The sequence below is a fragment of the uncultured Fibrobacter sp. genome (genome assembly GCF_900316465.1).
Lineage (GTDB): Bacteria > Fibrobacterota > Fibrobacteria > Fibrobacterales > Fibrobacteraceae > Fibrobacter.
The window spans coordinates 1-56,762 of the sequence record NZ_ONDD01000018.1 but is presented as its reverse complement, the minus strand read 5'-3'; the positions used below and the strand labels follow the sequence as shown (position 1 = coordinate 56,762).

53 protein-coding genes and 1 pseudogene (1 of these 54 running past the window's edge) are annotated in these 56,762 nt (G+C 51.6%); 34 read left to right on the top strand and 20 right to left on the bottom strand.

Translation table 11 applies throughout. From position 1 onward, the window contains the following. The 5 genes in view from infB to QZN53_RS08500 are tightly spaced (each overlapping or abutting the next) and all read left to right on the top strand, a layout consistent with a single transcriptional unit that may run on beyond the window. A protein-coding gene (gene infB, locus QZN53_RS08520) for a translation initiation factor IF-2 (RefSeq protein WP_163438586.1) crosses the window boundary here: on the top strand, positions 1-1,001 show its 3' end. Its footprint begins 2,056 nt before the window's first position; the window shows 1,001 of its 3,057 coding nt (coding positions 2,057-3,057); its start codon lies off the left edge, out of view; it ends in the stop codon at positions 999-1,001. Next, positions 991-1,344, top strand: a complete 354-nt coding sequence (gene rbfA, locus QZN53_RS08515) for a 30S ribosome-binding factor RbfA (protein ID WP_072976600.1) — start codon at positions 991-993, stop codon at positions 1,342-1,344. The genes infB and rbfA overlap by 11 nt, the downstream gene beginning before the upstream one ends. Beyond that, entirely contained in the window at positions 1,345-2,250 is a 906-nt protein-coding gene (truB, locus tag QZN53_RS08510) for a tRNA pseudouridine(55) synthase TruB (protein WP_163438585.1), read from the top strand. After that, the gene (gene ribF / locus QZN53_RS08505; RefSeq protein WP_163438584.1) at positions 2,247-3,149 is read left to right on the top strand and encodes a riboflavin biosynthesis protein RibF; all 903 of its coding nucleotides are present in this window, start codon (positions 2,247-2,249) and stop codon (positions 3,147-3,149) included. Before truB ends, ribF begins: the two co-directional genes overlap by 4 nt. Further along, positions 3,150-3,653: a hypothetical protein gene (locus QZN53_RS08500; RefSeq protein ID WP_163438583.1), complete on the top strand. Its 504-nt coding sequence runs from the start codon at positions 3,150-3,152 to the stop codon at positions 3,651-3,653. Positions 3,654-3,918: 265 nt separating this feature from the next. Here the strand turns inward: QZN53_RS08500 and QZN53_RS08495 are convergent, their stop codons facing one another. The 4 genes and pseudogenes from QZN53_RS08495 to QZN53_RS12975 all read right to left on the bottom strand — a co-directional run. Further along, a complete protein-coding gene (locus QZN53_RS08495; RefSeq protein WP_163438582.1) occupies positions 3,919-5,949 on the bottom strand; it encodes an FISUMP domain-containing protein in 2,031 nt (676 codons plus the stop codon). Then, positions 5,942-6,793 (bottom strand): TIGR02147 family protein, encoded by an 852-nt coding sequence (locus tag QZN53_RS08490; RefSeq protein ID WP_163438581.1) that lies wholly within the window; start codon positions 6,791-6,793, stop codon positions 5,942-5,944. Before QZN53_RS08490 ends, QZN53_RS08495 begins: the two co-directional genes overlap by 8 nt. Before the next feature lie 160 nt (positions 6,794-6,953). Continuing rightward, a complete protein-coding gene (locus tag QZN53_RS08485; protein ID WP_294652544.1) occupies positions 6,954-7,655 on the bottom strand; it encodes a GspE/PulE family protein in 702 nt (233 codons plus the stop codon). After that, a pseudogene (locus tag QZN53_RS12975) lies at positions 7,655-7,741 on the bottom strand (zinc ribbon domain-containing protein); the annotation flags it as partial. The pseudogene QZN53_RS12975 and the gene QZN53_RS08485, both read right to left, overlap by 1 nt. 315 nt (positions 7,742-8,056) lie before the next feature. Here QZN53_RS12975 and QZN53_RS08480 point away from each other — a divergent pair. From QZN53_RS08480 to QZN53_RS08410, 15 genes are all read left to right on the top strand, one after another. Next, positions 8,057-8,533 (top strand): division/cell wall cluster transcriptional repressor MraZ, encoded by a 477-nt coding sequence (locus tag QZN53_RS08480; protein ID WP_163438579.1) that lies wholly within the window; start codon positions 8,057-8,059, stop codon positions 8,531-8,533. Further along, entirely contained in the window at positions 8,520-9,557 is a 1,038-nt protein-coding gene (gene rsmH / locus QZN53_RS08475; protein WP_163438578.1) for a 16S rRNA (cytosine(1402)-N(4))-methyltransferase RsmH, read from the top strand. The genes QZN53_RS08480 and rsmH overlap by 14 nt, the downstream gene beginning before the upstream one ends. Continuing rightward, the gene (locus QZN53_RS08470; RefSeq protein WP_163438577.1) at positions 9,554-9,862 is read left to right on the top strand and encodes a hypothetical protein; all 309 of its coding nucleotides are present in this window, start codon (positions 9,554-9,556) and stop codon (positions 9,860-9,862) included. The genes rsmH and QZN53_RS08470 overlap by 4 nt, the downstream gene beginning before the upstream one ends. After that, positions 9,859-11,757: a penicillin-binding protein gene (locus QZN53_RS08465; RefSeq protein ID WP_163438576.1), complete on the top strand. Its 1,899-nt coding sequence runs from the start codon at positions 9,859-9,861 to the stop codon at positions 11,755-11,757. The genes QZN53_RS08470 and QZN53_RS08465 overlap by 4 nt, the downstream gene beginning before the upstream one ends. Further along, positions 11,757-13,184: a UDP-N-acetylmuramoyl-L-alanyl-D-glutamate--2,6-diaminopimelate ligase gene (locus QZN53_RS08460; protein WP_163438575.1), complete on the top strand. Its 1,428-nt coding sequence runs from the start codon at positions 11,757-11,759 to the stop codon at positions 13,182-13,184. The genes QZN53_RS08465 and QZN53_RS08460 overlap by 1 nt, the downstream gene beginning before the upstream one ends. Then, positions 13,177-14,559, top strand: a complete 1,383-nt coding sequence (gene murF, locus QZN53_RS08455) for a UDP-N-acetylmuramoyl-tripeptide--D-alanyl-D-alanine ligase (RefSeq protein WP_163438574.1) — start codon at positions 13,177-13,179, stop codon at positions 14,557-14,559. Before QZN53_RS08460 ends, murF begins: the two co-directional genes overlap by 8 nt. A gap of 18 nt (positions 14,560-14,577) precedes the next feature. Continuing rightward, positions 14,578-15,753: an FtsW/RodA/SpoVE family cell cycle protein gene (locus QZN53_RS08450; protein WP_163438573.1), complete on the top strand. Its 1,176-nt coding sequence runs from the start codon at positions 14,578-14,580 to the stop codon at positions 15,751-15,753. Further along, the gene (gene murG / locus QZN53_RS08445; RefSeq protein ID WP_163438572.1) at positions 15,750-16,820 is read left to right on the top strand and encodes an undecaprenyldiphospho-muramoylpentapeptide beta-N-acetylglucosaminyltransferase; all 1,071 of its coding nucleotides are present in this window, start codon (positions 15,750-15,752) and stop codon (positions 16,818-16,820) included. Before QZN53_RS08450 ends, murG begins: the two co-directional genes overlap by 4 nt. After that, on the top strand, positions 16,820-18,202 hold the full coding sequence (murC, locus tag QZN53_RS08440) for a UDP-N-acetylmuramate--L-alanine ligase (RefSeq protein ID WP_163438571.1): 1,383 nt from the start codon (positions 16,820-16,822) through the stop codon (positions 18,200-18,202). The genes murG and murC overlap by 1 nt, the downstream gene beginning before the upstream one ends. A gap of 18 nt (positions 18,203-18,220) precedes the next feature. Further along, on the top strand, positions 18,221-19,063 hold the full coding sequence (locus QZN53_RS08435; RefSeq protein ID WP_294652505.1) for an FtsQ-type POTRA domain-containing protein: 843 nt from the start codon (positions 18,221-18,223) through the stop codon (positions 19,061-19,063). Continuing rightward, positions 19,056-20,297, top strand: coding sequence for a cell division protein FtsA (gene ftsA / locus QZN53_RS08430; RefSeq protein WP_163438570.1), 1,242 nt, complete (start codon positions 19,056-19,058; stop codon positions 20,295-20,297). Before QZN53_RS08435 ends, ftsA begins: the two co-directional genes overlap by 8 nt. A gap of 35 nt (positions 20,298-20,332) precedes the next feature. Beyond that, a complete protein-coding gene (gene ftsZ / locus QZN53_RS08425; RefSeq protein ID WP_163438569.1) occupies positions 20,333-21,973 on the top strand; it encodes a cell division protein FtsZ in 1,641 nt (546 codons plus the stop codon). 438 nt (positions 21,974-22,411) lie between these two features. Beyond that, a complete protein-coding gene (locus QZN53_RS08420) occupies positions 22,412-23,965 on the top strand; it encodes a hypothetical protein (protein ID WP_294652501.1) in 1,554 nt (517 codons plus the stop codon). 56 nt (positions 23,966-24,021) lie between these two features. Continuing rightward, the gene (gene purT, locus QZN53_RS08415; RefSeq protein WP_163438568.1) at positions 24,022-25,206 is read left to right on the top strand and encodes a formate-dependent phosphoribosylglycinamide formyltransferase; all 1,185 of its coding nucleotides are present in this window, start codon (positions 24,022-24,024) and stop codon (positions 25,204-25,206) included. 96 nt (positions 25,207-25,302) lie between these two features. Next, on the top strand, positions 25,303-28,086 hold the full coding sequence (locus QZN53_RS08410; RefSeq protein WP_163438567.1) for an InlB B-repeat-containing protein: 2,784 nt from the start codon (positions 25,303-25,305) through the stop codon (positions 28,084-28,086). Between the two features lie 30 nt (positions 28,087-28,116). Here the strand turns inward: QZN53_RS08410 and QZN53_RS08405 are convergent, their stop codons facing one another. Beyond that, positions 28,117-28,884 carry a 16S rRNA (uracil(1498)-N(3))-methyltransferase gene (locus QZN53_RS08405; RefSeq protein ID WP_294652497.1) on the bottom strand — a complete coding sequence of 256 codons (768 nt, stop codon included), beginning with the start codon at positions 28,882-28,884 and terminating at the stop codon, positions 28,117-28,119. Between QZN53_RS08405 and QZN53_RS08400 the strand changes: the two genes are divergently transcribed. Next, positions 28,883-29,683 carry an HAD hydrolase-like protein gene (locus tag QZN53_RS08400; RefSeq protein WP_163438566.1) on the top strand — a complete coding sequence of 267 codons (801 nt, stop codon included), beginning with the start codon at positions 28,883-28,885 and terminating at the stop codon, positions 29,681-29,683. The genes QZN53_RS08405 and QZN53_RS08400 overlap by 2 nt on opposite strands. Positions 29,684-29,703: 20 nt before the next feature. Continuing rightward, positions 29,704-30,657, top strand: a complete 954-nt coding sequence (locus tag QZN53_RS08395) for a hypothetical protein (RefSeq protein ID WP_163438565.1) — start codon at positions 29,704-29,706, stop codon at positions 30,655-30,657. A gap of 66 nt (positions 30,658-30,723) precedes the next feature. Here the strand turns inward: QZN53_RS08395 and QZN53_RS08390 are convergent, their stop codons facing one another. Together QZN53_RS08390 and QZN53_RS08385 are read right to left on the bottom strand one after the other, a co-directional pair. Next, positions 30,724-31,422 carry an FISUMP domain-containing protein gene (locus tag QZN53_RS08390; protein ID WP_163438564.1) on the bottom strand — a complete coding sequence of 233 codons (699 nt, stop codon included), beginning with the start codon at positions 31,420-31,422 and terminating at the stop codon, positions 30,724-30,726. A gap of 83 nt (positions 31,423-31,505) precedes the next feature. Continuing rightward, complete coding sequence (locus QZN53_RS08385) at positions 31,506-32,312, bottom strand: phosphatase PAP2 family protein (protein ID WP_163438563.1); 807 nt, start codon at positions 32,310-32,312, stop codon at positions 31,506-31,508. A 55-nt stretch (positions 32,313-32,367) separates the two neighbouring features. Between QZN53_RS08385 and QZN53_RS08380 the strand changes: the two genes are divergently transcribed. The 3 genes from QZN53_RS08380 (at position 32,368) to QZN53_RS08370 (ending at position 36,393) form a co-directional block, all read left to right on the top strand. Further along, positions 32,368-33,315 (top strand): metalloregulator ArsR/SmtB family transcription factor, encoded by a 948-nt coding sequence (locus tag QZN53_RS08380; RefSeq protein ID WP_294652490.1) that lies wholly within the window; start codon positions 32,368-32,370, stop codon positions 33,313-33,315. A gap of 67 nt (positions 33,316-33,382) precedes the next feature. Further along, positions 33,383-33,505, top strand: a complete 123-nt coding sequence (locus tag QZN53_RS08375) for a hypothetical protein (protein ID WP_255369325.1) — start codon at positions 33,383-33,385, stop codon at positions 33,503-33,505. Between the two features lie 107 nt (positions 33,506-33,612). Further along, the gene (locus QZN53_RS08370) at positions 33,613-36,393 is read left to right on the top strand and encodes a hypothetical protein (protein ID WP_294652485.1); all 2,781 of its coding nucleotides are present in this window, start codon (positions 33,613-33,615) and stop codon (positions 36,391-36,393) included. A gap of 72 nt (positions 36,394-36,465) precedes the next feature. Here QZN53_RS08370 and QZN53_RS08365 read toward each other — a convergent pair whose 3' ends face one another. Next, positions 36,466-36,681 carry a hypothetical protein gene (locus QZN53_RS08365; RefSeq protein WP_163438562.1) on the bottom strand — a complete coding sequence of 72 codons (216 nt, stop codon included), beginning with the start codon at positions 36,679-36,681 and terminating at the stop codon, positions 36,466-36,468. A gap of 68 nt (positions 36,682-36,749) precedes the next feature. Here QZN53_RS08365 and QZN53_RS08360 point away from each other — a divergent pair, with 68 nt between their 5' ends. Together QZN53_RS08360 and QZN53_RS08355 are read left to right on the top strand one after the other, a co-directional pair. Next, a complete protein-coding gene (locus QZN53_RS08360) occupies positions 36,750-38,123 on the top strand; it encodes a tetratricopeptide repeat protein (RefSeq protein WP_163438561.1) in 1,374 nt (457 codons plus the stop codon). Positions 38,124-38,342: 219 nt separating this feature from the next. Next, entirely contained in the window at positions 38,343-39,887 is a 1,545-nt protein-coding gene (locus QZN53_RS08355; RefSeq protein WP_294652482.1) for a family 16 glycosylhydrolase, read from the top strand. A gap of 2 nt (positions 39,888-39,889) precedes the next feature. Here QZN53_RS08355 and QZN53_RS08350 read toward each other — a convergent pair whose 3' ends face one another. Beyond that, a complete protein-coding gene (locus tag QZN53_RS08350; protein ID WP_163438560.1) occupies positions 39,890-40,774 on the bottom strand; it encodes a hypothetical protein in 885 nt (294 codons plus the stop codon). A 24-nt stretch (positions 40,775-40,798) separates the two neighbouring features. Next, positions 40,799-41,992 (bottom strand): class I SAM-dependent methyltransferase, encoded by a 1,194-nt coding sequence (locus tag QZN53_RS08345; RefSeq protein WP_163438559.1) that lies wholly within the window; start codon positions 41,990-41,992, stop codon positions 40,799-40,801. Between the two features lie 160 nt (positions 41,993-42,152). Here QZN53_RS08345 and QZN53_RS08340 point away from each other — a divergent pair, with 160 nt between their 5' ends. Continuing rightward, a complete protein-coding gene (locus QZN53_RS08340) occupies positions 42,153-42,521 on the top strand; it encodes a VanZ family protein (RefSeq protein WP_294652477.1) in 369 nt (122 codons plus the stop codon). Here QZN53_RS08340 and murB read toward each other — a convergent pair. Next, positions 42,518-43,426, bottom strand: a complete 909-nt coding sequence (gene murB / locus QZN53_RS08335; protein WP_163438557.1) for a UDP-N-acetylmuramate dehydrogenase — start codon at positions 43,424-43,426, stop codon at positions 42,518-42,520. The two genes, QZN53_RS08340 and murB, sit on opposite strands and share 4 nt — an antisense overlap. A 45-nt stretch (positions 43,427-43,471) precedes the next feature. On the opposite strand from murB, the gene QZN53_RS08330 reads away from it, so the two are divergent. From QZN53_RS08330 to QZN53_RS08320, 3 genes are read left to right on the top strand one after another with little or no spacing between them, the layout of a single operon-like run. Beyond that, a complete protein-coding gene (locus QZN53_RS08330) occupies positions 43,472-44,587 on the top strand; it encodes a toprim domain-containing protein (RefSeq protein ID WP_163438556.1) in 1,116 nt (371 codons plus the stop codon). Further along, positions 44,587-45,618, top strand: coding sequence for a monofunctional biosynthetic peptidoglycan transglycosylase (gene mtgA / locus QZN53_RS08325; RefSeq protein ID WP_163438555.1), 1,032 nt, complete (start codon positions 44,587-44,589; stop codon positions 45,616-45,618). Before QZN53_RS08330 ends, mtgA begins: the two co-directional genes overlap by 1 nt. A gap of 48 nt (positions 45,619-45,666) precedes the next feature. Continuing rightward, the gene (locus tag QZN53_RS08320) at positions 45,667-46,938 is read left to right on the top strand and encodes an argininosuccinate synthase (protein ID WP_072798409.1); all 1,272 of its coding nucleotides are present in this window, start codon (positions 45,667-45,669) and stop codon (positions 46,936-46,938) included. Positions 46,939-47,020: 82 nt separating this feature from the next. Here QZN53_RS08320 and QZN53_RS08315 read toward each other — a convergent pair whose 3' ends face one another. The 5 genes from QZN53_RS08315 to QZN53_RS08295 all read right to left on the bottom strand — a co-directional run bounded on the left by QZN53_RS08315 (position 47,021) and on the right by QZN53_RS08295 (position 50,691). After that, positions 47,021-47,251, bottom strand: a complete 231-nt coding sequence (locus tag QZN53_RS08315; protein ID WP_163438554.1) for a hypothetical protein — start codon at positions 47,249-47,251, stop codon at positions 47,021-47,023. Positions 47,252-47,253: 2 nt separating this feature from the next. Further along, positions 47,254-48,129 (bottom strand): DUF2589 domain-containing protein, encoded by an 876-nt coding sequence (locus tag QZN53_RS08310; RefSeq protein WP_163438553.1) that lies wholly within the window; start codon positions 48,127-48,129, stop codon positions 47,254-47,256. Positions 48,130-48,140: 11 nt separating this feature from the next. Further along, positions 48,141-48,869: a hypothetical protein gene (locus QZN53_RS08305; protein ID WP_163438552.1), complete on the bottom strand. Its 729-nt coding sequence runs from the start codon at positions 48,867-48,869 to the stop codon at positions 48,141-48,143. A gap of 70 nt (positions 48,870-48,939) precedes the next feature. After that, a complete protein-coding gene (locus QZN53_RS08300) occupies positions 48,940-49,902 on the bottom strand; it encodes a DUF2589 domain-containing protein (protein ID WP_163438551.1) in 963 nt (320 codons plus the stop codon). Positions 49,903-50,187: 285 nt separating this feature from the next. After that, positions 50,188-50,691 carry a hypothetical protein gene (locus QZN53_RS08295; protein WP_163438550.1) on the bottom strand — a complete coding sequence of 168 codons (504 nt, stop codon included), beginning with the start codon at positions 50,689-50,691 and terminating at the stop codon, positions 50,188-50,190. Between the two features lie 114 nt (positions 50,692-50,805). Here QZN53_RS08295 and QZN53_RS08290 point away from each other — a divergent pair, with 114 nt between their 5' ends. Beyond that, positions 50,806-51,678, top strand: coding sequence for a DUF3078 domain-containing protein (locus tag QZN53_RS08290; RefSeq protein ID WP_163438549.1), 873 nt, complete (start codon positions 50,806-50,808; stop codon positions 51,676-51,678). Positions 51,679-51,777: 99 nt separating this feature from the next. Here the strand turns inward: QZN53_RS08290 and rdgB are convergent, their stop codons facing one another. Together rdgB and QZN53_RS08280 are read right to left on the bottom strand one after the other, a co-directional pair. Continuing rightward, the gene (gene rdgB / locus QZN53_RS08285; RefSeq protein ID WP_163438548.1) at positions 51,778-52,407 is read right to left on the bottom strand and encodes an RdgB/HAM1 family non-canonical purine NTP pyrophosphatase; all 630 of its coding nucleotides are present in this window, start codon (positions 52,405-52,407) and stop codon (positions 51,778-51,780) included. Between the two features lie 8 nt (positions 52,408-52,415). Beyond that, positions 52,416-52,607, bottom strand: a complete 192-nt coding sequence (locus tag QZN53_RS08280) for a TM2 domain-containing protein (RefSeq protein WP_163438547.1) — start codon at positions 52,605-52,607, stop codon at positions 52,416-52,418. 72 nt (positions 52,608-52,679) lie between these two features. On the opposite strand from QZN53_RS08280, the gene QZN53_RS08275 reads away from it, so the two are divergent. Next, positions 52,680-53,324: an ABC transporter permease gene (locus QZN53_RS08275; RefSeq protein WP_163438546.1), complete on the top strand. Its 645-nt coding sequence runs from the start codon at positions 52,680-52,682 to the stop codon at positions 53,322-53,324. A gap of 17 nt (positions 53,325-53,341) precedes the next feature. Further along, positions 53,342-53,890 (top strand): hypothetical protein, encoded by a 549-nt coding sequence (locus QZN53_RS08270; RefSeq protein WP_088627277.1) that lies wholly within the window; start codon positions 53,342-53,344, stop codon positions 53,888-53,890. Here QZN53_RS08270 and QZN53_RS08265 read toward each other — a convergent pair. Together QZN53_RS08265 and QZN53_RS08260 are read right to left on the bottom strand one after the other, a co-directional pair. Further along, positions 53,887-54,774 (bottom strand): hypothetical protein, encoded by an 888-nt coding sequence (locus tag QZN53_RS08265; protein ID WP_163438545.1) that lies wholly within the window; start codon positions 54,772-54,774, stop codon positions 53,887-53,889. The two genes, QZN53_RS08270 and QZN53_RS08265, sit on opposite strands and share 4 nt — an antisense overlap. A gap of 284 nt (positions 54,775-55,058) precedes the next feature. Continuing rightward, a partial coding sequence (locus QZN53_RS08260) for a class I tRNA ligase family protein (protein ID WP_163438544.1) occupies positions 55,059-56,762 on the bottom strand: 1,704 nt, incomplete at its 5' end.

The window sequence follows — 56,762 nt, the reverse complement described above, 5'->3', positions numbered from 1 at the left end:
AGGGTTCTATGGCCACGATCCTCGTGCAGAACGGTACGCTCCATGTGGGTGACCCGTTCGTTTGCGGTATTTACGCTGGTCGTGTCCGTGCTATGTTTAACGAACGTGGCGAACAGATGAAGGAAGCTCCTCCGTCTGCTCCGTGTCAGGTGCTCGGCTTTGACGGTACTCCGCAGGCCGGTGACGACTTGATCGTGGTCGAAGACGAAAAGACCGCACGTGAAATTGCCTCCAAGCGCCGTATGGCTGCTCGTGAACGCGACCTGCGTTCTCGTAACGTGAAGACTTTGGAAGATACCTTCAACGATCGTAAGGAAGGTAAGCTCTCCGAACTCAACCTTATTGTCAAGGCCGACGTGGGCGGTTCTGCAGAAGCTCTTGCAGCAAGCCTCGAAAAGCTTACCAACAAGGAAGTGCGCGTCAACATTATCCGCAAGGGTGTGGGTACCATTACGGAATCCGATATCTTGCTCGCTACGACCGCACAGGCAATCATTATTTCCTTCCACTTGATGCCGTCGCTCTCTATCCGCGAAATGGCCCAGAAGGAAGGCATCGAAATCCGCAACTACCGCGTGATTTACGACTGCATTGAAGATATCACCAACGCTGTGGAAGGCCTCTTGAAGCCGACCATGCGCGAAGAACTCTCCGGCGAAGCCGAAATCCGCCAGGTGTTCAAGATTCCGAAGATCGGTCTCATCGCAGGCTGTATGGTTACCGACGGCGAAGTCGACCGTACCAGCCATGTGCGCGTGTACCGCAACGGCGTGGAACTCGGTACGACCGTGGTCCAGTCCTTGAAGCGCATGAAGGACGACGTCAAGTCTGTCGCTCGTGGCTTTGAATGCGGTATCGGTCTTAAGGGTTACGAAGATATCAAGGAAGGCGATAGCTTGATCTTCTTCAAGGAAGTCAAGGTTGCCCGTACCCTGAAGGATGTGGCTCGCGAAGAAGCCGAAGAAAAGGCCAAGAAGGCTGAGGAGTCCAATGAGTCGTAGAACTGACAGATTGGATGAACAGTTCCGCGAGGAAATCGGCAAGCTCTTGCAGAAGGGCTTGAAGGATCCTCGTGTGAGCAGCCTCGCCAGCATCACGCGCGTTACGATTACCGATGACCTGAGCTACGCCAAGGTCATGGTGTCCGTGATGGGTTCCGACAAGGAAAAGCGTGATTCGCTGATTGGCCTCAAGAATTCGGCGGGTTATATCCGTACTGTTTTAGGCAAGGCGCTAAAGATCCGTAAGATTCCGGAACTGAATTTTGTTCTGGATGAAAACTTGGAACACGCCATGCATATCGAAAGCATTCTGGCCGAACTGAAGCAGAAAGGGGACTTGTAATTGAGCAATTCCGGCTTCGTTCTTTTGGACAAGATTGCTGGCGAAACTTCTTTTAAGGCCCTTTTCCCACTGAAAAGGGTCTTTTCTACAAAGCGAGTAGGCCACGCGGGCACGCTGGATTTGCGTGCCTCGGGCTTGATTATTGCTGCCACCGGCCGCTGCACGCGACTGTTGCCCTTTATCGAAGCCAAGGACAAGTGCTATAGCTTTAGGCTGCATTTGGGCTACGAAACCGATACCCTCGAATGGGACGGCGAGGTTGTGGAGCAGGGCGAAGCGCTCGCGATTACCCGCGAAATGCTCGAAGCTGTTCTCCCGCAATTTACGGGCGATATTGAACAGGTTCCGCCCAAGTACTGCGCCGTGAAAATCAACGGCGTGCGTGCCAGCGACTTGATGGAACGTGGCCGCAACATTGAATTGAAGCCTCGCAAGATTCACATTGGCGAACTCAAGGTGATAGGCGAGGGCGAAGTGACTGAAGGCTGCTCCGGCAAGGAATTTGCGACCTTCGACTTGATTTGCGAATGCTCCAAGGGAACTTATATTCGTGCGCTCGGTCGCGATATCGGTCGTGCGCTTGGAACCTACGCATGCGTATCGCAGATACGCAGACACCGCATCGGCAATGTGACGCTCGATAAGGCGGTGCGCGGCGAGAACTTGACCCGTGAAAATCTGTTGCCGGTCGATGCGGTGCTCGACTTTCCGGTGGTGCGCCTAACCGACGAACAGGTGGCTGTAATCCGCCAGGGTAATTGGCTCCCGTGGAAAGAGAAAGTCGAGGGCGTAGGCCCCGAGGGCCATGTGTTTGCCGCAAACATGCAAGGCGAAGTCTTGAGCCTGTGCTTTTATGAACCGGGGCGCATTAAGCCGAAATTTTATTTGGGTGAGGATGAAAAATGAAACGTGCTGTGACGATGGGTAATTTTGACGGATGCCACCTGGGACACCAGGCGCTTTTCCGCACGCTCAAGGCCGTTGCCGAAGTGAACGGCTTGACGCCTACCGTCATTAGTTTTGAGCCGCATTCCAACTATGTGTTGCGCACTCCCGGCGATCCGCTGCTCCTCACGACTACCGAAGAAAAGCGTGAGTTTATCGAAAGCCTGGGACTTGAATTTTTGGTGCTCCCGTTTACGCCCGAAGTGGCGAAGCTTCCGTTCGATGTCTTTGTCCGTCAGGAACTGATTGAAAAGCGCGGCGTGTGCTCCATGTTCTTTGGACATGACCATTGCTTTGGCGCCGGCGGCAAGGGTAACTACGAAACCATTACCGCGGCCTTCCCGGAACTTTCGACGGCCATGCTTTCGATTGTGCTTCACAAGGGTGAACGCGTGAGTTCTTCCGCTGTGCGAAATGCGCTTTTGAATGGCGATGTGTCGCGCGCGCAGACTTATCTGGGCCGCCCGTATCGTTTGTCTGGAACGATTGTCGAAGGCAAGCGCCTCGGTCATACCATCGGTTTCCCGACAGCGAATTTGCAAGTGGGAAAGTACAAGTTCTTGCCCAAACACGGCGTGTATGTGGCGACTGCTCGCTTGCCCGATGGCAACGGGGGAGAACGCTCTTTCCGCGCGGTGGTGAACATTGGTACGCAGCCGTCTACCGGCAACCAGCGCCTCGCTATCGAAGCGTATTTGCTCGACTTTAGCGAAGACATTTACGGTCGCCCGATGGTGCTTGACTTGATGGCATACCTGCGCCCTGAACAGAAATTCCCGAGCTTGGATGATCTGGTCCGTCAGATTGGCATGGATGCAGACACTGCTCGCAACTACAACGGCAATCACTGGGCTGAATAAATGAAACTGTTTAAGATCCTATTCGCTTGCTTGTTGCTTTTGTCGACGACTAGCCTTGCCGCGAAATCGTCTGCCGCTAAAAAGTCTGTATCTAAGAAAAATGAATCTAAAGAATCAACGCAGGCTTCGACGGGATTTTCGAACAGCTCTCGTTGCCGGTTCTTTTTGCATGCGGGCTTGCTGGATGCGGGTCTTGGCTTGAAGCTTCGCTTGAGTAAAGAAAACGGCGTGTACATGACGTTCGATATGATGTGGCAGCAATACCACACGCAGTATATTCGCGTTCCGGCTCTGCTTTACTTGGGTGGCAACAATTTCCATTTCCTCACGGGCTTTACCTTGGTCAATGAAGCTCATGGCGCTGACACCAAGACCGAAGTTTCGGCCGGTTTCAACTGGGACTTCAATCAGCATTGGGGCCTGAACGGAGCGATGTTCACTCCGGTATCGAAAAGAACCTCTACTGGCGCGTCGTATCTTTTAGATATTCGCTACGTGTTCTAGACCATTTATTCAAAATAATTAGGGCTTAAAAAATCTCGGTGAACGACTGGGATTTTTTTTGTTGGGCTCTGTCGGGCTAAACTATACACTTGTGCCCCTTCCAAAACTGTTTTTCGGCTGCATGACCGATGTTTTTACGCTGAAATGACCGTTCGGCGGTCCGCAGCATTTTCGCAGTTTCGACCCAAAAGTACGGTCTAGCCCGACAGAGCCTTTTGCTTCTATGCACAAACGTGCATTATTTAGAAAGCTCTGTCAAGACTTTTTATTTTTTTACACAGCGCACCGGGAGGAATGTCTGGTCGATAAATTCCTCCGGGAATCCATCGGGAGTGGGTGCCCAGTCTGATTCTGGATACAGACTAATCCGTTGCATATTCGCATACCAATCAGGTTGATGACCGGCCCAAATTTTTACTGATTTATCCCATGATTTTGTTATCGTGGCGACAAGACGTCCGATTTCTTCGTTCGTCTCGTTCATCCAAAGGAGCGCAAGTTCCCCTTGCCAAGACGAATAGGGCATATCGGTGTCGACAATTCTTCCGTTCAGTATAAAGCTCAATCCGTGGATATCCGGTTCACCGTTAAGCCAAGAAATGAGTTTAATAGCATCATTCATTGTCGCGAATGCGAGTATATCGTTAGAATCCGGGAGATTCCAGCCTTCGGGGCATACTTCGTTTGCAACTCTGGCGCTGTAGTACCGCCCGACATTCTTGCAGCTGTCCGCAAGGCATCGGGTTTCTTTTGCCAGCACGCTGTCGGGGAATCCAGCATACTTCATGTTCTCCGCAATCCACGTGCGGCCCTTGAACTCGACGGTATGGTAAACATAGTTGTCGCGCGGGTCCGTAAAGCTTCCGTAATTGACTTCGGGATTGAAGTAGTATTCGGCTGGGTATTCCACGTGCCATTCGGAGGTGGTTCGCCATGTTTTGTCATAGCAGATGTAATCGGTGTATCCTACTTTCACGCGTTTGTTATCCATGTTGCAGGGCAAATTGTAAAATTCCGTCCACTTCTCGTCGTGGCAAATGTAATACAGATTCGAATCCGAGGGACTCTGGAGCGTTTTTCCTTCGCTATCGCACACATCCATCGACGTTTCGATATCAAGAATGCTTGCGTAATCCCAACCCTCGTCCATGCAAGGCGCGACCCATTGCTGGCCGTACTCAACGTAGAAGTCGTTGTAATAGCCAGACGGCAAGGGGGATTCGTCGAAGTAGTTGTCGTTATGCCTGCAAAATTGCTCCTTGCGACACACGTAGACTCTAGCCGAATCATTCGGGCTCGTGTACAATTCACCATGCTTGTCACAGGGCACATCGAAGGTTTCCGCATCAACAGTCTCTGCAACGTACCAGCCTGAGTCGAGGCTACATACAAACGATAAGCTGACTGGACCGCCCCCATAGAAGATATACTTGCCTTCCTTGTCGCAGGGCACGTCAAAGGTCACCCTTCCTATCGCAGTGGCGTGACCCCAGCCCGTTTCCTTGCATGTGATGAGTTTTTCATCGGAATTGTACTTTGCCTTGAATGTTTTACCGATGTTGGTGCTGTCGCACACGGGCAGATCGTAACATTTGGCATCAACAATTCTGACCATCTCTAACGGGACGACCAAGGAAAGTTTGCAGTACATGGATCGGTACAGGGAGGATTCGTAAAGGTAATGTTCGGGGAAAACCCCCTCTGTGTAAAAGTCACGGATGTGGTCAGCGTCGGCATCAAAATTACAGTAGTGTTCCTTCGAAAGGGAACCGGTTTCCGTGAAGGCTTTCTCGACACTCTCGTAAAAGTCTACGTAGACCGTACCGCCGAAGATATAGTTAAGGAGGTTGCTGACGAGCTTTAACCGGAAGGGATCTTCGCGGAGATACGAGTCGATTCCGAGCGCCGTAAACAGTTCCGCCTGTGCGGCGCTGTCCGCTTGTTCTTGAGTGAGCCCCGTCGCCATGAGCTTTTCAATGCGACCCGAAATGAACCGGCCGAGCGTGATGGAGTTCTCGAGAGCCTCGGAAGCCTCCACACTGTCTGGGCAGGAGAACACTGCGCCCCAACCTCTGCCGTCGAATATGAGGCTGTCGGCGTTGAAAGAGCGCTCTATATGGCCGAAACTGCTTGACGAAACTTCAGCCTCGCTCGACGAAATTTCGTCAAAGCTCGAGGAGCTGCTGTATTGTGCGAGCGTATTCTCGTCTTCGGTAGTGCCTGCAACCTTGTCCGAACAGGAACAGGCTAAAAATCCGATGAAATATGCGAGGAATAAGAATTTTATCTTACTCATTGCTGGTCTCCTTTTTTTTACCCCGAGTGCTTACTTTGTCCGTAAGCGGAAAAAGTTGCAGATTCAAGCGGTACACCTGATTGATGTTCTGGCATTCGCGGGCGATATCTATCACCTTCTTGCGGCAGGCGTTTATCTCCTCGACAATCCGCGCGTAGGCAACTTCGTCGATGCCCATGGTGACGCCGGAATAGTTACGTTCCTCGATCCCATCCGTGTCGATAGCCTGTACCCCGAGTTTTGCCATTTCACGGTTCATGGAGCGAATGGCGAGCGGGATAGCCTCTTTCGAGCCTTTCACGGATTTTTCCGTCTGCTCGTAGGTTCCCTTACCCGTTTTCAAGAGGAAACCCGCCTTCACCAAGAACTGCAAGACCTCGCGCACGTCTAGCATGGTGGTCTTGTTCCTGATGTGCGCAGCGATTTCACCCGGATCCGCCTTCGGCATGATTGGAGCGAGTTCGCGCACTATGGGGCAGGCCGGATTCTCATAGTAGCGGAACGCATCAGCGTCCACGACGCGCACCTTGATGAGCCTTGCCTCCCGCTCGAGTTCACGAAGTATAGCTTCCTTCTCCGCGGCATCTTTTGCACTTTCAAATTTAACGAGCAACCCGAAATAGGTGTAGTCGAACCCCTCTAACCCCATGGCTCTTGCGACTTTCGCTATTCCGGGTTTGCTCAGTCTCGATTTTCCTTCGCAAACTAGCTTGAGGTATGTCGGCGAGACAAAACCGGCAAGGCTTGCAAACTGTCGCCAAGTAAAGTACGACACACGCTTGCGCTCTTCATAAAAGTCACGCATGTAGGCGCGGTAGTCATTATACTCGGTTATGGGTTTCATATTTCCAAATATAATACAAAACAAGCTAAAAACAAGTAAAAAAGACAACTTTTTCAATTTTTTAATATTTTCTCAAAATATGATACAAGCGCGTATTATAAGCGCACCATATCAAAAAAAAGGCCGCCGAAGCGACCTTTTTTTAGACTCTGATAAACTACTAGTCGTCGTCGGCGGAGGCGCCCACGGCCTGTTCGAGCGTGGTATGACCATCCAGAGCCTTCTGGATGCCGTCCATGCGCAGCGTAATCATGCCGCATTCCTTCATGGCGGCGCGCTTGATCACGTCGCCCGAAGAACGCTTGATGATGAGGTTACGCACCGTCTCGTTCGGCACCAGGAACTCGTAAATACCGCAACGGCCCTTGTAACCGGAGCCGTTGCACTTTTCGCAACCGCGGCTGTGGTAGAACTGCATTTCCGGAGACAGGTGGAGTTCGTCGCGCATAGCCTGCGAAATTTCCACCGGTTCCTTGCAGTACTTACAGATGCGGCGCACAAGGCGCTGGGCGAGCACGCCCTTGATAGCGGTAGACACAAGGAAGGGTTCCAGGCCCATTTCGAGCAAACGCGGGAAGGCACCGGCAGCATCGTTTGTATGCAACGTACTGAAGACCAAGTGACCCGTCAAGGCTGCTTCGATAGCCATGGACGATGTCTCCTGGTCACGCATTTCACCGATCATGATGACGTCCGGGTCCTGACGGAGCAGGGCGCGGATGCCCGCGGCGAAGGTAAAGCCCGCCGCATTGTTAATTTGCCCCTGGTTCACGCCGTCGATATTCAATTCGACCGGGTCTTCCATGGTAGAAATATTGATCGTACTGTCAAGAATTTCGTAAAGCGTGGTAGACTTACCGATTCGTCGCTCTTGCTGCCGTCGGCGTTCGTACCGAGGACTTCCGGCGAAAGCGGCATCCCACAGCTCTGACAAAACTTCATTTCCATAGTGTACTCCTTTTTTGTTGGGCTCTGTCGGGCTAAACTGCTTCCAAAACTGTTTTTCGGCTGCATGACCGATGTTTTTACGCTGAAATGACCGTTCGGCGGTCCGCAGCATTTTCGCAGTTTCGACCCAAAAGTACGGACTGGCCCGACAGAGCCTTTTGCTGTAGTGAACATATGTTCACTTAAATTGAATCGGACCTAGGTTCGAGGTATGCTTTTTGTATGCTTTCGGGGTGAAAATGTCAGCTCTATCTTGCCAAAGTGGTAGAAAATGGTAGATTTGTACTGTGTTGTGGTAAAATGTGTCAAACTAGTATGAACTTTACGTCTTTCATAGGTCAAGCCCAAACGGCTATCGATGGAAAGGGAAGGTCTTCCTTCCCCAGGGAATTCCGTCGTCAGCTCGGGCCAACCGAGGGCGATGAATTCGTGATCACGCGTGGTCCGAATCAGACGCTTCGGTTGTTTACCTTGCCGGAATACGAAAAGTTCATGGCGGACTTGGACTCGAGGTCCGACCGCCGTCAAGCTGACCTAGTTCGGAGAGGCCTCGCTCCTACAGTAGTGGAGCTCGATGGCCAGAACCGCATTTTACTTCCAAAGATCTTGTTGGAGTATGCTGGTCTTAAGGGTGAAGTCCTTTACGTACAAGCTAGCGGAAAAACTCTTGAACTATGGAATCCTGAACGCTTCAATGAAAAGTTCGGCTTGCAGACTGAAGATGCAATTGCCGCCTTCGATGCCGCGTTCTATGGTGAAAGCTTGACGGAGGGGTCCGATGGCAATAAATAGCCTCCGCAAGACTGAATTACGTACAAATGAAATTTTGAACGACCGCGCAACGGCTGTCCATTCCGAAGCCGCTCTCGCTGGTGTCGAAAACGGCGTGTTCTATCACGATCCGGTGATGCTTAAGGAATGTCTTGAAGGCTTGAACATCAAGCCGAACGGTACCTATAGCGATTGTACTTTGGGCGGTGGCGGTCATTCTTACGCTATTGCAAACAAACTAGATGAAAACGGAACACTTCACGCATTTGACCGCGATGAAGAAGCCGTTGCCTTTGCTACCAAGCGCCTTGCTGGTGTAAAGCCCAAGTTTATTGTGCATCCGGTTCGCTTCGGTGAATTGAAGAATGAAATTGCGCCGAATACTTTGGACGGCATTCTCTACGATTTGGGCATTAGCAGCCATCAGGTTGATGCCTCTGACCGCGGCTTTACTTTTGTGGGCGACAATCCGCTGGATTTGCGCATGGACCGTCGCGAAGGCGTTTCTGCCCAGGAATGGCTCAAGACGGTGGATGCCGATACGCTCGCTGCCGCACTCCGCAAGAATGCGGATATGGATCGCGGCTTCAAACTTGCGACCCGCTTGGTTGAAATGGCTGCCTCTAAGGGCGACCAAGAAATTTTGCCTTCTGACGTGAAGGCTGTGGTGGAATCCGTGTTCCCCGACAAACGCCGCGAAGTGAATGGCCTTTTGGCCCGCGTGTTCCAGGCGATTCGCATGGAAGTGAACGGCGAACTCAAGGAAATCGAAGATAGCCTGCGCGCTGCCGTAGACTGCCTCAAGGTGGGCGGTCGTTTGGTGGTGATGAGCTACCATTCCGTAGAAGACCGCTGCGTCAAGGAAACGGCCGCTGAATTTGAACGCGCCTGCATTTGCCCCGAACGCCAGCCTGTATGCACGTGCGGTGGCAATCACCAGCGCCTTAAAAAGGTGAATCGCAAGCCGATTCTGCCGTCTAACGAAGAAATTGCAAACAACAGCAGGGCTCGCTCTGCAAAGCTTAGGGTGTACGAACGGGTATGAGCGAAAAGAATCAAAAATCCCTGTTCAACTCTAACCGCACCATTGTGTGGGTGTTTATCTGCGCCGTGTTGGTGGCAGGGCTTTTGCTGATCTTGCCGTTGTATATGCAGAACTGCTTGTCTAAGCTTTATTTGAAGTCCCAGGATCTTTCTTATAAGATCGGGCAGCTGCAGCGTGAAAGAACCCTGCAGGAACTTGAAATCAACAAGTTGTCTTCTCTTGAAAACTTGTCTGTCTTTGCAGACAGTGTTGGTCTTGACTTGAACGGCGTGCCGACCAAGGTGCGCGTAACGGGGGCGCAATGAATATTGTGAATATGGATGCGCTCTCGGTTGCAAAGATGATTGTGCTTGGCGCAATTGGTGTTCTTGCATGGCAGACCTTTAATATTCAAGTGCTGAACCGTGAAGTTTATCAGGCCGAAACCAAGAGCATGGTAACCCGTACCAAGAGCATTTACGCCGAACGCGGCGAGATCTTGGACAGAAATGGTATCGTGTTTGCCAAGAACTTGCGCGATACCGGCAAGGCCGAAGACTATAGCCGAATCTTCTTGCAGGGTAAGCTTGCCTCCCAGATTGTGGGCAAGGTCGGCTACGATGGCGAAGGCAGCATGGGCATGGAACGCATGTACGACTTGCGTCTGCGTGGTAACGAAGGATTCCGCGTGGGTATCAAGGATGCCAAGGAACGTGAAATTCTGGGACGTTCTGAAAACGTGGCCGAAGCAAAGCCGGGCAAGAACCTGGTGCTGACCATTGACCGCGACATGCAAGAAATTGTGGAAAAGGCGCTCAAGGATGGCGTGATCGAATTCAGTGCCGCCAGTGCCTCTGCCGTGGTGGTGGATCCGTACACGGGTGAAATCTTGGCCATGGCAAGTTATCCGACTTTTGACCCGAACTCTAAAAAGCAGGGTGTGGGCAAAATGGCCAAAAACGACATCGTTGCGATGTCTTATGAACCGGGCTCTACCTTCAAGGTGATTACGGCTGCGGCTGCGCTTGAAAACGGCGTGGTGCCCGAAGATACAGTCTTTGTGAACGAAGGCAAGTGCTGGAGCTGGAGCGCCCGTGCTGAACGCATTTGCGATACCCACATTTATGGCGACATGGATATGGCCGAGGCAATGGTTCAGTCTTCGAACATTGTCTTTGCGAAAGTGGCCGACAAGGTTGGCGCTGAAAAGCTTTACCGCATGGCCCGTAACTTCGGCTTTGGCATGAAGACCTCTGAAAACTTGGCTGGTGAAGAAGCCGGTCGCCTTTACATGCCTTATGAGCTCACGAGAGATGACCGTACCCTTAAAACCATGGGCTTTGGCCACGCAGTCTCTGTAACGCCGATTCAAATGGTGATGGCTTATGCGGCTATTGCTAACGGCGGCACTCTGATGGAACCGATGATTGTGAAAGAATGGCGCGATTCCGACGGAAACCTGGTCGAAAAGAAGGATCCGGTGAAGGTGCGCCGCGTAATTTCGGAACGCACGGCAGCTTCGATTCGCAAGATGCTCAACCGTGTGGTGAACAGCGGTACGGCAAAGCGTGTGGCCAGCAAGAAGATTCCGGACGTGATTTTTGGTGGAAAGACCGGTACGGCAGAAAAGTACAACCAGGAAACCGGCAAGTATGACCGCGAACATCAGGTGGCATCGTTTATTGGTCTTGCTCCAGTTGAAGATGTGCGCTACGTGTGCATGGTCTTGGTAGACGACCCGAACGCCGATAAGCTTTATGGCCACACAGGTGGTGCAACGGCTGGCCCGATTTTCCGCCGCATTATGGAAGGCATTTACTACCATCCGAAGCTTTCGCCGGCATCTCATGATCTTGCCTTTGTCAAGAAGAATACAACTTGCGAAGGCGATTATGTGGGAATGCTTGCCCAGACGGCGAAGTCGGTGGCGGCAAACAAGAAATGCCCGGTGACTTTTGAAGGCGAAGGCTCTCGAGTGATTGCCGTGCGCCGCGACAAGACGGATTCTTTGGCGCTGGTGCTCAAGCTTGGCGATGTCGACGCTTCGACGATGCCGGACTTGAAGGGACTTTCGTTGAAAGATGCTCTTGAAATTGCAGGAAACATTCGCATGAATGTGGAATATACCGGAATGGGTCGCGTTGTGTCTCAGACGCCGAAAGTCGGGGAAACGCTCCATAAGGGTCAAATTTGCAAGCTTACGCTCAAGGAGAGAGGCTAATGATTTCTGAAACGTTGATGCAGAAATTGAATGTGCAGGGCCTGTGCGACGACTCCCGCCGCGTGAAGGCAAAAGATTTGTTTTTCTCGATGCCGGGCGAAAAGTCCGATGAATTTGCAAGAACCGCTTTGGCGTCGGGTGCAGTTGCAGTGGTGAGCGAAACGGTTGCTCCCGAGGGATTGACGTCCAAGTGGATTCAAGTGGCCGATGTGAAGGCAGCTCGCCTTGAAGCTGCAAAGATTTTCTATAAGGACCCGTTTGCAAAGCTTAGCGCTCATGCAGTGACGGGTACGAATGGTAAGACAACGAGTGCGTTCCTGATGGATGCAATGCTTTCGGCTGCTGGCCGCAAGGTTGCTCTCCTTGGAACCATTAAGAATAAAATTGGCGAAACTTCGGTGCCCGCTACATTAACGACGCCGGGGCTATTGGATTTGTATGCCTTTGCCGCAAAAGCAGTCGAGGCCGGTTGTACGGACTTGGTGATGGAAGCGTCTTCGCATTCCTTGGATCAGGGTCGTATGGCAGGTGTGCTTTACAAGAGCGCCTTGTTCAGCAACCTGACTCAAGACCACCTCGATTACCATAAGACGATGGATGCCTACTTTGAGGCAAAGAAGCTTTTGTTTACGCGTTACCTTGCTGATGATGGTGTTGCCGTTATCAATATCGATGATGCGTACGGAAAGAAACTATACGATTCCCTAGCCGGGATAGGAGCGGACCGGAGGGTGGCTGTCTCGCGTCTAGGGGTCGTTAGTGCTTTAGTGAAGCCCGAAGGTGCCGTGCAGAATACTGAGGATGGCCTCAAGATGCTGTTGCCTGCCATTAGTGCAGAACCGTTTGAAACTCCGTTGTGCGGTGACTTTAACGTGGACAACGTGATGCTGGTACTTGCCTGGGCAAAGGCAATCGGCCTTGCCGAACCTGCCATGCGCAAGGCTTTGGCAGAAGTCCGCGTTCCGGGCCGCTTTGAAAAGGTCTGGAACAAGAATGGCCGCCACGTGATTGTGGACTATGCACACACACCTGACGCCCTCGAACGCGTCCTTACGACCGCTCGTAGCCTCTGCCGAGGCCGCCTCGCGTGCGTGTTCGGCTGCGGCGGTGACCGCGACAAGACCAAGCGCCCGATTATGGGTGCAATCGCCGAACGCATTGCGGACAAGGCTTGGCTCACCTCGGATAACCCGCGTACCGAAAATCCGACCGACATCATTAACGATGTTCGCGCTGGTATGAAGACGGACAAGTTTAGCGTCGTCGAAAAGCGCGAAGAAGCGATTGCCAAGGCTTGCGCAGAACTTAAGGACGGCGACTGGCTTGTGATTGCGGGCAAGGGCCACGAAGACTACCAGATTGTGGGTAAGACCAAACACCATTTTGATGACCGCGAAGAAGCGGTGAAGGCAATGGAAAATGTATAAGCTGGACTTGAAAATCAAGGAACTCTTGGAAATCCTCGAAACCTACTCGGTAGGTGTTGATGGCCGCACCAAGAACCGCAAAGTGAATCTTTGCATGGATTCCCGCGAACCTGCCAAGGGCGTGGTTTTTTGGCCGATCAAGGGTGCCCGATTTGACGCCCACCAGTTTGTAACTCAAATGGAAAAAAATGGAGCATTGATGAGTGTCGTGAACGCTGATGCCGAAGGCATTGAAAACTTCAAGATGTATGCGCCCGTCGACGATACGACGAAAGCGCTCCTCAAGCTCGCCAAGGGCTATCAGAAGAATTTCAAGGTAAAGAAGGTTGCCATTACGGGCAGCAACGGCAAGACCACCACTAAGGAAATGGTGAAGGCCGTTCTTTCGCAGAAGTATAACACCCACGCCACCGCCGGTAACTTCAATAACCACATCGGTGTGCCCATGACACTGTTCCAACTCAAGCACAGTCACGAAGCTGCTGTGATTGAAATGGGCACAAGCGGCCCGGATGAAATCCGTCCGCTTTCGCTCGCTGTCGAGCCCGATGTGGCCGTGATTACCAACATTGGCGCCTCTCACCTGGAACGCCTCAAGGATTTGGACGGCGTGTTCGCCGAAAAGAAGACGATTGTCGCAGGCCTCAAGAAGAACGGCGTGCTCATCGTGAACGCCGATGACCCGCGTCTTTGCAAGTGCCGCAGCAATACGAGCTACAAAGTGGTGACCTTTGGCGTGAAGCGCGGCATCATCAAGCCTGAAAAGCTCGAATGGAGCGAAGACAACTGCGCTACCTTCTTTGTAGACCGCACCAAGTTTACGCTGAACGTGCCGGGCATTCATAACCTCTATAACGCTCTTGCTGCAATCGCCGTTGGCCTGCAGTACAGAGTGCCCAAGGCCGACATCGCCAAGGCTCTTGCCAACTTCCGTTCGACCAACATGCGTATGGAAATCAAGAATGCCAACGGCTTCAAGATTGTGTCGGATTGCTACAATGCGAACCCGTCTTCGACCAAGATGGCTTTGCAGACCATTGGCAACATGAAGGTGAACCGCCGCATTGCCATTTTGGGCGATATGCTGGAACTCGGCGCTCAGACGGACGCTCTGCACCAGGAAATGGGCGCTATGGTTCCCGAAATGAATTTTGATATGCTCCTGACCGTGGGCGAAAAGGCAAAGCTTTATGTGAAGGGCGCAAAGTCCAAGGGCATGAAGGCTGCGCACCACTTTGCATCTGTTCAGGAACTGATCGACACCCTCACCGAAATTGTGGCAGAAGGCGATGTGCTCTTGATCAAGGGCAGCCGCGGCATGCACATGGAACAGGTGGTGGATGCCATGCTTAAACTCACGAAGGTCAAGGCTTAATTTAGGACTCACGAAGGAATGGAAAACACAGTCGCAAATACCGGCATGAACAAGCTACTCTTGGTAGTAGTGTTGCTGCTGATTTGTTTGGGCGTGCCTATTGTCTATACGGCATCGGCCCATTTCGCTGTGTCCCATGGACTTCCTGCAGAATACTATCTGCAAAAGCACTTGATCAAGGCTGTGTTCGGTTTGATTCTGATGCTTGGCCTTGCCCGATTCCTGGATTACGGTCACTGGGTCTGGCTCGGTCGCATTACCTTCTTTGTGGGCGTGGTGCTGACGATTGCGGCTCTTGTGTCGGGCCACGGTGTCAAGGGTGCGAACCGCTGGATTTTGGGCATTCAGCCTTCTGAAATCATGAAGCTCGGCATGCTCATTTGCATTTGCGGAAAGTTCTCGCAGGCAGGCGACAACATCAAGAGTGTTGCTTGCACCATCGTGCAGCCGGGAATCTTCTTTGGCATTACCGCTTTCTTGCTGATTTTGCAGCCGAACTATTCGATGCTCATGATGCTTTCGATGGTTGTGATTTGCGTAATGCTTACGGCTGGCGTGAATTACAAGTACCTTGCTATTACCATTGGCGCCGCCATTCCGCCGGGAATTATCATGTTGCTCATGACAGGACATTCGAGTAAGCGTATTCAGGCGTTTACGGCGGCCGAAGGCGAAATGGTCGCTTCGAACTGGCAGGGTGAACATGCTTTGCTCGCTTTGGGTAACGGCGGATTCTCGGGAACGGGATTTGGCATGGGCGTGCAGAAACTGGGTTACTTGCCCGAAGTTCACAAAGATGTGATTTATGCGGTGGCTGGCGAAGAATTCGGATTCATGGGAACCTTCTTCTTGCTGGTTTTGTATGCGGTTCTTTTTGCTCAAGGATTCTCGATTGCTCGCCAGTCTTCGACTCGTTTCGGAAAGTACCTGGCCGTGGCTCTCACGTTCTCGCTTTTCTTCAACTTTTTGGTTCACGTCTGCGTTTGCGTGGGACTTTTCCCCACGACGGGCCAACCTCTCCCGTTCATAAGCTTCGGCGGAACCAATTTAATTTACAGCTGTGTGGCAGTGGGTATTCTGTTGAACATTTCCAGATCCAATACAGGCAAGATGATCAAGGAACCCTACATGAGTGGCGCCTCGCTCGAAAGCAGTGCCTACAGAAACTATGAATTTTCAAGGAGTGGCGTATGAAAAAGTTCCTTTTCGTATGTGGCGGTACCGGTGGCCATATCTTCCCGGCCGTAGCCATTGCAAATAGCCTTAAAAAGATGGGCGTGACCGACATTACTTTTGCTGGCCGTAAAGATTCTATGGAAGAACGCTTGGTTGCAAAAGACTGGCCCTACGAATACATTTCGGCTGTTCCCCTGCACCGTGGCCCGTTCCTCAAGAATTTGGCCTTGCCGTTCAATTTGTCCAAGGCTTTGGTGCGCGCCAAGAGCGTGATTAAGAAAGTGAAGCCCGATGTCGTTGTGGCAACCGGTGGCTACGTGTCGCTTCCGATCGTGCTTGCCGCAGGCACTGCCGGCATTCCGGTTTATCTGCAGGAACAGAATGCAGTGGCCGGCGTTGCCAACAAGGTGGGTGCCCGCTACGCAAAGACCGTCTTTGTAACTTCCGAAGAAGCCGCTAAGTTCTTCCCGGTAGAAAAATGCATGATTTTTGGCAACCCGGTTCGTGAATTGCCGATTGGCGATACTCTCGCTCGTCCTGCCGAATTTGCTCCGGGCAAAAAGGCCGTGTTCATTGTGGGCGGCTCTCAGGGTGCTGTGGGCATCAACAACAAGATTGAAGAAAGCATCAAGACCATTGCTGCTCGCGACGATGTATCTGTCGTTTGGCAGGTGGGAGTCAAGAATGTGGAAACCATCAGCAACCGCGTAGGCGAAGTTCCGAATGTGGCTATTCGCGGATTCCTTGATGGCATTTACGCCTACATGAAGCATGCCGACTTGATTATCAGCCGCGCTGGTGCCTCTGCCTTGGCCGAAATCCTTGCCTTCGGTAAGCCCTCGATTCTCTTGCCGTTCCCGCATGCTACCGCTAACCACCAGGAACATAATGCCCGCGTGGTAGAACATGCCGGTGCTGCCCTTGTGGAACTCGATGCCGAAGAAAATCACCTGTGGGAAAAGGTGGAACAGCTCTTGGGCGATGAAACTCGTTTGAATTCGATGGCCGTCGCGGCTAAAAAGCTCGGAATGCCCGATGCAGCCGACCAGATTGCTCGTGTTATCCTCTCTAAGGAGAATGATTAATGCAGATTAATGATTGTAAGCGTGTCCGTAAGCTTCATTTTGTAGGTATCGGTGGCGCCGGTATGTCCGGTATTGCCGAAGTGCTCCACGATAACGGTTTCGTGGTAAGCGGCTCCGATACCGGTGAAAGCCAGGTGATTGATTACCTGAAGGGCCTTGGCATTAAGGTTTTCTCAAAGCATGAAGCATCGAATGTCGAAGATACGGACTTGGTGGTTTATTCTTCTGCAGTTCCGCACGATAACCCCGAACTGGTTGAAGCTCGTAACCGCCGTATTCCGGTGATTCGCCGCGCCGAAATGCTTGGCGAACTCATGCGCATGAAGTACACGCTTTCGATTGCAGGCACTCACGGCAAGACCACGACCACCTCTATCGTGGGCCAGATTTGGGAAGAAGCCGGCCTTGACCCGACCATTATCGTGGGCGGTGTTGTCAAGGGTAAAGGCTCGGGCGCTAAGGTCGGTAAGGGTGACTACCTGATTGCCGAAAGCGATGAATTCGACCGCAGCTTCCTTTCGATGATGCCGTCTTCTGCAATCATCACGAACATTGACGCCGACCACTTGGATACTTACGAAAACATTGAAGACATCAAGGATGCCTTCGTACAGTTCGCGAACAAGATTCCGTTCTACGGCCAGGTGATTGTCTGTTTGGATGACCCGAACGTGCAGCAGATTTTGGCCCGTCTCAAGAAGCCGGTGATTACTTACGGCTTTACGCGTCAGGCCAAGTACCGCGTGGATAACCTGCGTTTTGAAAAGGGTTACCCTGTATTTGAAATTTTGAACGATGGTGAAAGCTTGGGTGAATTCAAACTCCAGATTCCGGGCCGTCACAACGTGCTGAATGCAACTGCCGCCGTGGCCCTCGCTATCGAAGAAGGTATTTCTGCCGATATCGCTCGCAAGGCCTGCGCCGAGTTCGAAGGCGTCAAGCGCCGCTTTGAATTCATTGGCGAAAAGAACGACGTCTTGGTCTTTGATGACTACGCTCACCATCCGACCGAAGCGACGGCTACCTTGCTCGGTTTCCGCGATGCTTTCCCGGATCGCCGCATCATCGTTGCTTTCCAGCCGCACCTGTTTACCCGTACCCGCGACCAGCATGATGCCTTTGGTGGTGCATTTGCAAACTGCGATGTGCTCTTGGTGACCGACATTTACGCTTCCCGTGAAAAGCCGATTGAAGGCGTGACGGGTTCGCTCGTGTCTAACAGTGCTTCTGACCGCGGCCACCGTGATTCCCGCTTTGTGGGCGACCAGCTGAACTTGCTGCCGATTCTCAAGAAGGAATTGCAGCCGGGCGATGTGGTGGTGCTCATGGGCGCTGGAAACATCTGGAAACTGGGCGAAAGAATTTTGAAGGAATGCCTCTAGAAGTATTAGGAATTAGAATTGACTGGACGTAAGACAACATTACTCGGCCGTCGAATGGGCTACAACGAACTCATGCGCAAGCAGGAGCGCGTCCGCAAGGTGAAAAGCGGAGTGTCTTCGGCTTGGCATTGGTTCAAGCGCCGCGGCTGGATTTTCACCATTATCTTGGTGGTTCTTGCTGTCCTTGCAATTCACAACCGCTTCTACCTGCAGCATTTCAATCCGCTGGAACTGCGCCACTTGCAGTATGTGGAAATTGAAGGCAACCGCATGCTTTCTTGGGAAGACGTGATGCAGGGTGCCCAGGTGGAAACTGGAATGCTCATGTCGGAACTGAATGCCGATTCTGTCGAAGCATCGCTCATGCAGCTACCGATGATTCTTTCGGCAAAGGTCGTAAAGAAGTTCCCGTCTTCGCTCTATATCAAGTTGCAAGAAACTTCGCCGGTACTTACAGTTCTTTCGGAAGGTCGCGCAACGATCTATTCCGAAAAAGGATTCCCGCTTCCGTTCTCGGTGGCGACCGCTATGAGGCTCCCGGTAATGGATATGGCCGCAATGGAACATGTGAAGACTGTAACGCAGTTCCTGGTGGATATGCGTAAGTATGATGCTGAACTTTATAATCGTGTGTCGCAGGTGACCTGGTCTTCTGAAGATGATTGCATGAAGGTTTATTTCAGAGATGTCGGCTTTACCGCTCTCTTTAAGGACATGAAATCGAACAAGGATCAGTTTACGCTGTACAAGTCGCTTGAAAACGGGTTTGCAAAGGATTTGCTTTGCGCGGGTGAAGTCGATATGCGCTATTCGGGCTTTGCCTATGTAAGAAATTATGATAAGAGGTGCGTCAATGGATGACAATAAACAGGACAAAAGAAAAGACGAATACATCTTTGGCCTTGACATTGGTGAATCGAAGATAAACCTGTTCGTGGGTGTTTCCGAAGGTGAAAACGTTCGCGTTGTGGAATGCGGCGATTTTCCGCTCAAGAATGCCGACGAGTTCGATTCTGTAGTGGAAACATTACAGCAGGCTGTCCAAGTCATTGAAAATACGACTCGCGTCGATGTGCACGATGTGTATGTGGGCATTGCGGGTAAGCACGTGCGTTCCTTGGATACTCAGGGAATCGTTACGCTCCCCGTAGGCGAAGTTCGCGAAGAAGACATTGACAACGTGACAAAGCAGGCGAGTACGTTGCCCGCCTCTGCCGGCGAAATCATTCATATCTTCCCGGGCGAATATTCCTTGGACGACGAACCGCATATCCGTAATCCGAAGGGCCGTTCGGGCCGTCGCTTGGGCGTTGACGTTCAGGTGGTGACCGCAAAACAGAATGCTTTGCAGAACCTGGCCAAGTGCGTGAACCGTGCGGGTCTTAATGTGGCAGGCTTTGTGCTTGAACCCTTGGCAGCAGCAAGTGCTGTGCTGACCAATGATGAACGCGAACTCGGCGTTGCTCTTGTTGACATTGGCGCAGGAACTGCAGACCTTGCCGTATTCGTGAACGATTCCGTGCGCTTTACCACCTCTGTTGATTATGCCGGAAACGTTATTACAAGCGATATCAGCCGTTGCCTGAATGTGCCGATTGCACTTTCGAAGGCTGAAGAAGTCAAGAAAAAGTTTGGCACTTGCACGATTAGCAATTTGATTGAAGATGAAACATTCCCGGTGCCTGCTGTGGGTAACCGTGGCGATGTCTCTTGCTCGCGCAAGCTTCTTGCCGAAATTATTACGGCGCGCGTAGGCGAAATTTTCTCGATGCTCAATGAACAGCTTAAGGCTCACCAGCTCGACACCATTATCAATGGCGGTATCGTGCTCACGGGTGGTTGCTGCGCTTTGGAAGGCATCGAAGATGTCGCTTGCAAGGTGTTCGGAAAGCCGGTTCGCATCGGTCGCCCGAAGGGCATGAGCGGTATTCAGGAAGCCTACCAGAATCCATCTTATGCAACGGGTATCGGCCTCCTTTACTATGCGAACAAGCAACACCGCGAAAAGAAAAACCGTGAAACGGGAACCCAGATTGCAGTTTCCATGAAGAAGGGATTCCAGCGTTTCATTGAAATCATCAGGACTTATTTATAACAAACACCAACACTCAACATCAGGGAGATAAACACATGAGTGAAATCGATAACTTCAACTTCGAGGTAAAGTCTCGCGTTATGGGCGAGGAACCATCCTTCAACAACGCTAAGGTCAAAGTGTTCGGCGTCGGCGGCGCAGGCGGCAACACAGTGAACCGCATGAAGCGTATGAACATTGATGGTGTGGAATACTATTCCATCAATACCGACGCAATGGCTTTGGACTTGAGCCTTGCTGACCACAAGATTCTGATTGGCGAAAAGACCACCAGAAACTTGGGTGCTGGTATGGACCCCGAAATTGGCCGTAAGGCAGCCGAAGAAAACCTTGACGACATCAGGGAAGCCATGAAGGGCGCTGACATGGTGTTCGTGACCGCCGGTATGGGCGGTGGTACGGGTACGGGTGCTGCTCCGGTGGTGGCAAACATTGCCCGCGAACTTGGCATTCTCACGGTTGCCGTGGTGACCAAGCCGTTCCGTTTCGAAGGTAACGCACGTTCCTCTATCGCACAGGAAGGCATTAACGCTCTCCGCGCTGCTGTCGACACCATCATCGTTGTCGAAAACAAGAAGCTCCTCACGCTCCTCCAGGCCTCCAACCAGAAGGCTACTATGGATGAAGCTTTCAAGATGGCTGACGAAATCCTCGGTAACGCAGTCCAGAGCATTTGCGGCATTATGTTCCGTCACGGCCTCGTGCACGTTGACTTTGCCGATATCCGCAAGGTTATGCTCAAGGGTGGTTCTGCTCTCATGGGTACGGGTTACGCTCAGGGCGAAAACCGCGGTATCATGGCTGCTGACATGGCTCTTGCCTCTCCGCTTCTCGAAGACATCAACATCGAAGGCGCTTCTGGCGTGCTCGTGAACGTTGCTCACGGTGAAAACTACTCCTTGCTCGAACATAGCGAAGCTATGGATCACATTTACGAAAAGGTCGGCGAAGAAGGTAACCCGAACATCATCATCGGCGATATCACTGACCCGGCTCTCGGCGACAAGGTTTGCATTACCATTATCGCAACTGGTTGCGGTGGCACTGCCGTGAACCAGCCCAAGGTCAGCTCTGCTGGTTTTGGCTTCGGTAACTTCACGGTTCCGCAGCAGACCATTCAGCAGTCCGCTCCGGTTCAGCAGGCTCCTGCCGCTCCGGCTGGCATCCAGCAGGCTACTCCGCGTCCGACCGGTTTCAACGTGTTTGATTTCCAGACTGTTAAGCCCGAATCCTCGGAAATGTTTACCCGCCCGCAGTACATGGCTGCCCAGCAGGCTCCGGCTGCTATGACCTCTTCTCTTCCGTCTCTGACTGAAACGGGTGTTCAGCGTGCAATCGAAGGCGCCTTCTTCAAGGATCCGGCTTTTGACGCAACGACTCCTGCCGAAGAAGAAGTGGTGCCCCAGGGCTCCGAAACTTCTGAAATGTCTGCCGTTGCCGAAGAAGACCGCATGAATGGTGGTGTTCCGGCTTATGAAGCTCCGTCTTACGAAGCTCAGTACGACATGCCTGCTTACGCTCGCAATGCTGCCAATGGCGCTACCGTGACTATGGAACGCCCGGCTGCAACGCGTCAGGAAGTTGTTGAAGAACCGGTTGCTGCCGCTCCGTCTGCAATCGACTTCAGCCTGCCTGCTTACCTGCGTAACAGGAACATGAACGCAAACAACTTCTAATGAGTCTTGCTGAAAGAATCAGCAAGGTCTGTTCCGTGGCGAAAGCCCCGGTGGGTTTTGCTGAATTCCCCAAGAATTAAACACACACACAACGAGTGCGCGAGTGCGCACTCACCACAACACAAAAGGGTCACCTGGGTCTCCCTGCCTGGGTGATCCTTATTGTGTCCGCTCGGCTCTAAAGCATTCATGAAAATGTGATATCGCCTCGCTCTCGCCTTCACGACCAACTTACGTTTGGTCGTTCCGGCTCACGTAATCTATATATACCGCAACGCTCTATATATACCGCTCGGCTCTGTTGCGTTCATGAAAATGTGACTTCGCCTCGCTCTCGCGGTCGCCTCGGCTTAACGCCTGTGGCTTTACCGCTCACGTAATTAGGCCCGGTCGGTTTCTGTAGTTTGAGGACTAGTGAATTTTTTATACATTTATTCTATGCGAATTCGTACTCTTTTGTTGTCTTTAGGCTGTTTGATGTCCGTTGCTTTTGCGGAATCTTCGGATTCTGTGGCGTACAAGGGCTATTTCCAGATTGGTACGGATTTTAATTTCGGGTTTAACGGTGGCCCGACGGATCCGACGTTCGCTGTCGATACGGCCGAGTATTATGGCAACAATTGGCGTGGGCTTCGTGTGCCTCTCGAAAACGGTCGCAGCTACGAAGAACATATTGAACCTTTCTTTACGCTTAGCTTTCGTGCGGGCTATGGCAACTTCCATTTCTTGATGGAAGCGCCACTGCGCAAAGATATCGAAGCCTGGTACGATAGCGACCTCAAGACAAACTTTACTTACAAGCCGAGCGAACTGGATATTGGCGTGCCTATTAACGCCTATGCCTTGTGGAACAACCCGGTGGGCTATGTGCAGTTGGGTCGCTTTGACCCCGATCTCAAAGTTTCCCCGAATGATCTCGCTTTGGGTGGAACCCCTTACCACGATGGTTTGCACTGGAAGTTCAAGGCCGGTATTTTCCGTTATGACTTCTTGGTGAGCTCGCTGAACGCTTGGCTCTTTGACGATATCCCGGGTGCTGCAGACGAAACGGGCTGTGTTTACCCGAAGGGCTCCGAAGCGGCAGAACAGAAGTGCCCGGAACACAGCAAGCAGGCAGCCAACCAGCGCGACCGCATTTACGATGACAACGTGAAGAATCTCGTGTACCACCGCATCGGTGTCGAAACGTCGCACTTTTGGACTTATGTGATTGAAGAAAGCATGGTTGGCGGCAAGGAATTGGAATTCCGCTCCATGAATCCGTTCATGTTCCTGCACAACAATTTTGCGGGCGGTTACACCAAGGCCGTGACCACGTTTGAACTCGGCTTCACTCCGATTCGTACTTCCAAGTTCTATGGCCAAATCAACATGGAAGACATCAATAGCCCTGTAGGCGAAGATGACGACAAGGGCACGAACCGCAGCATGATCAGCTTTATGGCGGGCTACTACCAAGAAATTCCGACGCGCCGTTACGGAACATTCTCCTGGCGCTTCGATGTAGTTCGCACCGACCCGTTGCATAACAATGGCCGCCTCCCGCTGCTGGAATATTCGAGCCGTCGCCTTTACCGCAGCAATTACCGCGAACAGGATGATCCCGATTACGCCGACATGTACTTTGTGGATTACCCGATCGGTTACCGTCGCGGTTCCGACGCTTTGGACATGTGGCTCGACCTCGGCTGGAAATGGGGGAGACATAACCTGAAAGTGACGCTCGCCTGGTTGCAGCAGGGAGACAAGGAACTTTATACTGACTACGATGTCGCCATTCAAGAAGATAAGGCCCCGTCTGGCGTAAAGGAATCGCAGGCGCTGGTCGATGCCCTCTATTCCATGCAGTATAACAGCTGGCTTGGTTTCTACCTCGGCGGTGGATTCCGCAGCTATGAGAATTTGGCGCACGACAAGCACGAAGATGGCAAGGATGGCTGGATCCGTTCTGGCATCAAGATGACCTTTAATCCGGTCGATACGAAGTTCTAGTTAAATCGGGCCCGCGTCTAATACCTATATTATTCCTGTAAACCAAGGAGTATTTTATGGCAGAAATCGGTACACCTCTAAGTTCTAGTGCAACCAAGGTCCTCTTTTGCGGGGCCGGCGAACTGGGTAAAGAAGTTATCATCGAAATGATGCGTCTCGGCGTCGAAGTCATTGCCGTAGACCGTTATGCCAATGCTCCTGGCATGCAGGTGGCTCACCGCAGTCACGTGATTAACATGCTCGACGGTGCCGAACTCCGCCGCGTGATTGAACTTGAAAAGCCGGACTACATTGTTCCCGAAGTCGAAGCCATTGCGACCGACACGCTCGTGGAACTCGAAAAAGAAGGCTACAACGTCATTCCGACGGCCAAGGCCACCAAGCTTACCATGAACCGCGAAGGAATTCGCCGTCTGGCCGCCGAAGAACTCGGCATCAAGACGAGCCCGTACCGTTTCGCCGACAATTTTGAAGACTTCAAGGCTGCCGTCAAGGAAATCGGCATTCCGTGCGTGATCAAGCCGGTCATGAGTTCCTCGGGCCACGGCCAGAGCGTCATCAAGACCGAAGCAGACATCCAGAAGTCTTGGGACATTTCTCAGCACGAAGGCCGCACGGGCCACGCTAGCCGCGTGATCGTGGAAGGCTTTGTGCCGTTCGATTACGAAATTACATTGCTCACGGTTCGCCATGTGGCGGGCACGAGCTTCCTGGAACCGATCGGCCACCACCAGGTGGGCGGCGACTACCAGGAATCTTGGCAGCCGCAGTCGATGAAGCCGGAACTGCTGGAACAGGCCAAGGTGATTGCAAAGAAGGTCACCGACGCTCTCGGCGGTCGTGGCATCTTTGGCGTAGAACTCTTTGTGTGCAAGGACGAAGTCCTGTTCAGCGAAGTCTCTCCGCGCCCGCACGATACCGGCATGGTGACACTCATCAGCCAGGATCTTTCTGAATTTGCGCTGCATGCCCGCGCCATTCTCGGCCTGCCTATTCCGAACATTGCTTTCCACGGCCCGAGTGCCTCGAAGGCCATCGTGGTCGACGGCAATTCCGACCACGTGAAGTTTGGCGGCCTCGAAGAAGTGCTTGCAGAACCTGACACCGCGCTTCGCCTGTTCGGCAAGCCCGAACTCAAGGGCCACCGTCGCTTGGGCGTGCTGCTTGCTCGCCGCAATACGGTGGAAGAAGCCAAGGCCCAGGTCATGGCCATGCGCGAAAAAGTCAAAGTGACTTTGTAGTTTGTCATCGCGCATTTACTTGATGCGCGATTTCCTGTTCCTGCCTGAGAAGAAAATTCTTGGCCAAGAGTGGGGTGAATTTTTAAGGAGGAGAACATGAAAAGATTTTGGGTTTTAGCTCTTGCCGCAGCTGCATTTGCAGGAGCGGCTATTACGCCAGAAACGCCGTCGAAAGATGCCGACGGCTGCTACGCCATTTCTACTGTCGAAGAACTTTTCGGCTTTGCCGATATTGTGAATACCTCTGCGACGCATGACGAATGTGGTAAGCTCACTGCCAACATTATAGTGAATAAACCTGGCCAAGAAGACGGTACCGTCAAATGGGAACCCATTTCATTTTTTAGCGGGTCTTTTGATGGCCAAGGTCATACTATTGAGGGACTTGCCCTTGGTAATTCGACAACGAACGAAGTACCTGCTTTGCCAAATGCGGGCCTCTTTGGTGTTGTTTCCAGTAGAAATTCTCTGTCGCCAGTGCGTATCAAGAATTTGACTTTAAAAGGGGTGAACTTTTTTGATATAGATAATGGTGGCGGTTTAATTGGCAAAATAGATTCGCTGAGCAATGAAGTTGTTGTTGAAAATTGTGATGTAGAAATCTCCATTGGAGTACTTAGATTAGAAGAGGATGTCAGAGGGTACAGAGGCGGCTTGGTCGGTTTGCACCAAGGTGGATGGCTGACTATTAAAGAGTCTCATGTTGAGGGGCATTTCTATGGTGCAGGAACCAATGCGGGCTTGGTTGCGGGAACTACTGGTACGGTAAGGATTTTTAATTCGTACTGCCAAAACAACTTCTCTGATGCAGCGGAAGCGGCTCTCGTTGGTACTGCAACAAATGCAAATGTATATGTCGAAAACAGCTATGCGCTCTCTAGATATACACCTAGCGATCAATGGAATGGCGTTTATAACCTTGTAGGTAAAACGGAAAATTCTTACGTTAAGTACAGTAATGTTTTCCGTATGCATATGGTGTTTTTTAGTGAAACACCCCCCGAAGGCGTTCATGAATTTTACGACGAACAGGTTGAAGACGGAACCATTGCTCGTGTCCTGCATCTTTTTAAAAGTGGAAATGTGGATGGAAGCGTGTGGGGACAAAATGTTGGCACAGATGAATATCCGACTCTATCGGGGAAAATCGATGGTGGCCCATCTCTCAAGTTGTCCGCTTTGCACTTGATTACCTATGACGCTGATACGGTGACGTATAGTAAACAGTATATTGAAGGAATTGAAAGCTCGCTTCCCTTACCCGAACGTAAAGATTATGAATTTGCGGGGTGGTATGATAATGAAAATTTTTACGGTAAGTCAACGACGACGATTCCAAAAGACGCTACTGGTGATAAAACGTTTTACGCTAAGTGGTGGCATATTCCCAAATTCGTCAACAATTGTTATGAAATCGCGTTGATTGACGAACTGTATTATTTTGCCAATCTGTATAATCGACAGCAATATTCTAAAAATACATGTGTCAAATTAACGGCAGACCTTGTGGATAACAAGAAGGTGGTTGTCGGTGATTCGCTCAATACTGCAGATTCCTCGAAGTTCTGTGCTTGGACTCCCATTCAAAAGTTTAAGGGAACATTCGATGGCCAAGGGCACTCTATTTCGGGTTTGATTTTTGTGGGGAATGATGGTAATCCAAATGCGGGACTTTTCGCTTCCGTTGGTGAAGAAAACGATGTCTCGGATGAGGTGGTTATTAAGAATTTGGGAATAAAGGATTCCTATTTTGAAGGAAGAAGAAAGTCAGGAAGTCTTGTAGGACAATCTGCTAGTGGGACTAATTTGTATGTGTACAATGTCTATAGCGAATGCGTCATTAATTCTTGGAACACTGATATTGGTGGGCTGATTGGAGCCTTCAATGCAGACTCTGAAAAGCAATCGCTTTTGTATCTTGTAAATGCTTATCATAAGGGTCACGTTGGTGGGGGTAGTTATGTGGGAGGCCTTGTTGGCAGTATTGAAGATGCCAAGGCATTCATTGTGAACGCGTATCATTCGGGTCTTGTTCAAGGAGGTTCGACTGTTGGCGGCTTGGTGGGCGAAGTGACGGGTGGTGATGATTCTCGTACGTTCATGGCGTATGTTTATAATGACGGACTAGTCAATGCGTCAAGGGGCGCAGTTGCTGGTGGATTAATCGCGAACCAATATACATCGACAACCATTCAGAACGCCTATAACGCTGGAGATGTGACTGCAAAGACTCGATCTGTGGGTGGAATTGTATCCCAATCGTCTAATCCCATCGTTTTGACGAATGTGTTCAATAAAGGAACTCTTTTGCCGGATTCCTATTCGGACGCGCTTGTTGCAGAGACTAACAAAAATTATAAGTTGACGGCAGATAATGTGTTCTTCTTTGAATCTGTGCCTTCAAAGAATGGCGGCTCGGCAGCAACGGCAGATGCGTTTGCAGACTTGTCTCTTGCTAAAAAATTGCATGATTACGCTAAAGGTGACGTTAACGGCGAAGGATGGACCCAAGCTGCAGGCGATCCGTATCCGAATTTCAAAAAGGATGTTGTGGAAGCCTATGCAGAACAATTTATCGTGACTCCGTCTGAACCCAGTTCGAGTAGTTCCTCGGTGGTGGAATCCAGTTCTTCCAGCGAATCCGGCAAGACTTCGCCGGTCGTTTCTCGCGCGGTGTCCCTTGTGAACGTTCGCAGCGTTGGCCGCATGGTTGAAATCTCGGGAATGCAAGCGGGCGAGGCCTACGCCCTCCTGGATATGCAGGGAAGGCTCTTGCAGCGCGGTTACGCAAGTGGCTCAAGCGTGAGCCTGAATGTCGTGCGTTCCGGTCGCTACTTGGTCCGGGTCGCGGGTCAAGTGAAAGTGGTTACAGTTCGTTGATTTGTCATTCCGGGCTTTGACCCGGAATCTTTAGAGGATTTTTCCTAGCGCAATAATCGCGGCAGTGCGTGCACGCAAGCGCGTATTGCCCAAATTCAGTAAGTGGACCTTCCCGTTCTGGAAGGTCTTTATCGCTTCTATCTCGCGCGGCGAGAATCCGCCTTCGGGGCCGACGAGCAGGGTGATGGGCGCATCATTCTCATTTGCGCCCGAGCCGTCGCCACTCAAGTTCAGTTGGCGTTCTCCATCGATGTCGCAGAGAATTAAGTCGCCCTTGTAGCTTTCAAGCCACTTGTCGAATTCGACGGGGCCTTCGATTGCGGTCATCCAGGCTTTCTTGGATTGCTTCAGGCTCACGAGGCTCTTGAGCTCGGCGCGGCGCACGGTCTTTTTTAAGTCGGAGTTCTTGGGCTCCTGCGAAAAGTCCGTGCGCAAGAAGATGATTTTGTCGATTTCGGTTTGCGCCGCATGGAATACGACTTCTTCCAAGGCGTCGTCCTTAAGACAGGCTATCCCGAGCGACACCTTGGGCCGCGGGCGTTCCGCCTCGATCACTTTGTCCACCCGAACTACACAGGCCTTTGCGTCGGCCACATCGATGACTGCGTCAGCGAAGTGCCCCACGCCATCGGACAGCTGCAAAACATCGCCTGCGCACGCCCTGCACACGCGCACTGCGTGCGTACTCTCGTTCTCGTCAAGGGTAATGGTGCCGACCGAAATCAGCGGGCAATAAAAGCGACTATCGGGTGTCTTCATGTAACCAAAGATAGAATCTTTTGCTATTTTGAGGAACATGCCGAAGCGCACCCCTATAAAAGCTGTCGTATTTGACCTCGACGGAACCTTGTACCTGAGTGGCCGCCCCTACCCGAAGGCGGTCAAGACGGTTTGCCGCGTCGCCAAGCAAGTGCCTGTCTACTATTTGAGCAACAATACCAGCAAGTCGCCGGTCTTCTACGAAAACCGCCTCAAGGTCATGGGCCTTCCGCTTGCTGACGATGCCATTATCTCGGCTTTGTACCTTTCGCTCGATGCCATTCACGAAGAAGGCATCAAGAACGTGTTCTTCTTTGCAAACCCCGAAGTCACGGAATGGTTTGCCGCCCAAGATCCGACACTCAACCTGCGTCCGGACGTTGCCGACACGGAACTCGTGCTGATTGCTTACCATAACAGCTTCGACTACCGCGAACTTTGCGAACTGTCGTTCCGCGTGCAGCGCAAGATTCCGTTCTGGGTCACACATACCGACTTTGTCTGCCCCGATGCAAACGGCCCCGTGCCTGATATCGGAAGCTTCATGGCGCTCCTTAAGACCGCTTACGGCGTAGAACCGGAACGCAGCTTTGGCAAGCCGAATCCTGCCATGCTTTCGGGCCTTCTCAAAAAGTACAAGCCCGAAGAGATCCTATTCGTGGGCGACCGCCTGTATACGGACTTTGAACTGGCCAAGCGCAGCGGCTGTCGCTTTGTGCTCCCGCTCTGTGGCGAAACCAAACAGCAAGATTTGGACAAACTGACCGAAAAACCCGAGTTTGTGGTCGACATGGTGAGCGATATCGATTTTGATTCATTCTTCAAGGGTGAAATCTGATTTTAAAAAACGGAGAAAATATGATTAAGAAAGTTGTTTTGGCGTTGGTCCCGGCGATTGCCTTGATGGCTTGCGGTGACGATTCCTCTTCCGGAATTTTCAGCATGGAAAAGTCCTTCGAGATGGTTCTCGATAAGGCAAAGTACGACTACAACAAGAAGGATTCCACCTTCAAGCGTATTGAACCGGTCTGTAAGGAAGGTACGCTCGGTAACTTGGTCGGACCTGCCGAAGCCGACATGTGGGATACCCTTACATACAAGGCCTACGAAAACAAGGGCATTATTACCATCATGAAGGGTAAAGATGTCGTGGGCAAGTACAACCTCAGTGACGGCTCTTTCCCGGTGGCTTTCTGGGGTGACGAAGAAAATACCTCCAAGAAAATTCAGGGCGGTTACCGCTTGACCAAGAAGAACGTGATGAATCGCGTGATTCGTTACGACGGCAACTGCTTCATGAAGGATTACTATTCCGTATTCAACAAAGAAGTCGATGCCATCGAAAATATCGATGCCAAGCTCAGGGAATTCTACGCACGTTTCCAGACTAAAGAAGGTCCGGTGGACGACAAGCAGATGCTGGCCGACATTCGCGCCATCGACTGCGATGAACTTTCTCTGTATGACGGTCTCGTAAAGATTCGCGTTCAGGACTTCAAGGAATCCCAGGGCAGAATCATTGTTTCTTACGACAAGCGTTCATGCAATGTGGACTTCCATCTGCGTTACGCTTTCGAACAAAAGGATTGCGAAGCCGCCTATGCCGATTATAAGGATAGCAAGAGCAAGCAAAAGTTCGACTTCAACGATTTCTTCTTTGATGTCACCTACAGCGGCAATGACGATGAATATTGCCTCGATTACCTGATTCTCGATCTCAAGAAAGAAAAGGGAATTCCGACCACCAAGTCAATCCAGCCGGGCGAATTCGCACGCGGCATCGTGAAACTGATGGTCAACGGCATGAAATAAAAACAGAAAGCTTCTAAAAACAGAAAGGCTCCCTTGCGGGAGCCTTACTAATATACGGGTAAATTCTTATCGGAGGTCGGCCACGCAGCGCACGTAGAGGCCTTTAGAGAGGCTTTCGTCGGTGCGGTTGATGCTGTGGGCCATGCTGCGGAATTCCCAGGAACGGGCGGTGTTCTTTTTCACCTTGGAAGCGGACCAGTAGTGACCGGTGTTATCGCCTTCGCAGTAACCGTCCCAGTCCTTGCAGCCGCCCTTGCCCAGGTTGTTCCAGTCCAGCTTGGACTGATCTTTCTGGTAGTCGCGCCATTCGCCGTCGTTGGGGAGGTGCCAGCCGTTGGGGCATGCCTTGGAGGCTTCCTTGTGGCTGTAGAAACGTCCGAATTTCTTGCAGTTGCCTTCGTCTTCGAGCAGGCACTGCTTGGGGGTAGAAAGGCTGTAGGAGAGATTGTTCTTCATCCATGCCTTGTCGCCACGAATTTCAACTTTGTAGGTCTTGCCGTCGCGGGTGTCGGTGAGCGTGTTGCCGTCCTTGGAAATGTTCTTGCTTTCGAGAGCAAGTGCAAAGAGTTCTTCTTCGCTCAAGTTCTGTTCGGGTTGTTCGAGCTTGGCAGTCTTGCCTTTGTGAACCAGGTTCGTCTTCTTGGCGGAAACCTTCGTCATCTTGTGCATGCCCATCTTCTTAGGACCGGCGGCAAAGCTTGCTCCACAGCAAAGGGCGAGAACTGCAGTTGCAGCGACCAGACGATTGAACTTGATACCGAACATTTCCACACTCCTGAGGCATTTTATTTCGCCTACACTTTTGAATATATACAGGAGTTTTTGAAAAAGATTCTTACAAATTTATTTCAAAATCGGAGTGTGACTCCGGCAACATTCGGCCCTACCCAAAATGAGTACTTTTCGTCTCGTTTTTTGTGCATCTCCAGGATTCCGATACTAACGCCTGTACCGACAAGCGCTCCAACCAGCACGTCTGTAAAGTAATGTTTACCCGCGGCGATGCGAAGCACGCTTTCGAGGGTAGCAAGCGAGTAGGCACTGGCCCTCATGATTCCTTTGTATGGGGAGTTCGGATAAGCGGTCCTGAACCATTGGTCGGTAAAGGTGGCGACGGTAAATGCGGCGGTCGCATGCCCCGAAAAGAACGACCCGTAGGCCTCCGATTTGGCGTTTTCGGCTTTTTCGCGCCCTTCGCCCGATTCTGCATACATGTAGGGGCGTGGCCAGATTTCGAGCGAGCGCATGGTCAGGTTGATTCCGTTTCCGATGCCAATGGCCTGCAAAAACATCAAGGTGAATGTGGCGAATTCGCTGCCGGTGGAACTTCCGTCGTGCCAGGCGATGCCGCCGACCACAAGCGGAGCTATGGCGAAAACGGACCCGATGTCGCTTGCCTTGTCGGCGTTTTCGCTGTAGCGGCCAACTAGGGGCTTGTCCCAGGGCAAAAAGTCGTCTTTGTCTCTTAAGGCGGTGGGGGTGTCCATGCGGGAATAAAGGAACATGCCTATTCCGAACATGCCGCCCGCGGCCAATGTGACCGGGATGTCGTTTTCAAGGCTTAACTTGTAGGTAGGGCGTTCCGCTTCGGAAGCTTGGGCAAAACCCATCAAGAACAGAATGCCTACAATCAGTGACCTTTTGAAAATTCGCATACAGCCCCTAAGCTAAAAAAATTATATTGCTTTATAGTAAACGAATGGAGCTTTTGTGGCAGATTCTTTAAATACTCGCGAACCGATTGTACCCAGCATGGACCTTTTCGGAGCCATTTCCGACGAAATGCGCCTCAAAATCTTGTTGCTTCTGGACCAGGCGGAATTCACCGTCAACGAAATCAAGGATATTCTGGATATCCACCAGAGTAACGCGAGCCGCCACTTGGCAAAGCTTTCTGCCTGCAATTTGCTCAAGGACCGCCGCGACGGCATCAAGGCCTACTACCGCTTGAGCGAAGAACTGTACCTGAGCACCCGCATGCTTTCGATGATTCGCGACGCCTACGAAGAACTGCCGGACAAGGACATTCTCAAGTGCCGTGCCGCCCAGGTGCTCGAAGACCGCACCGACAAGACCAAGGGCCAAATCCACAAGCTCGACCAGGCGGGTGGTAGCCTCAAGGCGCAAATTAGCCTGTTCGGCCGCCTCATGTACCCGTTCGAAAACGCGGTTGACGTGGGCTGTGGCGAAGGCGGCGACCTCACGCTCATGCTCTGCAACTGCTGCAAGCGAGTGACGGCCCTTGACTGTGACCCGAAAATCATCAGCGGTCTCCAGAAGATTTTAAAGCAGAAGAACATCCAGAACGTGACGCCCAAGGTGGCTGACATGGTCAGCACGGGCCTGCCCGACAACTTTGCCGACCTCGTGCTCATGAGCCAGGTGCTTCACCACGCCAAGGATCCGCGCCTTGCCCTCAAGGAGGCGGTTCGTATCCTCAAGCGCGGCGGTACGCTTGCCCTGCTTGACTTGGCGCAGCACAAGGAAGAATCCTTCCGCACCACGCATGGTCACATTTGGCTTGGCTTTGACCGCAGTCAGCTCGAATTCTTTGTCAAGGAATTCAACTGCGAAGTCATTTCCAGCGAAATCATCCCGAGCGAAAACGAAGTCGACAAGAAGCTGCCCGTCATCTGCATGATTCTGAAAAAGAAATAGTTTTTGCTATTGCGTATTGAGTAAAAATTGTATATCTTATAGGTAGAGCTTTTTATAGGAGAATATCATGGGAAAGATCATCAAGTATGTCGCCATTGCCGCCGCTTGCATTATTTCGGCATTTGGTGTGTATTGCCTTATTAAGTATTCTTCTGCCGACGACAAACTCGAAAACAAGTCGGAAGATTAATTTTACGTTTATTTTTGTAAATGAATCGGCTATGCAATATAGCCGCTTTTGTTGTTTGTACAGACAACTGTCTACTTCCTACCGTCTACTTTAACTAAATTAACTGCATGAATTTCCTAAACAAGAAGCCCGCATTTTTTGTGGCGGTTTCCGCCATTTTCCTTGGAATTTTGCTGATCGTGTTCCGCGACTTTGCGTTCGACCCGAACCAGCTCATGCTCAACAGCGACCAGCTGAACGGTATCGGTAGCCGCATTCTGCGAGCCGAAAGTGCCGTGCTCACGGAATGGGACGATTCCCGCCTGGGCGGCGTGCCCACGATCGATGCCTTGTTCGCCGATGCCTACCATCCGTTGGTATGGGTGCAGTTCCTGATGGATCCGGCCCGCGCCGTGGGCTTCAAGTTTATCCTCACGCTGTGGGTGGCCTTCATGAGTGCCATGGCTCTCGCTTGGAACTTGACGGGGAACCGTTGGTGGGCGGGCCTGCTCGGCATGCTTTACGCCTTCTCGCCGGAATTTTTCACCTACCTCTACGGCGGCCACGACGGCAAGATGATGGTCTTTGCGATTGCGCCGCTTTCGTTGCTCGCCATCCGCAAGATTGTGCGCTCGGGTAGTGTTCCTTACATGATCGTGCTTGCGCTCTCGGTTGCATGGATGATTCTCGGCTCGCACCTGCAGCTCACTTACTTGTTCCTGTGGGGAGCTGGCCTTTATACGCTTTACGAAGTCGCCTTCCATTGCGATGCACTAAAGACTCGCGGCAAGCGCCTGGGCCTTGCTGCAGTGGGCCTCGGTTTTGGCCTTGCGCTTTCTTGCTTCCAGATTGTACCGCCTTACATGTACACCACCACGCAGTCGGTGCGCGGTGACGATAGCCACACCAATTACGGCCACGCGGTCAGCTGGTCCTTGCACCAAGAAGAAATGGCGCAGATTCTATTGCCGGGCTTTGTGGGTGTAGACGTTTACGAACAGAACGAAAAGACGGGTGACCTCGAAGGTTCCTCTTTCGTGAGTTTCTCGATGGACGAATACCGCAAGTTGCAGGGCGGTTCGCCGTTCTATTGGGGCCACAATGCGTTCAAGCTGGACCACAACAATGCGGGTGCCTTGCTGACCTTCCTCGGATTTCTTTGCCTGTTCTTGCCGGGTAAGCGTCGCTATGCGGCTTTCTGGGGCCTGGGCGCTGTCGTTGCCTTGAGCTACGGCATGGGCGACCATTCTCCGTTGTTTAAGCTGTGGTACAATGTGCTCCCCGGTGTCAAGAACTTCCGTGCTCCGGGCATGGCGCTGTTCTGGTTGCCGCTCTTGCTGGTGATGATGGCGGGCCCGGTTTTGAAGGCTCTCTCGGCCGAGGGCAAGACTCCCGAAGAAGCTGCTGAAGCCGAAGATAACCGTCGCGCTCTGTTGCATGGCTCTGCTATGTATGGCGTGCTCTTGGTGCTTGCCTTGATTGCCCGTTTTGCTTGGACGACCTTTATCGGCCCAGTCGGCTTGGTTGTGATGATTCTTTATGCCGCCCTCTGTCTTGGCGTGATGAGCCTCGATGACCAGAAGAAAAAACTGACCATTGCAAACTTGACGGAAGCTTTCCAGAAGGGACTTCCGGGAACTCCGCGTGCACTGCAGGCTTGTATCTTTATCGGCTTTGCCTACCTCGGCGTGATGCTCATGAGCGGTCAGAAGCTCTTGGAAGACCCGATTACGGCTCCTTACTTTAAGCCGTTGAACGAAATCGTGATGAGTGCAACTGCCGGCAAGGCTGTTCCTGGCTTCGTGCTGGTGCTGGTGATTGTCGCGGTGACGCTTTTTGTGGCCAAGTGGAAGGCTCCGGTGGCTCAGAAGGCGGGCGTGCTTGCGCTTGCTGCTGGCATTGAACTCTTCTTTATTGATGGCGCATTTATTCAGAATGTACCGGCGGGTGAATATTTGCAGCCGAATAACGCTGTGGTTGCCGCCATCAAGGCTCCCTATAAGGCTGATTCTCTGAATACGCCGCGCGTGCTTTCGCTTTCCCGCAACAAGGCTTTGAGCGGAAACATCTTCTCGCAGTACCACATGCGCAATGCCGACGGCATTCACGATAACGAACTCGCTAGTTACCGCTCTTTCCGTGGCGGCCAGAATGATGCCAACTACTTGATGAATATCAATGACCCGACGGCGGTGCACCCGTTCCTCGACTTGATGAATGTGGGTGCAATCGTCTTCGATAGCCGTCAGGGTACGACCTATATGCCAATTCCGACGGCGATGGGCGAAGCTTACCTTTACGGCGAAGCTGTCGTGATGGATGATTCTGCTGCCATCAAGACGCTCCAGACGCAGGCTGCCATTCGTGAACAGAAGGTTGCCGAACCGGTGGCAGAATCCGTTGCAGACTCCGCCGTCGCGACCGCCGATAGCGCTACCGCTGATTCCGCAACCGCCGTGGCTGCAAAGCCTGCCGCACCCGCTGCTCCTGAATTTGGTGATGAACCCGGCAAGTTCTTCTACCGCGAAAAAGTTATTTTGTCTGAAACTCCGGAATTTGACGGCAAGGGCAGCGTGGCAGCCAAGGGCCCGATTCAGGGTTATGCAAAGCTTGTCGCAAGCCCCAAGATGGATACGCAGGTGTTTAGTGTGAATGCGGACCGCGAAGGCTTCATGGTCGTCGCCGGCAACTATCACCCATACTGGAAGGCTTACGTGAACGGCAAGGAAGCCAAGGTCTACAAGGCCTTTGGAACCTTGCGCGCCGTGCAGATTCCGGCGGGCAATTCCGAAGTCCGCATGGAATACCGCAGCGCTCCGTTCCACAAGACCGTTTGGGTGAGCTTGTTCGCCGCCGTGCTGCTGATTGCCCTCGGCGCCGCCGCCGCCGTACGCTGCCGCAAGAAGTAAATCAGGAATTGAACGTTGAAATAAATTTTAAAAGGACTGTTGTGAAACAGTCCTTTTTGCTATGCCTTGTGATTAGCCGATGCGTTCGCCTTTGTTGTTAGTTCCGGGCGGCGTCTTGATAAAGTAGATGACGCACGGGACGATGATGCAGGCGAAATAGCAGACGCTCATAAAGTGGTTGAAGGCGTCGTTCATGTAGAGGCTTTCGGGAACGAGAAATTCATTGATGGCCATCAGGATAGCGGCCATGAAGATTCCGACTAAGATGCGTGCGATCAGTTTACTCATGCCCTGAATGTAGTATTTCTTTGGACCAAAGGGAATGTTTTTGCTGTAAAATTTGCTAAATTGAACGCATGAATATCCGTATTTCTGCGATTGCATTGGCATGTTTGGTGGGTCTATCGTTCAGTGCTGACCCGCGAATGGAACAAGGTGCCCGTTTCGAGGCGAAAGGCGATTTTGAAATGGCGCTCGGTGAATACCGCGCTGTTCTGGCCGAAAATCCGAGAGATGCTGCAGCCTACTTCGCCGCTGCGCAAGTTCGCATGAAAATGAAGGATTACAGCGGGGCGCTTGCCAACTACCGCCTTGCTTATAAGTTTGAACCGACGATGAGCGCCGCTTACGAAGGTGCCGCCAAGGTTTATGAAGTTCTCGGTCAAAAGGCGAAGGCCGATGCCGAACGCGCCAAGGATCCGAAGAATAATCCTGTTGTAGAAGAACCGATTGAAGCAGCAACTGTTGCAGAACCTGCTCCAGAACCGGCCAAGGCTGAACCTGCCAAGGTTGCCGAACCCAAGCCGGAACCGAAACCGGTCGAAGTGGCAAAGCCGGAACCTGTAAAGGCTGCTGAAGCTCCGAAGCCTGTGGAACCTGTGAAGGCAGAACCTGCTAAGGTTGATGCGGCTTCGAACGATCCGTTTGAAAAGGGCAAGGCACTCTATGCTGAAGGCAAGTACAAAGAAGCTGCTCCCATGTGGCGCGAAGTCTTGCGCAAGCAACCTGGACACGCTGGTGCGTATTTCTACGCGGGTCTGACCCGTTACCAACTCGGCGAAATGGATAAGGCCGAATTCAACCTGAAGAAGGGTCTTGAATACAAGGAAGAAGGTAACGATGCCAACTACTTCCTCGCCTTGATTGCAAAGAACAACAAGAAGCAAGATCAGGAACTCAAGTTCTTGGCCGCCTATATGAAGAAGGCTGCACCGAGTGCCAAGTACCGTGCTGCTGCCGAAGCCCGCATTGCTGAAATCAAGGCCGAAAAGGATTCGAAGAACCTGCCTGCCGCTGCTCCGGCAACCGAAACAGTTGCAAAGGTCGAAACGAAGGCTGAATCGAAACCGATCGAATCTGCTCCGGCAAAGGCTGTGGAAGAAGCTCCGGTTGCAGAACCGAAGGTGGCCGACATTGCCGATGCACCGTCTGGTGCACCGACGCTTGCCAATGCAAACTTGCTCTACAGTGCCGGTAGCATTGAATCGGCTGTCAAAATGTACAAGGCTTTGCTCGAAACCGAACAGCAGCCCGAAGAACGCTACTTTACCATGCTGCAGTTGGGCAATGCTTACCGCGAACTCCGCGATTTCCATAGCGCCGTGGTGCGTTACCGCGAAGTGGTGCAGCAGTTCCCGGATTCTGACTGGGCTGCCGAAGCCGAACGAGCACTCGAAGATGCCGTGTGGCTCGAAAAGCATGCTTCTGAGTTGCCGCGCAGAACTAGATAGTTTGATTGTCTTCCCGGGCGTTAGACCCGGCGGACAGCACTTAGAGCTTTGCTCTTTAGTGCGCATGGCCACCAGGGTGGGGATCTCCTTTTACGGATTCACAAAAGTGCTTGCAATCCCGGTTGCAAGCGTTCTTTTTTGCCTGCTACCGATTTTTTTCTTTGTGAAAAGGCTTTTTAAAAGTATATTTAAGAGGCAAGTGTTGGGTGAGGATTGGATATGAAAAAACGTTTTGTAATCTCGAGTATTGTGGCTTTGTCGGCGTCGTTCGCGTTCGCCGACCCGCCGTCGAATTTTAGCGGTTGGGAAAAAGTGTTCGAAGACAACTTCGACGGTACAAGTCTTGATAAATCCAAATGGAACCCGACGTACAACTGGGGCCCCACTCACAACCATCGTGCCTATTGCGCTGCAGAAAACGTAATTGTTTCTGACGGTACGCTCAAGCTGAAAGGCGAAAAGAAAAAGCACCCCGATGCTAGCGGAAGAACGGCGAAGTTCAACGGCAAGGAAATTCCGGTGGACTACACTTCGGGTGCCATCGATACCAAGGGAAAATTCGAAGTCAAGTACGGCTACATCGAAGGCCGCTTCAAGGCTCCTTCGCAAAAGGGAACCTGGCCTGCCTTCTGGACGCTGCAAGACGGCTGGCCTCCCGAAATCGACATCTTGGAAATTCCTGCTTCGCGCAAACAGCACCATTACTACTTGCATTACACCGATCCGAGCTGGTACAATAGCCATGGCTCGGCTTGGGACCACGAAGCCTCTTTCGGCGGCCACAAGGATGACGATGTGGATCGTTCCGCAGGATTCCACAACTACGGCGTGGAATGGGACGAAGGTACTCTCAGCTTTTACTTTGACGATAAAAAGTTCGCAAGCTACAATCGCCCGACTGAAATCAAGCAGCTTGCGGCGCAGTACATTATCGTGAATCTGGCTATTGGTGGCTGGGCTGGCGATGACATTGATATTACGACCGACAAGCCTGCGTATTTTGAAGCGGACTGGGTGCGTGTGTGGCAGGCCAAGCCCGCAAAGCCTGATACGGTACGCATCTTCTCGATGAATTTTGGAACCTGCATGGTGCGGACTGCTGAAGATAAACTTGCGCTTGGCGATTGCAATTCCGATGCTGCCGTCGTAACGATTACTCCGCTTTCTTCGACGACATACCGCATTAACTTTGGCGACATGTCCATTGACACTCCGAACGAATCGACGGATGCTGGTATTACGATGGGGCTGTACAAGTGGAATGCGGGTGGACACCAGAAGGTCGTGATGGAAAAACAGTCCGGCTACGAAGGCTCCGTGGTGCGCATGAAGATGCAGCACAGTAACATGTACCTGCGTGCGACCACGGATGGCGAACGCGTGGTGCAGAGTTGGGCCGATGACTGGGAATGGAACCAGATGTGGCGCCTGCTCGGCAAGGACGATGTTGTTCCCTCGAAGGATACGACGAAGAAAGATACGTCTGTAACTGACACCGGCAAGACTGCGCTCCCGAATCTAGGCAATTTCGCAAACGTGTACGGAACTTCGGTGCATTACGCCGACGGCCAGTTGTTTGTAGAACTGGCAAGTGCCTTCAAGAATGGCGCGACGGTTCGCGTTCTGGATTTGCAGGGCCGTGAAGTCATGCGCAAGCAGATTATGTACGGAGTTGCGTTGAATGTAAGTTCGTTGCCCGTCGGTTTGTACCATATCGCGGTAAGCGACGGCAAGCGCTTTGATGTCAAACGGTTCAAGAAGTAAAACTAGAACCAATATCCAAGCGATGTGTTGGCGGTCGGGTAGACTCCGCCGTTAAAGTAGAGACTGCTGAGGAGAGTTGCTCCGAGAGAAACTTTCCAGTGGTTGTTGATCCACTTGGAGGCGCCGATGTATTGGCTCAACACGAAGGGTAAGTCAACGCGTGTCCTGAAACCGAAATCCTGCTCGATGGCGGGCAAGTAGATCATCGGCGAGTAGGAGAGGGCGAAACTGTTCCAGTAGAAAGAGGTGTAGGCTCCGCCGCCAAGGCGAACTTGCCATACGTTCTTTTCTTTGAAATGCTTGACTTCAGATGTTTCGGTGCAGCCCGTGCTTTTCGTATAGGTGGTGCATTCGTAGTAGTCAAAAGAAACATCGCCTAGGTCGTAGAGTCCTAAGTCAAAGTAAGCGCCCACTTCGAAATGTTCCTTGTTGATTCCGCCAGAGACGCGCGCGTATAGGCCGGGATCAAACCCGATGGAATAACCACCTGACAAGGCGTTACTCGATTTGAACAGGTGAGTGAAAGCAAATGAGACGGGGAAGCGGTTTCGCTTGTAGCGGAAGTCCTTGATCTTGGTTCTCGACATGATGGTATAGTCGTCATCGTCGGAAACTAAGGGGTCAATGTCGCTTTCTTTCAGTTCGGCGTTGTGGACATCCTTCATTTTCATTTCGTCTTTCGTAGTATAGTTGAGCGAAAGAGAAAATCCTTTGATCGAAGAGTTGTTCGGGAGTTCTTTGCCGACACCGGTAAAGTTGTCGGGAACGCCGATTTCGAAGGTGCCTTGCGTCAGGTTGCCTTGCCTGTAGATTGGGTTGGAACAGCCCGTAAAAAGGACCGCGCAAGAGAATCCCGCCAGCAAAGCTTTTAAATGAAAATGCCTCATTGTTTCCCCTTCCCCCCGGAAGTGTTACACAACTTGAACGAGCAATCCCTTCAGGTATTGTCCTTCGGGGAAGGCCGTATTCACGGGGTGGTCGGCGGGTTGGCCGAAGCGTTCAATGATTTGAACGCGCCGTCTCGCATCGGCGGCGGCATCCGCGATAATCTTCTGGAACAAGTCCATTTCCATGAGGCCCGAGCAGCTAAAGGTCGCGAGCATGCCGCCTTCGGCCAAAAGCTTCATGGCGAGCAAGTTAATGTCCTTGTAGCCGCGGGCGCCCTTCTGCAGGTTGTCCTTGCTTTCCACGAACTTGGGCGGGTCCAGCACGATGAGGTCGAAGGTTTCGGCCTTGTCGCGGCACTTGCGCAGGTACTGGAACACGTCGGCTTCCACATGGGTGGCGTGGGCGGTGCTGAGCTTGTTGCGCATGATGCCTTCCTTGGCGAGCTTGAGAGCGTCCTTGGAAACATCCACCTGATAAACTTTTTCGCAACCGCCGCGGAGAGCGTAAAGCCCGAAGCCGCCGGTATAGCAGAAACAGTTCAGAACTTTCTTGCCCTTGGAAATTTCACCAATGCGGCGTCGGGCGTCGCGCTGGTCCAGATAGTAACCGGTCTTGTGGCCATTCTTCACGTCAATGGGGAAGAGAATTCCGTTTTCGTTGATGATGACAGGTTCATCGGGCACTTCGCCGTAGACGCAACCGGTACGCAGCTGCAGGCCTTCTTTTTTGCGCACGTCAGAATCGCAGCGTTCGTAGATGCCGCGGCAGTGCGTCTTTTCGGCGAGCAGTTCATAAATGTCTTTGCGGTGGACTTCAGCGCCGGCGGCCAAGATTTCCACGGAATAAATGTCGGCGTATTTGTCGATAATGCAGCCTGGAATGCCGTCGTTCTCGGCGTTAATCAGACGGAATGCGGATTCCTTGTCATCGATGTCAAAGCCGCGGCTCTTGCGTGCAGCGATCGCGCGGTCGAGCAAGTCGCTAAAAAATTCGCGGTCAATGTTTGCCTTTTCGCCGAACGTCCAGAAGCGCCCGCGGATCTGGGACTTGGGCGAGTACGCCGCAAGACCCAGAAAGTCGCTCTTGTAGCTGTAAACTTCAACGGTGTCGCCAAGTTCCGGGTCGCCGATGACTTCGTCAACGGCTCCGCTAAAAATCCAGGGGTGATAACGCAGTGCGGACTTTTCGCGTCCGGCTTTCAAGGTAATTGCTTTCATGGATTCAAATTTAGAAATAATGTAGACTTTTGAAGATGCTCTCTTTTTCTATCTTTGGGCCCATACCTCAAAGCGCCAAAGGCGCGACCTCATACCTAAGATGTTTGAATCGCTATTTGACAAATACCCCTTCTTTAGAGCGGTGCCCTGCGTGCTCTGCATGGCGATCATTTTTAAGATTTCTTCGCTGACGAATGAACAGCTGCAGGATTTTCCGCATATTTGGGATAAACTGGCCCACTTTTGCGAATACGCAACGCTTGCCGGCTGCTATGCCATGCTCTGGACTCGGGGCGAATGGTCCAAGCGCCAGTGGCTGCGTGTGCTTGTGGTAGGTGTACTCGCTTTGATTTACGGCTGTACCGACGAATACCACCAGAGTTTTGTGGAAGGCCGCGACAGCAGCGTGCTTGACTTGGTGGCTGACTTGTCCGGTGGGCTCACGGGCGGCATTGTTTACGCCGTTGTCACGCGAATCTTGAATCGCTTTGATCCGGTGCCGGAAAAGCAACCCGTCGCAGAAGACTAAAATTCTCCGAGCAGAATAATTTCGCGCTTCAACTCAATCCCGAATTTCTCGGCGACTTTCTGCTGAACGTATTCGCTTAATTGCTTGATGTCATTGGCGGTAGCGCCGCCTGCGTTTACGATGAAGTTTGCGTGCACGGTGCTGACCTCGGCTCCGCCGATGCGGTAACCCTTGAGGCCCGCTTGTTCAATGTAATAGCCCGGCGCGATTTGTTGCGGCATGTCGGCGGTGCCATGCTCGAGGCGCTTGAAGGTGGAGCCTGCGTTCGGCATGTTGAGCGGCTGGCTTGCTTTGCGCTTGGCCATGCATTCGGCGAGTTCCGCTTCGAGGTCAGCGACAGTCTTGCCTTCTGCGCTGGCGGCGGGGAACTGGAATGTCGCCGAGAGGATGATGGCCTTGTTCTTCTGGAAAATACTTTGTCTATACCCGAAGGCGCAGTCGGCGTTAGAAATTTCGCGAATGTTTCCGTCGCTGTCAAGAACGGTGACTTGCGTGCAGCAGGTTTTGATTTCTTGGCCATAGGCTCCAGCGTTCATGTAGATTGCACCGCCCAAAGTTCCCGGAATTCCGGCGAGCTTGTGGATGCCTGCAAAACCCTGCTTGAGTACACTACGGGCGAACCTGCCGAGTGGGGTGGCCGCTCCGACCTTGAATGCCCCGTTTCCTAAATCTTCGATGGCAGAAAATTCTCCGGCCAGCGTGATGACAACGCCTTCAAAACCCTTGTCCGAGACAAGCAGATTCGTTCCGTTCCCTAAAATAAAGGAGGGAAGACCTTTTTCGCGGGTCATTTCCAGCGCATTTTGAAGGTCTTGTATGGTTTCCGCCTTCACGTAATAGCGTGCGGACCCACCCACTTTAAAGGAGGTGTGCTTGCTCATCAATTCGTTTTCGAGAATCTGCATATTGTAAATATAGCTTTGCCAAGAAAAATTGTATATTACCTCGCGATGACTAACGAGGAACTGAAACAATTTAAGTCGGCGATTTCGATTACCGCCGTCGCGCAGAGCCTGGGGGTAGATGTATCCCATGGCAAGTGCCGTTGTTTTTTTCCGCAGCGTCACACGCATGGTGACCGTACGCCGTCGGTTTCAATTTCCGAAGAACGCGGAACGTTCCGTTGCTGGGTTTGCGACGATGTCCGCGGTGACGTGATTTCGTTGGTGCAGATTGTAAAGGATTGCAGTTTTGTCGAAGCCCTTGGCTGGCTCATGGCGCAGTACCCGTTCTTGGTGCCGCCCTCTGCTCGTAAAGAAATGGACCGCCTGACTGAACGCGCGCAGATGACGCAAGGTCATGCGCCGGTGAATGCACGACCGGTGCCCGAAATGGTCCGCCCGGTGGAACCCGAAGAGCCGCCCCTTGTTTCTGAAGACGACCGAAAGAAAATTATCCTTTCGTTCCTCAAGCGTTTAAGCCCTGTCGACAATACACCTGCAGGTAAGTGGCTCGCTCGCCGCCGCATCTACAAACCCGTGTGGGACAAGATGCTTTTGCGCACCATTAGCAATTACGAAGAGGTGAACAACAGCCTCAAGGCGGACTTTGGTGAAGAGGTGCTGAAGTACGTGGGTCTCTTTAACGACAAGGGCCATTTGCGTTACTACAAGCACCCGCTGATTTTCCCGTATCTGGACCCGCAACGCAGAGCGTTCTATTTCCAATCGCGTGCTATCGATAACACGGTTGTGCCCAAGGAGCTGAACTTGCGCGGCACGGTGCCGTACCCGTACAATATGGTGGCGCTGGACCAAAAGCCGGGCTGGGTCTATTTGTGCGAAGGCGTGGTCGATACGCTCACCTTTTTAGGACAAAGGATCAATGCGGTCGGAATTCCGGGTGTCCGCAGCTTTAAAGTGGAGTGGTTGAATCTTTTTAGAAACAAAAATGTGGTACTTTGTCTGGATCACGATGAAGCGGGCCGCTCTGGTATGGAATATATCGGGAACTTGTTCACGCAAGCGGGCATTCATAATGTAATTTTAGGCGAAGGAATGGAAAACTTGCCCACGGCCATGAAAGAAGGTGAAGACATCAATGATTGGTTCGGAGGAAAGAAGTAATGGATAAAGTGAAGTTGTATTTTGGTAAGGTCAAGGACTTTTTTAAGTGGTTCGTTGGAACCAAGTTTGCGAAGGTAGCTGGGTTTATACTCAAGTGGCTTTACCGTACAATCAATTTCATTATCCGTCAGGCTTTGTTAATCCTGATTATCTATTCCGCCATTTTCTCGGTGGCGGCCTCTTACGCCTTGTACCGCGCCTTTATTTACGGCTACGATATTTATGACGGCGTGGCACAACTTAAAGATACTCAGCCCGAAATGAGCAAGTACATGGAGGCCCTGCGCGATTCGAACCCGAATATCGAAATCAAGCATACCTATGTGCCGCTCGATTCTATTAGCCCGTACCTGCGCAAGGCTGTTATTGCAAGCGAAGATGCCGGTTTCTATTTCCACCCGGGTTTTGACATTCGTGCCATTGCCGAAGCCTTGGACGCAAACCAGATGGCGGGGAAGACCAAGTTTGGTGGCTCCACGATTACGCAACAGCTCGCAAAGAACTTGTTCTTGAGTGGCGAACGCTCCTTCAACCGCAAGTTCAAGGAACTGGCCTACGCCTTGTTGATGGAACATGAGCTCGGCAAGGACCGTATTCTGGAACTGTACCTGAATTACGCCCAGTGGGGCAAGGACATTTTCGGCTGCCAGGAAGCCTGCCGCACCTATTACAAGAAGAGCTGCGCCAAACTGAGCGTCGACCAGGCAATCAACCTGGCCGCCATGCTCGCAAGCCCGGGCAAGCACCACCCGCACATGCGCGAAAGTCAGTTTATGGCCAAGCGCCGTGCCGTGATTTACCAGAACATGTTCCCCAAGAAGGACAGCGTGCTGGTGGATTCCTTGCGCCAGCTGATGGCTCCGATTCCCAAAGACAGTGCTGCCAAGGCAAAGGCATCGGAAAAATCTATAGAAAAGAGCCCGGCTAAAAACCCGGACAAAAAGCCCGAGAAGGCTCCGGAGAAAAATTCGTTGAAGACCTCTGAAAAGTCGGCGAAAGCTCCCGCGAAAGCCTCTACAAAAAAGAAATAAAAGTTTCTATATTTGACTTGTCTAAAATTTTCTTAAAGGACGCTAAAAATGGCTAAGAAAGAATCCAAGAAGAAGGTTGTCCTCGCTTATAGCGGTGGACTCGATACTTCCATCATCATCCCCTGGCTCAAGGAAAACTACGACTGCGAAGTGATCGCTTTCGCCGCCGACCTCGGTCAGAACGACTTCCCGGACGCTAAGGCCCTCGAAGACAAGGCTTTGAAGACTGGCGCTTCCAAGTGCTACGTTCTCGACCTCAAGAAGGAATTCCTCGAAGACTACGTTTGGCCGACCGTTCGCGCCGGTGCCAAGTACGAAGGTACCTACCTCCTGGGTACTTCTTTCGCCCGTCCGCTCATCGCCAAGTATCAGGTGAAGATTGCTGAAAAGGAAGGCGCCTACGCTGTTGCTCACGGTGCTACCGGTAAGGGTAACGACCAGGTCCGTTTCGAACTGACCTACGCCGCTCTCAACCCGAAGCTCGAAATCATCGCTCCGTGGAAGGACCCGAAGTGGACGTTCCATAGCCGCGAAGACGCTATCGACTACGCTGCCGCTCACAAGATTCCGCTGAACGGCATCAGCAAGAAGAAGATTTACTCCGAAGACGGTAACCTGTGGCACCTCTCTCACGAAGGTGGCGTTCTGGAATTCCCGGAACAGGAACACAAGTACGAATTCCTCAAGCACACCAACACGTATGAAAAGGCCCCGAACAAGGCCGATCACGTGACGATTACCTTCGATAAGGGTAATCCGGTGGCTATCGACGGCAAGAAGATGGGCGCTGTCGAACTCCTCGAATACCTGAACAAGATTGGCGGCAAGAACGCTTGCGGTCTTTTGGACATCGTTGAAAACCGCCTTGTCGGCCTCAAGAGCCGCGGCGTGTACGAAACTCCGGGTGGCACGCTCCTGTACAAGGCTCACGAATGCCTGCAGCAGCTCGTGCTCGACAAGGAAACTTTGTTCGAAGCCCAGAAGATGTCTATGACCTATGCCAACCTCGTGTACAATGGCCAGTGGTTCACTCCGCTCCGCCAGGCTATGGACGCCTTCTTCGCTGAAGTGAACAAGGTTGTTACCGGTGACGTGACCCTCAAGCTCTACAAGGGTAACATCATTCCGGCCGGCATCAAGAGCCCCTACAGCCTCTACGACATGGGCCTCGGCGGATTCACCGACGTCGACATGTACGACCAGAAGGACGCAACGGGCTTCATCCGCTGCTACGGCCTCCCGCTCAAGACGCGCGCCCTGTTGCTCGGCAACAAGACCAACGTCGACTTCGGCAAGCCGGTTGTGCTCCCGAAGAAGTAGTCGTTATTACTTTCAAAATTAAGAAGACCCGTCGGCGAATGCCGGCGGATCTTTTTTTTTGCCTAAGTTAGGTTTATAGTATTTAGAGACTCTGGTGCTTGAGACGGTTGACTTCGGTGGTCGCGACATCAAGTTCATGCAGCTTGTTGATAACACCAGCGCACTTCTTTTTGTCCATTCTGAAGTCGGTCCCGCAAATGGGGCACCTTGTCGAGGAATTGGTCAAGAAATCGTGAAGAGAAAGCTTGATAATTCCTTTTTTGCAAACGGGGCAAAGAATGCCTGTGGGGGAGTTGTACGTTTTTTCTTCCATAGTTATTTCTCGTAGAAGTAAATGTCAACGGCGCACGTGGAACCATTGCTATGAGTAAATGTAACCTTTTGGGTCATGCCGCCTTTGACCTGACCATGGTTCTTGATGCTTGCGACCCAAGGAATCGTACCCTGGCTATTAGTAACCATGGAAAGACCGTTGCCCCAGTGCTTCTTTTCGCTAGAAAGAGACAGCTCTGTAGATTCGTCATAGTAAACGGTAATCAGTTCGTTTGCAATCGGCAGGTTCGTTAGCGGGTCCTTCAAGGTGATTGCAGATTCGGCGCCCTTTCCGATTTCCAGCTTGACCGTGTTTTCACGAGGAATAATCTGTTCCAGGGGAACGTTCTGCGTGTTTGTGCCCATTAAGGCTAAAAGGTTGCTCAAGCCGGCCGGCATGTCGGATTGCACCACTTTTACCTTCACGTAAATGTTTGCGTCAAGGTGCGGGCTGCTTTCATTGCTTTTTTTGTTCTTGTCTGTTTGCGCGGCAAGAGTTGCAATGATTTTTTTCGTTTCGACGACAGGTGCAGAGTCGGTCAGCTTTGTTTTATTGTCGTTTTCGGTGTCTATGACACGAACGGCAAAGTCGAAATCCGCTTGGTCAACATGCAAAAGGGGCAGGGGAATCATCGACAGGGTCGGAAGCGTCATCACCTTCGTGATAGGCTCTCCGTTTGCACCCACTTGATTATAGCGGAAAGAGGTCTTTTTCAGATTTCCGACATCGGTGGTGTCGTTGTCGATTTGATCTTTTTCGTTAGTAAAGCCGTATTCATTAATGAAATCGGCCGTCCTTTTCGCCGCCATGAAATCCGCAGAGATAATGGCGTTAATCGGAGTGAAAAATATGTTTTCAAGAGTTGATGTTTGTGACATGGATGCTCCTTTTAGTCAACGGGAACGAATTCACCGGTGTCGCCTTCAATCCAACGGTAGTTTTGCATTTTCGTTGTAATGTGTAAAGTCTGAATCGCCTCTTCAGGCATGTCTGCAAGGGCGTTAGCGTCGATAATGACGTCGAGATCGCCAATGTCCTCTGATGCAGAAACGGTGAAGACTCTTTGTCTTGCGTTAGCAATCAGATCCGTCAATGCCTTTTTTTCGGCTGTAGCGACTTCGTTGTTTTCTGAGAGCGACTCGTTAATGGTCTTTAATACCGCTGTTGTTGTGTCGTCTGCAGACTTTTGATTTTTACCAGAAGTATAGAGTGTGTCTTGAATTCTGCTAATCAGGATTTCTTTCTTGGTGCTATCGGCAAGAATTTCTTTGGCATTCCTGGACAGATTCGGTTCAAGTTTGGCGTAGAGATTTTCAGCGACGGTTCGGTTGGCTGTACGGTTCAGCACTTTGGGCGTGAATTTCGCTTCTTTGGCCAATGTTGCATCGTTTGACTCTGTGAGGCTTTTCTTTAGCATCACCGGGTTAGAATAGCTGTTGATGGCGTAACGCAAAGTGATGTCCACTTCTGACATGACGGCGTTGGGGAGCTGCAGGTACTTGAGAGTGTTGTCAGTTCTGTACTGCTCGGCAAGTTGGCTAGTGGTAAGATTGCTTTTGTGCTGAGCACTGTCAAGCGAATCGAGGATAGATGCGATAACTGAATTTAACTTAGGCATAGTTTTTTTTAGATGCTCCCGGACTGGATTTTACTCCAGTCCGGGAAATGTTTATGAAGTTAGGTTAGCGTTAGGCTTGGGGCTTGTTTTCGATGGCCTTGACTTCGTTGATGAGGATTTCTCCCGTGAGAGTCTGTTTGCTGTTGACCGTGGCGGTGAGTTCCAGGGTCATCGGCGGCAGAGGCTTGTTTTCATCAATGGAGAAGTACAGAGTCGTATTGCCCTTGGGAAGTTCAATTTCTGTATCGGGTTCGACAGCCTTCTTGATGTGATCATAGGTGACTTTAAGATTCTGGAAACCGGAGCCTTCTGCGGCAACAGGCTTAATCTTGATCTTTGCACCCTTGGCGAGTAGGCCGCTAGCATTCGTAATCGAAATGTTGCAGGACTGTTCATCGCCCGGAGTCGGAGTGATTTCGCTCTTTTCGACATCAATCTTACCGTCAACACCGGCGTCACCCATAGCAGACATGGTGAGAATGTTCAGAACCGTAGCAAGACCGGCCGGAACGTCAGCCTGCTTTGCGTGAACATGAACATCCTGCGTGTATTCTACAGAGTAGCGGGATTCAGACGTTGCCTTGGAATCCTTTTTGCTGGAGTAGTTAGCCCTAGCGGTAATGGAAAGGCTGAACGGACCCCAACCAAGCTTTGCCTTGGCTTCGCCACCGACATCGAGTGCTGTGGATTCCGAATTTTCGGTGCAAGACGAAGAAGAGGCGTTGATGGATGCCTTGAAATCGATGCTGATGTCATCAATCACAATCATGGGAATCGGAACGATCGTCAGGATAGGAACAATCATGGTGGTGAGATTACCGTCTTTCTGGTAGGTGAACGTCACGTTGACAGCTTCCTTGTGACCGTCAGAAGTGGTGTTCAAGCCGACTTGCTGAATAAATTCCCAAGAGGACTTTGCTGCCATTGCCTGTGCGGAAATCGCGGCCTGCAACGGTCCACCAATAAGGGCACTGTAATCAATACCGTTCAACATGTTCTGTGCGACGGTTCCTGCTGTTGTATCTATTGCCATATAAGTCTCCTTTTTAGACTGGTTTAAAATAGGCTTTTTGTAATTTATAAATAATTTTTGCGCTTTGTCATATTATAAAAATAACGTATTTGTAAGTAATATTTCGAACAAAGTTGTCGTCGTGATTATGTGTGTTTTAACCACGTATTACGTTGTTTGGAAAAATGTCATTTGTATGTAAAAATTATTTTTCCGAATTTATCAAGAGTTTTTTAATAAAAAATCCCCGGTTTTATCCGGGGTGATTTTAAATGTAATACGCTGTGATTACAATAGCGTTCGTTTCTAGAATTCAAACATGTATCCGGCTCCCCAGAGGAGCTTTTTTACATCGTGTTCGCGGTAGCGATTGATAGGGACGCTGATTTGTGTATAGATGCCGTAAAGGTGAGTCCAAAGTTCAAGCGAAAGATCGGCAGTTTCTTTATAGTTGTGGGGGAATGTGTACTTGCCTTCGTTAGCTTTGTTGATCGCCTGGTGCATTTTGTTCGGGGCTTCGGCGTATTCGTAGCCGAGGCCAAGGCCTGTGTCAAAGTGGAACGGGAACTCTTTAAAGAAGGTCCAGAGCAGGCTGCCGCGGTAGCCGCACCAAAAGTGGTTCTCGCCTTTGCTCATGCCCATTCCCTGCAGGTAGACCATCAAGTTGTTGTAGCCGACGCCTCCAATCAGCACAACTGGAGTCTGGTTGCGTATGCCTGCACCGGCACTAAAGCGCCAGTCTCCGGCGAAACTAAAAACAGAGGCAAAAAGGACTACAAAAAGCAGGGATCTAAAAAAAGCACGAAACATAGTCCAAATATAGACAAAACATACGATTATACTCGCAAAAATCTGTTTTTATTCCTATATTGTTTTGCATAAAACTCGGCTCGCCGTAGCACGGGCCACAAAAAAGGAATCAATATGAAGATGAAATCACTTATCAAGGCTTGCGCATTTGCTTGCGCTTTCGCCGCTCCTGCAATGGCTGAAGGTGGCATGTTCGAAGGGGCTCTCCCCGAAAACTGGACTGCCGACGTTGTCGCAGCTGTTCGTTATAACTGGTACAACTTCAGCAACTGGCAGAAGGACGGTACCTCCAACTACACTTGGCTCGTGACCTACGATGCCGACGTGCAGGGTAAGTGGAAGGTTGCTAACTGGCGTAACCTCATCGACATCGACCTCGGTCAGACATGGACTAAGGGCGTGGGTAAGCGCAAGTCCAACGACCGTCTCTTCTGGGAATCTATGCTCGACTTCAACATGACCGAAGTCCTGAAACCCTATATCGGTAACCGCTTTGAAACTCAGTTCATGGCTGGCTACGAATATAGCGAAGACGAAGATGGCAACGAAGTCAAGAAGGCAATTTCCAGCTTCATGGATCCGGCATACGAAACTCAGCTCGCCGGTCTTGCTTACATTCCGAACGACAACTTCTCTCAGCGTCTCGGTTTTGCTAACCGCATGACCATTTCTAACGGTTACGGTTACGCTGACGATCCGGATACCGAAAAGTTCGAAAAGTTCCGTGACGAACCCGGTCTCGAATCTATCACCGAAGCCAAGTATGCCTTCTCTGACATCGTGAGCTTCAAGACCCGTCTGTGGGCCTTCTGCAACTTCGAAGGTGTCGAAAAGATCGACGGCCTTTGGGAAAACTTGCTCTCTGTGATGATTGCTCCGCTCGTTGAACTCCAGGTTGGCTTTGACATGGCCTACGACTGGGATCTCGACGAAGACACGCAGTACAAGAGCATGGTGCTCTTCGGCCTGACCTGGCGCTGGTTCTAATGAGACCGCTCGGCTTTATTGCATGAAAAAAGTCCCCGTTCGGGGACTTTTTTGTTTTTGAAGTCATGCTGACGCAGGTCAGCATCGGCTTTTTTATTTCTAGCCCTTGGCTTCTAAATCCGCTTTCATCGCTCGAATGGCGTTGCCGCGGTGGCTGATGCCTTTCTTTTCCGCAAGCTCCATTTGAGCGAAGGTGCGGTCGAATCCGTCGGGCACAAATAGCGGGTCGTAGCCGAATCCCATGTCGCCTACGGGCGCGAAGTTGATTTGTCCGCGGCACTCGCCTTCATAAATCTTCGGCTCGGTCACGGTCCACTTGCCGTCGACTTCGGCGACTTTCTGGTAAGAGAGTGCGCAGAAGTAGCGGGCGCTGCGGTCCTTGACGCCCTCGAGTTTTTGCATGAGCTTGTCGTTGTTTGCCTGGTCGTTGCCATGGTAGCCGCAGTAGCGGGCGCTGTAAATGCCGGGCTCGCCGTTCAAAGCGAACACTTCAAGGCCAGAATCGTCGGCAAGCACGCTTGCTTCAATGTGCTTTTCGCAAAGCCATTTGGCCACTGTACTAGACTTGATGATGGCGTTTGCTTCGAATGAATCGCCGTCTTCAACAATGTCGTCTGTAAAGCCGATGTCCTTGAGCGTCTTGAATTCCTTGTTCTCGGTTCCGAGAATGTGGGCGAAGTCCCTGATTTTTCCGGGATTGCCTGTAGCGATAACGAATAAGTGTTTCATAGTCTAGATTAATAATGCTCGGGTTTCATCACGATAAGAATCGCGTCGACAACGATGCCCACACCGCAGAGGCCGCCGGTGCAAAGCCAAAGGATTCCGGTCCAGATTTTACCTTCGTAAAAACGGTGCAGTCCTAGGTAGCCGAGCAAAATGCAAAGGGCTAGGGCAATCCATTTGTTGTGTTCACCTTGAGCGGCCATAAAGTCTCCTTGGTTTAAGGCAGCCCAAATATAGAAAATCGCGACCTTGGAATTATTTGCTACATTGGGCTTATGCTTCACGTATTCAAGCACGAACTTCGCCTGATTTTCAGGGACCCGAAATTCTGGATCCCCTTCGTTATCCCGCCCGTGATTTTGGCGGCTAGCCAGGGCATAGCCGTGTCGCGTTACGGTGGCCAGATTATGGAGGGCATGCAGGGCTACATGATGCTCTTGCTCGGTTGCCTCATGGCGCCCATGGGCTCGCCCCTTGCTGGCGATACTTTTGCGGGCGAACGCGAACGTAATTCCCTAGAACTCCTGCAACTAGCGCCGATTGCTCCTGCAAAACTCTTCTGGGGCAAGCTTCTGGCGATTCTTCCGTTCCCGGTGGTGTTTGCGTTGCTCGCACAGTTCGGTTACTGGGTGTCGCATCCTGAAATTTCGACGATGTCTGCGGTGGCATCTGTTCTCGGGGCGCTTTCGGCGGTGCTTCTCACGACCTCATTTTCGCTTGTCGTTTCGCTCCGCGTTAAGACGGTCCGGGCTGCGACTCATCTGACTTTGTTTCTTATCGTGCCGCTATTGCTGTTGGTGCAGCTCGGTCACGAGGCTTTCTTGAGCGGGCTGTTCGTGCCTGTCGTAACGCTTGTCGTGTCGGTCTTGCTGAGCATTGCGGCGACTTTCACGAGCATGCGAAAGTTTGTAAGCTTGTAATGTAATAGAGGAAAAATATGAAAAAAGCCCTTTTTGCCATCAGTTCCTTAGTGCTTGCGCTTGCCTTTACGGCCTGCGGCGATTCTTCATCCGGTGCGTCCGATTCTGATCCGTCTAACGGTGGAAAACCTTCCGCAAAGGGTAGTTTCCCGCAAAATGGCGATCCGGAATTTTATTGCTATGCAACTAGTGGAACCGATGAAGATGGTAAAATCTGGGGACAGATCAAGTTGAATATCCCGAACTATAAGGGACATGTAGAAAGAATTACTTTTGATGAAACCGGCAATGGCACGCAATATTATGAACAGTCCTATTACAATTTGAATTCGTATAATAAAACGGCCATGTGCCTTGAATTCGAACAGGGTATCGAAGAAAAATCAAGGAAAAGGAATTTCACTGAAACACACTGCGAAAACGGAGTCTCTTACTTTGTAATATCTTTCCAAGGCGCGCCCATAAATGAACTTATGATGCACGCGACGGAGTTCGAAGAAGATTGCGAACAATACAAGCGCGAGTGGGAAGACGGCGAATACGAAGAATACCAGAAAAAACGTTAATCCTTCAAGTAAACGCTTTGCCCGTTATTCAACATCAGGATGACGGGTAATTTTTTTGCTGTAAAAATGCCGTTGTTCAAGGTGCCGCGTTCTATCAGTTGACCATTTAAGCTGAAAGACTTGTACGGAGCGTTGCTCGCGACATCTGCGATATGGTAGCGGTTAAAGCCAACTCGCGTGAATTTGGCTTCGTGGTTTAATCTTGAAATCTGTATCGCCGTAATATCCTCGGCAGGGAACTTGTAGTCCGGGCATGTGTTCAGCGTATCAAGAAGGATGGTAAATTCGCCGGCAACGGCCGCATATGCGAGCGGAACATCGACAATGTCGACATCCCCTCCTCCGTTTCTTCTTCTTTTCTCGGGGCCGTTGAATTCGCAGCCGGTGTAACCAAATTCCTTGCTATAATATTTTTGGCACAATTCAAACACGTGCGTCACGAGGGAATCCGCCTGTTCGGCGGTACCCTTGAAAACTCCCGCCTTCTGCAGGCGCGGAAATTCGTCTTTGTACACGTCTTTGTGCTTCACAGTGAAAAGGGAATCTACTCGTGAATTCTCGTCATCGGAGTAGGTCACTCGAGCCACCTTGACCACCTTTTCGGTGACAATCACGATCATGGTGGAATCTAGTTCGGACCTGTACACCCACGCTGTATCGGTGCTGGCAGCATTCTTGACCGCGGGCTCGCGCAAGTTCATCTTGGAAAGGTCTAGGTAACTGTCTTCGAAAAGGTAGAGCGCTGTCGCCGGGTACCCTAGGTAAGGATCAGTGCTGCCACCTGTGCCTTGATGGTGGGTGACGTTACATTCTGCAGCCTGTAAGGTTGTGACTCCGATGCTAGCGGCAAATACGCCTGCAAATAGAATTTTGGTGAAATTCATACTCTTTTCTCCTTTTAATCCATCTCTAGAAAATAGTAAAAAAGGAGAGCCGTTTTCAAGGCCGTCAAAAACGAGTGATTTTAGTCAACGAAAAAGAGGTGCTCCGTTAGGAACACCTCTTTTAAAATGGATTGTCGCTGCGACTACTTCAGTTCTTTAAGAGCTGCTTCGTTTTTGGCGATAATGTGTACTTTCGCTTCGCTCAAGTACCAAATGCTGGGCTCGGTCATATCCATGCAAGCATGGCTGCGACTCTCGCCCTATGCATTTGTCCTGTCGAGAAATTATTGCAAGTCCTTAAGGGCTGCTTCATCCTTTGCAATAATTTCTCTCTGCGTAGCGAGCTTGGTGCGTTCGGCGTTCACCACGGCTTCGGGGGCACCGCTCACGAACTTTTCGTTCGAGAGTTTGCGTTCAATCGAAGCGGCGAATGCCTTGGCCTTCTCGATTTCCTTTTCGAGGCGGGCGATTTCTGCAGCCGGGTCGAGGATTCCTTCGAGCGGGATGTAGAGCTCGCCACCGGGAACCACGGCGCTGGCACTGAACTTCGGCTTTGCGGCTTTCACGGCGACGCTCAGGTCAGAGAGACCCGAAAGTTCGGTGATGATTGCCATGCAGTCCTTCACGCTGGCTTCCGTTGCGGCGTCATCGACGCTCACCACGGCGCTGAGCTTGGTAGCGGGGCTCACGTTGTAGCGGCCACGCACGCCACGCACGCTTTCCACCACGGCAAATGCCTGGTCGAATGCGGCTTCGATCTTTGCGTCGATGAGGGATTCGTCGGCCTTGGGCCATGCGCGGCTGATCACCATTTCGCTGCCCTGGAACAGGATGCTGTTGAGCTCTTCGGTAATGAACGGCATCACCGGGTGGAGCAAGTCGAGCACGTTCTTCAGCACGTAGCTGAGAATTGCCATAGCGTTCTTCTTCTCGGCGGTGAGCGTTTCGCTGTTGATCACGGCCTTCTTGATTTCCAAGTAGCTGGAGCAGACGTCGTCCCACACGAAGCGGTACAGGAACCCGGCGAGTTCGGCGAAGTGGTATTCTTCGAGCATGCGGGTGGCGTCCTTGATGGTCGTCTGCAGGCGGCTCAAAATCCACTTATCTTCGAGTGCGAACAAGTTCTTGTCCATCGGAAGTTCGGCGGCAAGCGCACCGGCCTGTTCGAGCTGCGGGTAAAGGAAGCGGCAGGCGTTCCACAGCTTGTTGCTGAAGTTACGGCCGATTTCGAACTTTTCGCTGGTGTTGATTTCGCGGCCATCCGGCTGCTTTTCCTTCTTCACCGGCAGGCGCACGTCCTGGTTGTCGGTGCAAAGGCTTGCCATCACAAAGCGCAGAGCGTCGGTACCGTACTTCTCTTCGATATCCATCGGGTCCACGCCGTTGCCCTTGGACTTGCTCATGGTCTGGCCATTGCCGTCCAGAATCTTCGGGTGGATGTACACCGTGTGGAACGGGACCGTGCCCATGTTCTCTTGGCTAAAGAGCACCATGCGGGCGACCCACAGCGTAATGATGTCGCGGCTCGTCACGAGCACGCTGGTGGGGTAGTAGCGCTTGAGCGTGTCGGTATTTTCCGGCCAGCCCATGGTCGAATGCGGCCAGAGTCCACTGGAGAACCACGTGTCAAGCACGTCTTCTTCCTGCTTGAGTTCGTGACCCGGAACGGCGTCTTCCTTCAGGTCTTCTTCCTGGCTGCACACGAGGTAGCCGCCGTTTTCGGCCTTGTAGAAGTAGATGTCGTCGCGGCCCGCGAATGCGGCCTTCAGTTCGTCTTCGCTAGCGTCCGTGTGCCAGATAGGAATGCGGTGGCCCCACCAGAGCTGACGGCTGATGCACCAGTCGCGCTTTTCGGCGAGCCAGTCCAGATACTTGTTGGCGTAACGTTCGGGGATAATCTTGATTTCGCCCGACTTCACGGCGTTCATCGCGTTTTCGGCGAGCACGTCCATCTTCACGAACCACTGGTCGCTGAGGTACGGCTCGAT

Coding starts and splice junctions, on each gene's coding strand:
- QZN53_RS08500 (WP_163438583.1), top strand. CDS start 3,150: ATGAAACTGTTTAAGATCCTATTCGCTTGCTTGTTGCTTTTGTCGACG.
- QZN53_RS08295 (WP_163438550.1), bottom strand. CDS start 50,691: ATGTTTCGTGCTTTTTTTAGATCCCTGCTTTTTGTAGTCCTTTTTGCC.
- QZN53_RS08465 (WP_163438576.1), top strand. CDS start 9,859: ATGAATATTGTGAATATGGATGCGCTCTCGGTTGCAAAGATGATTGTG.
- QZN53_RS08450 (WP_163438573.1), top strand. CDS start 14,578: ATGGAAAACACAGTCGCAAATACCGGCATGAACAAGCTACTCTTGGTA.
- QZN53_RS08410 (WP_163438567.1), top strand. CDS start 25,303: ATGAAAAGATTTTGGGTTTTAGCTCTTGCCGCAGCTGCATTTGCAGGA.
- QZN53_RS08270 (WP_088627277.1), top strand. CDS start 53,342: ATGAAAAAAGCCCTTTTTGCCATCAGTTCCTTAGTGCTTGCGCTTGCC.
- QZN53_RS08405 (WP_294652497.1), bottom strand. CDS start 28,884: ATGTTCCTCAAAATAGCAAAAGATTCTATCTTTGGTTACATGAAGACA.
- QZN53_RS08300 (WP_163438551.1), bottom strand. CDS start 49,902: ATGGCAATAGATACAACAGCAGGAACCGTCGCACAGAACATGTTGAAC.
- ftsA (WP_163438570.1), top strand. CDS start 19,056: ATGGATGACAATAAACAGGACAAAAGAAAAGACGAATACATCTTTGGC.
- murF (WP_163438574.1), top strand. CDS start 13,177: ATGTATAAGCTGGACTTGAAAATCAAGGAACTCTTGGAAATCCTCGAA.
- QZN53_RS08345 (WP_163438559.1), bottom strand. CDS start 41,992: ATGAAAGCAATTACCTTGAAAGCCGGACGCGAAAAGTCCGCACTGCGT.
- murB (WP_163438557.1), bottom strand. CDS start 43,426: ATGCAGATTCTCGAAAACGAATTGATGAGCAAGCACACCTCCTTTAAA.
- QZN53_RS08315 (WP_163438554.1), bottom strand. CDS start 47,251: ATGGAAGAAAAAACGTACAACTCCCCCACAGGCATTCTTTGCCCCGTT.
- murG (WP_163438572.1), top strand. CDS start 15,750: ATGAAAAAGTTCCTTTTCGTATGTGGCGGTACCGGTGGCCATATCTTC.
- QZN53_RS08360 (WP_163438561.1), top strand. CDS start 36,750: ATGAATATCCGTATTTCTGCGATTGCATTGGCATGTTTGGTGGGTCTA.
- purT (WP_163438568.1), top strand. CDS start 24,022: ATGGCAGAAATCGGTACACCTCTAAGTTCTAGTGCAACCAAGGTCCTC.
- QZN53_RS08280 (WP_163438547.1), bottom strand. CDS start 52,607: ATGGCCGCTCAAGGTGAACACAACAAATGGATTGCCCTAGCCCTTTGC.
- ribF (WP_163438584.1), top strand. CDS start 2,247: ATGAAACGTGCTGTGACGATGGGTAATTTTGACGGATGCCACCTGGGA.
- QZN53_RS08265 (WP_163438545.1), bottom strand. CDS start 54,774: ATGAATTTCACCAAAATTCTATTTGCAGGCGTATTTGCCGCTAGCATC.
- QZN53_RS08490 (WP_163438581.1), bottom strand. CDS start 6,793: ATGAAACCCATAACCGAGTATAATGACTACCGCGCCTACATGCGTGAC.
- ftsZ (WP_163438569.1), top strand. CDS start 20,333: ATGAGTGAAATCGATAACTTCAACTTCGAGGTAAAGTCTCGCGTTATG.
- QZN53_RS08460 (WP_163438575.1), top strand. CDS start 11,757: ATGATTTCTGAAACGTTGATGCAGAAATTGAATGTGCAGGGCCTGTGC.
- QZN53_RS08495 (WP_163438582.1), bottom strand. CDS start 5,949: ATGAGTAAGATAAAATTCTTATTCCTCGCATATTTCATCGGATTTTTA.
- QZN53_RS08340 (WP_294652477.1), top strand. CDS start 42,153: ATGGCGATCATTTTTAAGATTTCTTCGCTGACGAATGAACAGCTGCAG.
- QZN53_RS08355 (WP_294652482.1), top strand. CDS start 38,343: ATGAAAAAACGTTTTGTAATCTCGAGTATTGTGGCTTTGTCGGCGTCG.
- QZN53_RS08275 (WP_163438546.1), top strand. CDS start 52,680: ATGCTTCACGTATTCAAGCACGAACTTCGCCTGATTTTCAGGGACCCG.
- QZN53_RS08350 (WP_163438560.1), bottom strand. CDS start 40,774: ATGAGGCATTTTCATTTAAAAGCTTTGCTGGCGGGATTCTCTTGCGCG.
- QZN53_RS08480 (WP_163438579.1), top strand. CDS start 8,057: ATGAACTTTACGTCTTTCATAGGTCAAGCCCAAACGGCTATCGATGGA.
- rdgB (WP_163438548.1), bottom strand. CDS start 52,407: ATGAAACACTTATTCGTTATCGCTACAGGCAATCCCGGAAAAATCAGG.
- QZN53_RS08385 (WP_163438563.1), bottom strand. CDS start 32,312: ATGCGAATTTTCAAAAGGTCACTGATTGTAGGCATTCTGTTCTTGATG.
- QZN53_RS08330 (WP_163438556.1), top strand. CDS start 43,472: ATGACTAACGAGGAACTGAAACAATTTAAGTCGGCGATTTCGATTACC.
- QZN53_RS08290 (WP_163438549.1), top strand. CDS start 50,806: ATGAAGATGAAATCACTTATCAAGGCTTGCGCATTTGCTTGCGCTTTC.
- QZN53_RS08365 (WP_163438562.1), bottom strand. CDS start 36,681: ATGAGTAAACTGATCGCACGCATCTTAGTCGGAATCTTCATGGCCGCT.
- QZN53_RS08400 (WP_163438566.1), top strand. CDS start 28,883: ATGCCGAAGCGCACCCCTATAAAAGCTGTCGTATTTGACCTCGACGGA.
- QZN53_RS08310 (WP_163438553.1), bottom strand. CDS start 48,129: ATGTCACAAACATCAACTCTTGAAAACATATTTTTCACTCCGATTAAC.
- QZN53_RS08395 (WP_163438565.1), top strand. CDS start 29,704: ATGATTAAGAAAGTTGTTTTGGCGTTGGTCCCGGCGATTGCCTTGATG.
- rbfA (WP_072976600.1), top strand. CDS start 991: ATGAGTCGTAGAACTGACAGATTGGATGAACAGTTCCGCGAGGAAATC.
- rsmH (WP_163438578.1), top strand. CDS start 8,520: ATGGCAATAAATAGCCTCCGCAAGACTGAATTACGTACAAATGAAATT.
- QZN53_RS08420 (WP_294652501.1), top strand. CDS start 22,412: ATGCGAATTCGTACTCTTTTGTTGTCTTTAGGCTGTTTGATGTCCGTT.
- mtgA (WP_163438555.1), top strand. CDS start 44,587: ATGGATAAAGTGAAGTTGTATTTTGGTAAGGTCAAGGACTTTTTTAAG.
- QZN53_RS08375 (WP_255369325.1), top strand. CDS start 33,383: ATGGGAAAGATCATCAAGTATGTCGCCATTGCCGCCGCTTGCATTATT.
- QZN53_RS08390 (WP_163438564.1), bottom strand. CDS start 31,422: ATGTTCGGTATCAAGTTCAATCGTCTGGTCGCTGCAACTGCAGTTCTC.
- QZN53_RS08370 (WP_294652485.1), top strand. CDS start 33,613: ATGAATTTCCTAAACAAGAAGCCCGCATTTTTTGTGGCGGTTTCCGCC.
- QZN53_RS08320 (WP_072798409.1), top strand. CDS start 45,667: ATGGCTAAGAAAGAATCCAAGAAGAAGGTTGTCCTCGCTTATAGCGGT.
- QZN53_RS08470 (WP_163438577.1), top strand. CDS start 9,554: ATGAGCGAAAAGAATCAAAAATCCCTGTTCAACTCTAACCGCACCATT.
- murC (WP_163438571.1), top strand. CDS start 16,820: ATGCAGATTAATGATTGTAAGCGTGTCCGTAAGCTTCATTTTGTAGGT.
- QZN53_RS08305 (WP_163438552.1), bottom strand. CDS start 48,869: ATGCCTAAGTTAAATTCAGTTATCGCATCTATCCTCGATTCGCTTGAC.